This window comes from Rhodococcus zopfii NBRC 100606 = JCM 9919 (assembly GCF_001895025.1).
Classification (GTDB): domain Bacteria; phylum Actinomycetota; class Actinomycetes; order Mycobacteriales; family Mycobacteriaceae; genus Rhodococcus; species Rhodococcus zopfii.
On sequence record NZ_BCXI01000049.1, the window covers coordinates 1 to 53,455 of the forward strand.

53 protein-coding genes and 1 tRNA gene are annotated in these 53,455 nt (G+C 68.6%); 39 read left to right on the top strand and 15 right to left on the bottom strand.

The window, feature by feature from the left end:
• Window positions 1-119 precede the first annotated feature (119 nt).
• Window positions 120-1,514, top strand: coding sequence for an IS1380 family transposase (locus RZ1_RS25095; RefSeq protein WP_072815290.1), 1,395 nt, complete (start codon window positions 120-122; stop codon window positions 1,512-1,514).
• 134 nt (window positions 1,515-1,648) lie between these two features.
• On the opposite strand, the gene RZ1_RS31500 is transcribed toward RZ1_RS25095, so the two are convergent.
• The 3 genes from RZ1_RS31500 to RZ1_RS25105 all read right to left on the bottom strand — a co-directional run bounded on the left by RZ1_RS31500 (window position 1,649) and on the right by RZ1_RS25105 (window position 2,888).
• Window positions 1,649-1,837 carry a hypothetical protein gene (locus RZ1_RS31500; protein ID WP_169918118.1) on the bottom strand — a complete coding sequence of 63 codons (189 nt, stop codon included), beginning with the start codon at window positions 1,835-1,837 and terminating at the stop codon, window positions 1,649-1,651.
• Window positions 1,792-2,058, bottom strand: a complete 267-nt coding sequence (locus tag RZ1_RS30715; protein WP_169918119.1) for an ATP-binding cassette domain-containing protein — start codon at window positions 2,056-2,058, stop codon at window positions 1,792-1,794. Before RZ1_RS30715 ends, RZ1_RS31500 begins: the two co-directional genes overlap by 46 nt.
• Before the next feature lie 176 nt (window positions 2,059-2,234).
• Window positions 2,235-2,888: a dihydrofolate reductase family protein gene (locus tag RZ1_RS25105; protein ID WP_072815292.1), complete on the bottom strand. Its 654-nt coding sequence runs from the start codon at window positions 2,886-2,888 to the stop codon at window positions 2,235-2,237.
• A 188-nt stretch (window positions 2,889-3,076) separates the two neighbouring features.
• Between RZ1_RS25105 and RZ1_RS25110 the strand changes: the two genes are divergently transcribed.
• Window positions 3,077-3,436, top strand: coding sequence for a YciI family protein (locus tag RZ1_RS25110; protein ID WP_238071937.1), 360 nt, complete (start codon window positions 3,077-3,079; stop codon window positions 3,434-3,436).
• Window positions 3,433-4,716 carry an RNA polymerase sigma factor gene (locus tag RZ1_RS25115; protein ID WP_072815294.1) on the top strand — a complete coding sequence of 428 codons (1,284 nt, stop codon included), beginning with the start codon at window positions 3,433-3,435 and terminating at the stop codon, window positions 4,714-4,716. The genes RZ1_RS25110 and RZ1_RS25115 overlap by 4 nt, the downstream gene beginning before the upstream one ends.
• On the opposite strand, the gene RZ1_RS25120 is transcribed toward RZ1_RS25115, so the two are convergent.
• The 3 genes from RZ1_RS25120 to RZ1_RS25130 form a co-directional block, all read right to left on the bottom strand.
• Complete coding sequence (locus RZ1_RS25120; RefSeq protein WP_371304731.1) at window positions 4,671-5,426, bottom strand: HNH endonuclease family protein; 756 nt, start codon at window positions 5,424-5,426, stop codon at window positions 4,671-4,673. The genes RZ1_RS25115 and RZ1_RS25120 overlap by 46 nt on opposite strands.
• Before the next feature lie 33 nt (window positions 5,427-5,459).
• The gene (locus RZ1_RS25125; protein WP_072815296.1) at window positions 5,460-5,786 is read right to left on the bottom strand and encodes a hypothetical protein; all 327 of its coding nucleotides are present in this window, start codon (window positions 5,784-5,786) and stop codon (window positions 5,460-5,462) included.
• Window positions 5,787-5,862: 76 nt separating this feature from the next.
• The gene (locus tag RZ1_RS25130) at window positions 5,863-6,765 is read right to left on the bottom strand and encodes an NADP-dependent oxidoreductase (RefSeq protein ID WP_072815297.1); all 903 of its coding nucleotides are present in this window, start codon (window positions 6,763-6,765) and stop codon (window positions 5,863-5,865) included.
• A gap of 36 nt (window positions 6,766-6,801) precedes the next feature.
• Between RZ1_RS25130 and RZ1_RS25135 the strand changes: the two genes are divergently transcribed.
• The 7 genes from RZ1_RS25135 (at window position 6,802) to RZ1_RS25165 (ending at window position 15,933) form a co-directional block, all read left to right on the top strand.
• Window positions 6,802-9,600: a DEAD/DEAH box helicase gene (locus RZ1_RS25135; RefSeq protein WP_174565244.1), complete on the top strand. Its 2,799-nt coding sequence runs from the start codon at window positions 6,802-6,804 to the stop codon at window positions 9,598-9,600.
• A gap of 2 nt (window positions 9,601-9,602) precedes the next feature.
• A complete protein-coding gene (locus RZ1_RS25140) occupies window positions 9,603-10,358 on the top strand; it encodes an SWIM zinc finger family protein (protein WP_072815301.1) in 756 nt (251 codons plus the stop codon).
• A 138-nt stretch (window positions 10,359-10,496) separates the two neighbouring features.
• Window positions 10,497-12,029, top strand: a complete 1,533-nt coding sequence (locus RZ1_RS25145) for a CoA-acylating methylmalonate-semialdehyde dehydrogenase (RefSeq protein WP_072815364.1) — start codon at window positions 10,497-10,499, stop codon at window positions 12,027-12,029.
• 11 nt (window positions 12,030-12,040) lie between these two features.
• Complete coding sequence (locus tag RZ1_RS25150) at window positions 12,041-13,195, top strand: acyl-CoA dehydrogenase family protein (protein WP_072815303.1); 1,155 nt, start codon at window positions 12,041-12,043, stop codon at window positions 13,193-13,195.
• Window positions 13,192-14,250, top strand: coding sequence for an enoyl-CoA hydratase/isomerase family protein (locus RZ1_RS25155; RefSeq protein ID WP_072815305.1), 1,059 nt, complete (start codon window positions 13,192-13,194; stop codon window positions 14,248-14,250). The genes RZ1_RS25150 and RZ1_RS25155 overlap by 4 nt, the downstream gene beginning before the upstream one ends.
• A gap of 1 nt (window position 14,251) precedes the next feature.
• Window positions 14,252-15,160, top strand: a complete 909-nt coding sequence (gene mmsB / locus RZ1_RS25160; protein ID WP_072815307.1) for a 3-hydroxyisobutyrate dehydrogenase — start codon at window positions 14,252-14,254, stop codon at window positions 15,158-15,160.
• A complete protein-coding gene (locus RZ1_RS25165; protein ID WP_072815308.1) occupies window positions 15,157-15,933 on the top strand; it encodes an enoyl-CoA hydratase in 777 nt (258 codons plus the stop codon). The genes mmsB and RZ1_RS25165 overlap by 4 nt, the downstream gene beginning before the upstream one ends.
• An 84-nt stretch (window positions 15,934-16,017) precedes the next feature.
• Here the strand turns inward: RZ1_RS25165 and RZ1_RS25170 are convergent, their stop codons facing one another.
• The gene (locus RZ1_RS25170) at window positions 16,018-16,545 is read right to left on the bottom strand and encodes a MarR family winged helix-turn-helix transcriptional regulator (protein ID WP_072815310.1); all 528 of its coding nucleotides are present in this window, start codon (window positions 16,543-16,545) and stop codon (window positions 16,018-16,020) included.
• Window positions 16,546-16,747: 202 nt separating this feature from the next.
• Between RZ1_RS25170 and RZ1_RS25175 the strand changes: the two genes are divergently transcribed.
• Window positions 16,748-17,317, top strand: a complete 570-nt coding sequence (locus RZ1_RS25175) for an arsenate reductase/protein-tyrosine-phosphatase family protein (protein ID WP_072815313.1) — start codon at window positions 16,748-16,750, stop codon at window positions 17,315-17,317.
• Here RZ1_RS25175 and RZ1_RS25180 read toward each other — a convergent pair.
• The 3 genes from RZ1_RS25180 to RZ1_RS25190 form a co-directional block, all read right to left on the bottom strand.
• Window positions 17,302-18,450 (bottom strand): sulfotransferase family protein, encoded by a 1,149-nt coding sequence (locus tag RZ1_RS25180; RefSeq protein WP_072815314.1) that lies wholly within the window; start codon window positions 18,448-18,450, stop codon window positions 17,302-17,304. The two genes, RZ1_RS25175 and RZ1_RS25180, sit on opposite strands and share 16 nt — an antisense overlap.
• A 62-nt stretch (window positions 18,451-18,512) precedes the next feature.
• Window positions 18,513-19,304, bottom strand: coding sequence for an SDR family oxidoreductase (locus RZ1_RS25185; RefSeq protein WP_072815316.1), 792 nt, complete (start codon window positions 19,302-19,304; stop codon window positions 18,513-18,515).
• Window positions 19,301-20,467: a hypothetical protein gene (locus RZ1_RS25190; protein ID WP_072815318.1), complete on the bottom strand. Its 1,167-nt coding sequence runs from the start codon at window positions 20,465-20,467 to the stop codon at window positions 19,301-19,303. The genes RZ1_RS25185 and RZ1_RS25190 overlap by 4 nt, the downstream gene beginning before the upstream one ends.
• Before the next feature lie 84 nt (window positions 20,468-20,551).
• Between RZ1_RS25190 and RZ1_RS25195 the strand changes: the two genes are divergently transcribed.
• From RZ1_RS25195 to RZ1_RS25220, 6 genes are all read left to right on the top strand, one after another.
• Window positions 20,552-21,508 (top strand): IclR family transcriptional regulator, encoded by a 957-nt coding sequence (locus RZ1_RS25195; protein WP_083583910.1) that lies wholly within the window; start codon window positions 20,552-20,554, stop codon window positions 21,506-21,508.
• Window positions 21,509-21,633: 125 nt separating this feature from the next.
• Window positions 21,634-22,566, top strand: coding sequence for a sulfate adenylyltransferase subunit CysD (gene cysD, locus RZ1_RS25200; RefSeq protein WP_072815320.1), 933 nt, complete (start codon window positions 21,634-21,636; stop codon window positions 22,564-22,566).
• Window positions 22,566-24,389 (top strand): adenylyl-sulfate kinase, encoded by a 1,824-nt coding sequence (gene cysC / locus RZ1_RS25205; protein ID WP_072815322.1) that lies wholly within the window; start codon window positions 22,566-22,568, stop codon window positions 24,387-24,389. The genes cysD and cysC overlap by 1 nt, the downstream gene beginning before the upstream one ends.
• Window positions 24,386-25,507 (top strand): 3'(2'),5'-bisphosphate nucleotidase CysQ, encoded by a 1,122-nt coding sequence (locus tag RZ1_RS25210; protein ID WP_072815324.1) that lies wholly within the window; start codon window positions 24,386-24,388, stop codon window positions 25,505-25,507. Before cysC ends, RZ1_RS25210 begins: the two co-directional genes overlap by 4 nt.
• A 59-nt stretch (window positions 25,508-25,566) precedes the next feature.
• Window positions 25,567-26,565, top strand: coding sequence for an MBL fold metallo-hydrolase (locus tag RZ1_RS25215; RefSeq protein WP_072815326.1), 999 nt, complete (start codon window positions 25,567-25,569; stop codon window positions 26,563-26,565).
• Window positions 26,566-26,581: 16 nt separating this feature from the next.
• A complete protein-coding gene (locus RZ1_RS25220; protein ID WP_072815328.1) occupies window positions 26,582-26,947 on the top strand; it encodes an SgcJ/EcaC family oxidoreductase in 366 nt (121 codons plus the stop codon).
• Window positions 26,948-27,024: 77 nt separating this feature from the next.
• Here RZ1_RS25220 and RZ1_RS25225 read toward each other — a convergent pair.
• The 3 genes from RZ1_RS25225 to RZ1_RS25235 form a co-directional block, all read right to left on the bottom strand.
• A tRNA-Arg gene (locus tag RZ1_RS25225) sits at window positions 27,025-27,100 on the bottom strand.
• A 103-nt stretch (window positions 27,101-27,203) separates the two neighbouring features.
• Window positions 27,204-27,902: a DUF305 domain-containing protein gene (locus RZ1_RS25230; protein ID WP_072815330.1), complete on the bottom strand. Its 699-nt coding sequence runs from the start codon at window positions 27,900-27,902 to the stop codon at window positions 27,204-27,206.
• The gene (locus tag RZ1_RS25235) at window positions 27,899-28,738 is read right to left on the bottom strand and encodes a thioredoxin-like domain-containing protein (protein ID WP_072815332.1); all 840 of its coding nucleotides are present in this window, start codon (window positions 28,736-28,738) and stop codon (window positions 27,899-27,901) included. Before RZ1_RS25235 ends, RZ1_RS25230 begins: the two co-directional genes overlap by 4 nt.
• A 133-nt stretch (window positions 28,739-28,871) precedes the next feature.
• On the opposite strand from RZ1_RS25235, the gene argS reads away from it, so the two are divergent.
• From argS to prfA, 8 genes are all read left to right on the top strand, one after another.
• Complete coding sequence (argS, locus tag RZ1_RS25240) at window positions 28,872-30,524, top strand: arginine--tRNA ligase (protein ID WP_072815333.1); 1,653 nt, start codon at window positions 28,872-28,874, stop codon at window positions 30,522-30,524.
• A complete protein-coding gene (lysA, locus tag RZ1_RS25245) occupies window positions 30,521-31,942 on the top strand; it encodes a diaminopimelate decarboxylase (RefSeq protein WP_072815334.1) in 1,422 nt (473 codons plus the stop codon). The genes argS and lysA overlap by 4 nt, the downstream gene beginning before the upstream one ends.
• A complete protein-coding gene (locus RZ1_RS25250) occupies window positions 31,939-33,264 on the top strand; it encodes a homoserine dehydrogenase (RefSeq protein WP_072815335.1) in 1,326 nt (441 codons plus the stop codon). Before lysA ends, RZ1_RS25250 begins: the two co-directional genes overlap by 4 nt.
• Entirely contained in the window at window positions 33,261-34,352 is a 1,092-nt protein-coding gene (gene thrC / locus RZ1_RS25255) for a threonine synthase (RefSeq protein ID WP_072815336.1), read from the top strand. Before RZ1_RS25250 ends, thrC begins: the two co-directional genes overlap by 4 nt.
• 66 nt (window positions 34,353-34,418) lie before the next feature.
• On the top strand, window positions 34,419-35,348 hold the full coding sequence (gene thrB / locus RZ1_RS25260; RefSeq protein WP_072815337.1) for a homoserine kinase: 930 nt from the start codon (window positions 34,419-34,421) through the stop codon (window positions 35,346-35,348).
• A 349-nt stretch (window positions 35,349-35,697) separates the two neighbouring features.
• On the top strand, window positions 35,698-37,692 hold the full coding sequence (gene rho, locus RZ1_RS25265) for a transcription termination factor Rho (protein ID WP_072815338.1): 1,995 nt from the start codon (window positions 35,698-35,700) through the stop codon (window positions 37,690-37,692).
• A gap of 121 nt (window positions 37,693-37,813) precedes the next feature.
• Window positions 37,814-38,047: a 50S ribosomal protein L31 gene (gene rpmE / locus RZ1_RS25270; RefSeq protein WP_072815339.1), complete on the top strand. Its 234-nt coding sequence runs from the start codon at window positions 37,814-37,816 to the stop codon at window positions 38,045-38,047.
• A 122-nt stretch (window positions 38,048-38,169) separates the two neighbouring features.
• Entirely contained in the window at window positions 38,170-39,249 is a 1,080-nt protein-coding gene (gene prfA, locus RZ1_RS25275; protein WP_072815340.1) for a peptide chain release factor 1, read from the top strand.
• A gap of 42 nt (window positions 39,250-39,291) precedes the next feature.
• On the opposite strand, the gene RZ1_RS25280 is transcribed toward prfA, so the two are convergent.
• Window positions 39,292-39,744 carry a hypothetical protein gene (locus RZ1_RS25280; RefSeq protein ID WP_072815341.1) on the bottom strand — a complete coding sequence of 151 codons (453 nt, stop codon included), beginning with the start codon at window positions 39,742-39,744 and terminating at the stop codon, window positions 39,292-39,294.
• 115 nt (window positions 39,745-39,859) lie between these two features.
• Here RZ1_RS25280 and prmC point away from each other — a divergent pair, with 115 nt between their 5' ends.
• The 13 genes from prmC (at window position 39,860) to RZ1_RS25345 (ending at window position 51,178) form a co-directional block, all read left to right on the top strand.
• Window positions 39,860-40,789, top strand: a complete 930-nt coding sequence (gene prmC / locus RZ1_RS25285) for a peptide chain release factor N(5)-glutamine methyltransferase (protein WP_072815367.1) — start codon at window positions 39,860-39,862, stop codon at window positions 40,787-40,789.
• A 78-nt stretch (window positions 40,790-40,867) separates the two neighbouring features.
• Entirely contained in the window at window positions 40,868-41,530 is a 663-nt protein-coding gene (locus tag RZ1_RS25290) for an L-threonylcarbamoyladenylate synthase (protein ID WP_072815342.1), read from the top strand.
• Between the two features lie 19 nt (window positions 41,531-41,549).
• Complete coding sequence (locus RZ1_RS25295; protein WP_238072033.1) at window positions 41,550-42,800, top strand: MraY family glycosyltransferase; 1,251 nt, start codon at window positions 41,550-41,552, stop codon at window positions 42,798-42,800.
• A gap of 71 nt (window positions 42,801-42,871) precedes the next feature.
• Window positions 42,872-43,282: a Cg1360 family ATP-synthase-associated protein gene (locus RZ1_RS25300; protein WP_072815343.1), complete on the top strand. Its 411-nt coding sequence runs from the start codon at window positions 42,872-42,874 to the stop codon at window positions 43,280-43,282.
• A 260-nt stretch (window positions 43,283-43,542) separates the two neighbouring features.
• Complete coding sequence (gene atpB / locus RZ1_RS25305) at window positions 43,543-44,391, top strand: F0F1 ATP synthase subunit A (RefSeq protein ID WP_171061587.1); 849 nt, start codon at window positions 43,543-43,545, stop codon at window positions 44,389-44,391.
• Window positions 44,392-44,476: 85 nt separating this feature from the next.
• Window positions 44,477-44,728 (top strand): ATP synthase F0 subunit C, encoded by a 252-nt coding sequence (locus RZ1_RS25310; protein WP_072815345.1) that lies wholly within the window; start codon window positions 44,477-44,479, stop codon window positions 44,726-44,728.
• Window positions 44,729-44,739: 11 nt separating this feature from the next.
• Window positions 44,740-45,300: a F0F1 ATP synthase subunit B gene (locus RZ1_RS25315; protein ID WP_072815347.1), complete on the top strand. Its 561-nt coding sequence runs from the start codon at window positions 44,740-44,742 to the stop codon at window positions 45,298-45,300.
• A gap of 5 nt (window positions 45,301-45,305) precedes the next feature.
• Entirely contained in the window at window positions 45,306-46,142 is an 837-nt protein-coding gene (locus RZ1_RS25320; RefSeq protein WP_072815369.1) for a F0F1 ATP synthase subunit delta, read from the top strand.
• 62 nt (window positions 46,143-46,204) lie between these two features.
• On the top strand, window positions 46,205-47,848 hold the full coding sequence (atpA, locus tag RZ1_RS25325; RefSeq protein WP_072815349.1) for a F0F1 ATP synthase subunit alpha: 1,644 nt from the start codon (window positions 46,205-46,207) through the stop codon (window positions 47,846-47,848).
• Window positions 47,849-47,896: 48 nt separating this feature from the next.
• Complete coding sequence (locus tag RZ1_RS25330; protein WP_072815351.1) at window positions 47,897-48,880, top strand: F0F1 ATP synthase subunit gamma; 984 nt, start codon at window positions 47,897-47,899, stop codon at window positions 48,878-48,880.
• A gap of 6 nt (window positions 48,881-48,886) precedes the next feature.
• Entirely contained in the window at window positions 48,887-50,335 is a 1,449-nt protein-coding gene (gene atpD, locus RZ1_RS25335) for a F0F1 ATP synthase subunit beta (RefSeq protein WP_072815353.1), read from the top strand.
• Window positions 50,336-50,341: 6 nt separating this feature from the next.
• Window positions 50,342-50,707, top strand: coding sequence for a F0F1 ATP synthase subunit epsilon (locus RZ1_RS25340; RefSeq protein ID WP_072815355.1), 366 nt, complete (start codon window positions 50,342-50,344; stop codon window positions 50,705-50,707).
• A gap of 48 nt (window positions 50,708-50,755) precedes the next feature.
• Window positions 50,756-51,178 (top strand): DUF2550 domain-containing protein, encoded by a 423-nt coding sequence (locus RZ1_RS25345; protein WP_072815356.1) that lies wholly within the window; start codon window positions 50,756-50,758, stop codon window positions 51,176-51,178.
• Window positions 51,179-51,232: 54 nt separating this feature from the next.
• Here RZ1_RS25345 and RZ1_RS25350 read toward each other — a convergent pair whose 3' ends face one another.
• On the bottom strand, window positions 51,233-51,805 hold the full coding sequence (locus tag RZ1_RS25350) for a cob(I)yrinic acid a,c-diamide adenosyltransferase (protein ID WP_072815371.1): 573 nt from the start codon (window positions 51,803-51,805) through the stop codon (window positions 51,233-51,235).
• Between the two features lie 57 nt (window positions 51,806-51,862).
• Between RZ1_RS25350 and murA the strand changes: the two genes are divergently transcribed.
• Complete coding sequence (gene murA, locus RZ1_RS25355; RefSeq protein ID WP_072815358.1) at window positions 51,863-53,125, top strand: UDP-N-acetylglucosamine 1-carboxyvinyltransferase; 1,263 nt, start codon at window positions 51,863-51,865, stop codon at window positions 53,123-53,125.
• Window positions 53,126-53,455: the final 330 nt, after the last annotated feature.

Below are 53,455 nucleotides of genomic sequence, written 5' to 3' on the forward strand. Positions count from 1 at the left end.
CTCGGGCTTTCATGCCGATTGAGTGGAAACCCGTGTCAAACACAAAGAATGGTGCCCTGAACTGGGATAATTCGACTTGCGAAGGTTGACTCAGTCCGAGTTCGAGGAGCACCATTCCGGTGAGCAAGTCTACGTCTCCCTACCCATCCGTGTCCGCATCGGCTACCGGAACCGGTGTCGTGTCGCATGCCGGAGCGGTCCTGCTGCTGCGCACCGCGGAAAAGACCGGCCTCGCTTCGGAGTTGACGACCGAGCTCGCACCGTATCGAAAACCGCTGGCCCGCCACGATCCCGGCAAGATCCTCCTGGACCTGGCGATTGCCTTGGCGATCGGTGGGGATTGCCTCGCCGATATTGCACAACTGCGATCCCACCCGGAGGTCTTCGGGCAGGTGGCATCCGACCCGACCGTCTCCCGCCTGATCAGCGCGTTGGCCGCCGATGCCGACACCGCGCTGGCTGCGATCGGACGTGCCCGCGCCACCGCCCGAGCCCATTCCTGGACTGCCGCTGGCGAGTCGGCACCGGACCATGCCATCGACGAGCAGCATCCGCTGGTCATCGACATCGATGCCACCCTGGTCACCGCACACTCCGAGAAGGAATCTGCTGCTCCGACGTTCAAGCGGGGCTTCGGGTTCCATCCATTGTGCGTGTTCGTCGACCACGGCACCGGCGGCACCGGTGAACCCGTCGCAATGCTGCTACGCCCGGGCAACTCGGGATCGAATACCGCCGCCGACCACGTCACGGTCGTGCAGGACGCACTCGCGCAGTTGCCGTTCGACCCGGCATACCGGGTCGGGAAGAAGGTGCTGGTGCGCATCGACGGAGCCGGCGGCACCCACCACCTGATCGAGTATCTGACCAAACGCCGGCTCTCATACTCAGTCGGATTCGGGCTGACCGACACCCACGCCGAAGCGATCGACCTGGTTCCCGAAACCGCGTGGACCCCAGCCTACAACGCCGACGGCCAGGTCCGCGACGACGCCTGGGTCACCGAGATCACCGACATGTTGGATCTGTCGAGCTGGCCGAAAGGGATGCGGGTGATCGTCAGGAAGGAGCGCCCGCACCCAGGTGCGCAGTTGCGGTTCACCGACCGCGACGGCCTACGGCTGACCGCGTTCGTCACCAACACTCGCCGCGGTCAGCTACCGGACCTGGAGCTTCGGCACCGACGTCGGGCCCGGTGCGAGGACCGGATTCGGGCAGCGAAAGCCACCGGATTGCAGAACCTTCCACTGCACGGATTCGAGCAGAACCGCATCTGGTTGGCGCTCGTGCAGCTCGCGTGTGAGCTGGTCGGCTGGATGCAGATGCTCGCGTTGACCGATGGCCCGGCGCGTCGGTGGGAACCGAAACGGCTGCGGCTGCGACTGTTGTCGATCGCCGGGCGGATCGCCCGACATGCCCGCCGTGTCCGTCTGCGTCTGGCCGCCTCGGCTCCCGACGTCGATGTCCTCGTCGCCGGCCTGAACCGACTCGCAGCGCTTCCTGCGCCTGTGTGACCTGCACGTATCTGCCCGATCGAGACGAGAGGAACGATCTTCGGGGCCGTGGACCCCGGCGTCACCCGACCGTGTCGGGCAGTCGACCGTGGACGCACACTGGATCCACGGTCACCACGACCAATCCGAAACCGCTAGGCCGGCACGCGAACCGCACGAAAGATCGAGGTTAGTGCTTGTTTCGCCGCTTCGAACGGGTCGGGCACTCCGTGTCCGGTCGCGACGAGTTGCAGGTGTTCGTGGGCTGTGAGGTGGGCGAAGATGGGCACTTCACCGATCACCGCGGCGACGTTGCGCCGGAAGGTCCGGGAGGTCTCGTCCACGGGCGTGCCGCGATGTCGATGGCACCCTCGTCGAGGCGGTCTGCGCCGACGACGCATCTCAACAGGGTCGACTTGCCGGCTCCGTTCGCGCCGACCACGGCACCGCATCGGCCGGGGGCAACAGCGAAGTCGACTCCGGTCAGAACTGGCGGGTCTCCGAACGAACGGTGGGCATTGCGAATGGACACGGCAGGTACGCCGTGCAGGTCAGGGGTGTGCATGAACAGGGGTCTCCGGTCATCTTCGAGGGACAAACACAAGATGAGGACGGGGGCCGTGCAGTAGCGACATCGCAAACTGTCGTTGCAGTACCAACCGCCGGCCGTCGGAACCGTCCCCTCGCCCCATGCCCCGGGTGAAGGGTCTCATCACCCGGTCGGCCGGAGGAGGGATCCATTCACCGGGGTGAGGTGCGGACGAATCGGGCGTGAGCGACCGACGGGGACGAAACGAACTCGACGCACTCGAAATCGGTTGTGAGCACATCGTCGTCGAACACCCGCTCGCCGCGGCCGAAAAGCGCCGGCACGATGGCCAGGTGCATCTGGTCGACCAGCCCGGCGCGCAGAAACTGGCGGACGGTCGCGGGACCGCCCCCGACCCGTACATCCGCTCCGGCAGCGGCTTCGACGGCCTGCTCGAGCGCGTCCTCGATTCCGCCGGTGACGAAGTGGAAGACGGTGCCACCGCTCAGGGCGATCGGGTCGCGGCGATGGTGGGTGAGCACGAAGACCGGGTGATGGAACGGGGGTTCGTCGCCCCACCAGCCCGACCATTCCTCGCTGTCCTCCCACCGCCCGCGTACCGGTCCGAACATGTTGCGGCCCATGATCGTTGCTCCGATGCCGTCGATCCCGCGAATCATGAAGTCGTCGTCGACCCCTTCCTCGCCGCCGTCGATCCCGAACGAGCGGTGGAACGAGCGGGTCTCGCGCGCCCAGCCGAGGATCCGCTCCCCGCCGACCCCGAGCGGGTTGTGCAGGCTCTGATCAGGTCCGGCGGAACAGCCGTCGGCCGTGATCGCGAAATTGTGTACCCGAAGCTTCGTCATGGTCGAACTCCTTCGAATCGTCCGGTGGAAGTCGTGCCCGTGTCACAGTGAAGTCGGAGACCGCGTCGATGTCCGGACATCGATGAACAGGGGATGTGCGATCCGCGATGTCCGGATCGTTGTCGCTGCTCCGACTTCAGGGTGAGGCCCCATCCGGGGGCGCAGCAGAGGAGGCGATCGTGAAATACATGCTCTTGATCTACAACCGGCCCGGCTTCGTCGACGAACTGGGCGACGACGCCCGGGACGAACTGTTCGGGGAGGTCGACGCGATCATGGCCGAACTCACCGCGTCCGGAGAACTCGTCGGCGGACAGGCGCTGACCGACCCGTCGACGGCACGCACGGTGCGGCAGGGCACGACCGCCGCGCACACCGTCACCGACGGACCGTTCATGGAGAGCAAGGAGCAGTTCTGCGGCTATGTCGAGGTCGACGTCGACAGCCTGGACCGGGCCGTGGAGATCGCCGCGCGGTGGCCCGACGTGCGCTTCGGCGGGGCGATGGAGGTCCGGGCCGTGATGCACGACGGCGGGGCCGAGATGTGAGCGACCCGCAGGACCTGCTGCGCACCCTCGCGCCGCAGGTCCTCGGGTACCTTGCGGCGCGGCACGGACAGTTCGACGCGTGCGAGGATGCGGTGCAGGAGGCGCTGGTCGCTGCGCACCGGCAGTGGCCGGTGGAAGGCGTGCCGTCGAATCCGCGTGGCTGGCTGATCACCGTCGCCCAGCGCCGGCTCACCGACGAGTGGCGCAGCGACAGCGCCCGCCGTGACCGCGAACACGCCTGGGCCGCAGCGGAACCGGACCGTTCCGTCACCGACCTCCCCGAAGCCGGACATGAGAGCGACGACACGCTGACACTGCTGTTCCTGTGCTGCCATCCGGCGCTGTCCCTGTCGTCCCAGATCGCGTTGACCCTGCGCGCGGTCGGGGGTCTCGACACCGCGCGTATCGCGCGGGCGTTCCTCGTGCCGGAGGCGACGATGACCCGGCGCATCACCCGCGGCAAAGAGGCGATCCGCGACGCCGGAGCGAAGTTCACCCTGCCCGCCGCGGTGGACCGTGCCGAACGGTTGCAGGCGGTACGGCACGTGCTCTACCTGATCTTCAACGAGGGCTACACCAGCTCCGGCGGACCGGACCTGATCTCGCGCGAACTCAGCGCCGAAGCGATCCGCCTGGCCCGCGTGCTGCACGCGCTGCTGCCGGAGGACCCCGACACCACCGGCCTGCTCGCGCTCATGCTGCTCACCGATGCGCATCGCGACGCCCGCCTCGATCCGTCCGGCGGTCTCGTGCCACTCACCGAGCAGGACCGAACCCGCTGGGACCGGGCGCAGATCGACGAGGGAACCGCGCTGGTCACCGCGGCGCTGAGCGCCGGTCCGCCCGGCCCCTATCAACTGCAGGCCGCGATCGCCGCCGTGCACGCCGAAGCCGCCCGCGCCGAGGACACCGACTGGGCGCAGATCGTCGCGCTGTACCGGGTGCTGGCGCACGTCGCGCCCAATCCGATGGTGACGGTGAACCGGGCCGCCGCCGTGGCCATGCTCGACGGCCCGCGTGCCGGGCTGGAGTTGCTCGCGACAGTGAAGGACGACCGGCGACTCGCCGGAAACCACCGGGCGGTCGCCGTCAGAGCACACCTGCTGGACATGGCGGGCGAGGCCGACGCGGCGCGCGTCGCGTACCTCGCCGCGGCGAGGCTGACGGCGAGCGTCCCCGAACAGCGCTATCTGCGGGGCCGGGCGGCACGCCTGGCCCCGACCGGGGAGGACGATCATGACGAATCGAACGACCGTGCCGGACGCGCCGCCGGCATCTGAGCCGCGTCGGGACAGGCCGCGGCCGCGTCGGTGAGCGCGCGGTGGTCGGCCGCGGTCACCGGCAGCCCGTATCGCACCGCGACCGTCAGGTACTTCCCGGCGAACCAACACCGGGTGCTCGCCGCGGGTGGGAGCCAGTCGCCGGGGGTGTGGTCGCGTTTGTCCTCGTTGGCGGTTCCGTCCACGGCAATGAGGTTGAAGTCGATGTCGTTGGCGAACTGTCGGCGCAGATGCTGCGGCCAGGTCGCGGCGCCGAGGTCCCACGCCGCAGCCAGGGGAAAGATGTGGTCGACGTGCACTGCTCGGGCATCGCTGCGCCGGAACAGGATTCGTCTTCCCGTATACGGATCGTCGAGGGTGCCGGACAGTACGACGCACTTGCCCGTGCCGGGACGGAACATCGCCTCGTGCAGGTCGCGAGCGAGCACGTTGTTGCGGGTGTCGCAGCCGTCGCGCCCTCCGCGGCCGGGATGATCGTCCGACCAGGCCGGCCCGAACACACACGCCTCACCGGCCTCGCAACCACGCTGATAGCCCGGAACGTGCGGGCGCTGGAAGACCACGGTGACGCTCGCGAGTAGCCGCCCGAGTTCCTCGCGGGACGGACTGCCCGGCGCGGGCGGCCCCGGTGGATCGGTTCGCTCCCACCACAACGACGCGGCAACCGCGACCGCCACCACCAGAACCCAGATGCCTCTGCCCCCGCGCACCCGCCGATCGTCGCAGCAGGCACCGACATCCGATCATCCGTCGATGGTCAGCGGAAACCGGGCGGCGTGGATCGAGGCGACCGTGCGGCCGTCGTGCCCGATGATCCACGAGCCGCCGCTCTGCTTGCACTGGGCGATCCGGTCGAACACGGTGAGCAGGAAGAAGATCGCCTGCTCCGGACTCGCGGTCGCGGCGAGGCGGTGGGACTCGCCGTGCTTGGTGCCGTCGAGCCACACCCCGCACTGGCCGTCCAACCGCAGGGTGGTGACGTGTCCGGAATCGACGAACGCGTACTTGACCTGTTCCCACGGTGTGTTGGAACTGTAGGTCTGCTCGAGGACCTGGATCAGAATCGACATGGCGGACTCCTGGTGAGTGACCTGGTCACCAGTGTCCCAGGGACGTTCGCAGTGCGTGACGGATCCGCGGGTGTGTTCAGCGAACCGCGATGACGATCTTGCCGCGGGCGTGACCACCTTCGACGACGGCGAGCGCCGCACCCGCCTCCGACAGCGGGAACGCCCGCTCGACACGCGGGTCCACGGTGCCGTCCGCGACCAAAGCCGCGACGGTCGCGAACACCTCGGTGGTTCGGCGCCGCTCCACGCCGGAACCGCCCAGTTCCGCGGCGCCGGCCGGATCGGCGACACTGACGATGCGGGCACCCGGAGCCGCCGCGGCGAGCGCCCGGAGGGTCGCGCCGCCGACCAGGTCGACGATCGCGGTCGTGCCGTGAATGTGGGCGGTCGGGTCGTCGCCGGAGTCGATCCAGGTGGCGCCGTTGGCCTCCACGAGGTCCCGTTTGCCGGCCGACGCGACACCGAGCACGGTCGCGCCGCGTGCCCGCGCGAGCTGGGTCGCGGCGGATCCGACGCCTCCACCGGCGCCGATCACGAGTACGGTGTCCGCGTCCGAGACCGCCAGCCTGTCGGCGATGTCGAACGCGGTGCCCACGGCCACCGGGACGGTCGCGGCGGCGGCGAAACTCACCTGCTCCGGTTTGTGTGCGGAGCTGTGCGCGTTGAGCAGCGTGTACTCGGCGTAGCCGCCGAATCCGGTGGCGGTCGCGCCGAACACCGCATCGCCGACCGCGAACCCGTCGACGCGATCGCCGGCCGCCGTGACGACACCGGAGACCTCCCGGCCCAGCACGGCCGGCAGCGTCACCGGCACGGTGTCCTTCCGGGTGCCGGCGCGGACCTTCCAATCGGCCGGATTCACGCCCGCCGCGTGGACCGCCACCAGCAACTGTCCGGGTCCGGGTCGGGGCACGTCCGGGTCGAGGAACTGCTGGGTTTCGGGGCCGCCGTATTCGGCGAAACCGTACGCGAGGGGCATGCGCACAGCGTAGATGCGCCTGGCACCATGGTGGGCATGCTGCATGGGGTCTGGTCGCCGGGATCGGGTCTGTTGTTGTGGCGCGACCCCTCGGCCCCGCACGACGACGACGCGCTGCCGTCGGCCCTGCGGCGCTGGACCGACCGCCCGTTCCGCCACCGCGTCGAGCTGCGGTTGCCCGGGGACGACAGGCCTCGCACGCTGCCTGCGGTCGCCGTGGCACCCCCGGATGCTGCCGAACTGCTGCTGGATCTGCCGCGCCGGCCCGACGGCGTCTCCGGCGACCTGCGGTTCCTCGCCCACGTCGCCCGCGGCATCGAACGCTGGGCGCAGGCCGGTCGTGTCGCACCCGAGATGCATCGCGCCGAGAAGCAGTGGTGGGTGCGGTGGCAGCTGCTCGGCGGTGACCGGACCCGCGCGTGGAAGGCCGAACTGGTCGCCGCCATGCCTCCGGTGCAGCGGCAGCTGGGCAACCCGTCGCCGCTGCTCGAGAACCTGTGCACCGAACTCACCGACCCCATCACCCGGGCGATGCTCGGGTCGGGCACGTCGCTGCACCCGCTGGTCGCCGCGCTGTCCGAGGGCGTGCCGCACCACGGTGGCAGCCAGCGGATGGCCGACGCGCTCGACGAGTGGCGGGCGAGCCTGTCCGGCAACGAACCCGACCTGGTGCTGCGTCTCGTCGAACCCGACGAGGGCGACGACCCCGCCCACGCCCTGTGGCGGCTCGAGGTGTGCCTGCGCTCGGAGGGGCAGGCCCCGGCGCCGGTGCCGGTCGGCGGCACCGACGCGGAACTGCTGCAGATCGGCATCCGGAAGCTCGGCGCCGCGTTGAAGGCCTACCCGCGGCTGCAGGACGTGCCCCGCGACCCCGACAGCCTGGACCTGCTGCTGCCCACACCCGTCGTCGTCGATCTCGTCGAGCACGGTGCGCGCGCCCTCCAGGACACCGGCGTGGGACTGCTGCTGCCGCGCGCGTGGGCGACGGTCGAGCCCTCGCTGCGGCTGCGTGTCGATTCCGCCGCCGCCCCGGTCGCGGCGGAGGAGAGCGCCGTCGGCATGAACGCGATCGTTTCCTACGAATGGCAGCTCGCGGTCGGCGACATGCTGCTCAGCGCCGCCGAGATGGAGCAGCTCGTCGCCGCCAACAGCGACCTGGTCAAGTTGCGCGGCAAGTGGGTCAAGGCGGACGCGGCGGCGCTGGCTCAGGCCGCCCGGTACGTGACCCGCAATACGGGACAGGACACCACCCTCGGCTCGTTGTTCGCGCAGTTCACCGGCGACGACGTGCCACCCGCCGAGGTCACCGACATCAGCGCTTCCGGCTGGGTCGCGACGTTGCTCGACGGGCAGGCCCGGCCGGAGCCGGTCCCGCCGCCGGCCGGCCTGCACGCGACCCTGCGTCCCTACCAGCAGCGCGGCCTGGACTGGCTGGCGTTCATGAGCGGGCTCGGTCTCGGGGCGGTGCTCGCCGACGACATGGGTCTCGGCAAGACCGTGCAGGTGCTGGCGCTGCTGGTCCACGAACGCACCCGCGGCCCGGTCCGGCCGACGCTGCTGGTGTGCCCGATGTCGGTGGTCGGCAACTGGCAGCGTGAGGCCGCGAAGTTCGCGCCCGGCCTGCGCGTCCACGTCCACCACGGGTCGGGCCGGCTGCGGGACGACGACCTGGTGGCCGCCGTCGACGACAGCGACCTGGTCATCACCACCTATGCGATCGTCGCCCGCGACCTCGCGCACGTGCGGGCCCTGCCGTGGCATCGGGTGGTGCTCGACGAGGCGCAGCACGTGAAGAACGCGAACACCGCGCAGTCGCGTGCGGTGCGCGCGGTGGCGGCCTCGCATCGCATCGCGTTGACCGGCACCCCCGTGGAGAATCGGCTCGAGGAACTGCGGTCGATCCTCGATTTCGCGAATCCGCGGCTGCTCGGTTCGGCGACGTCGTTCCGGGCGCGGTTCGCGGTGCCCATCGAACGCGAACGTGACGCGGTGGCGGCGGCCCGGCTGCGGGCGCTGACCGCCCCGTTCGTGCTGCGCCGCGTCAAGACCGACCCGGACGTGATCGCCGACCTGCCGGAGAAGTTCGAGCAGACCGTCCGCGCGAACCTCACCGCCGAGCAGGCCGCGTTGTACCGTGCGGTCGTCGACGACATGATGCGCAAGATCAAGGAGAAGGAAGGGATGGCCCGCAAGGGCGCGGTCCTCGCGGCGCTGACCCGGCTCAAGCAGGTATGCAACCATCCGGCGCACTATCTCGCCGACGGATCGCCCGTGCTGCGCCGCGGCCGGCACCGCTCCGGCAAGCTCGGCCTGGTCGAGGACATCGTCGAATCGGTGCTCGCCGACGGCGAGAAGGTCCTGCTGTTCACCCAGTTCCGCGAGTTCGGGGAGCTCATCGCCCCGTATCTCGCCGAGCGGTTCTCCACCCGGGTGCCCTTCCTGCACGGCGGGGTGTCCAAGAGCCGGCGCGACGCGATGGTCACCGGGTTCCAGGAACCGGGCGGGCCGCCGATCATGCTGCTCTCGCTCAAGGCCGGCGGGACCGGCCTGAACCTGACCGCGGCCAATCACGTGGTGCACCTGGACCGGTGGTGGAACCCGGCGGTCGAGAACCAGGCCACCGACCGGGCGTTCCGGATCGGTCAGCGCCGCGATGTGCAGGTGCGCAAGCTCGTGTGCGTCGGCACCGTCGAGGAACGCATCGACGAGATGCTCACCGGTAAACAGGAACTCGCGGACCTGGCGGTCGGGGTGGGGGAGAACTGGATCACCGAGCTGTCCACCGACCAGCTGCACGCCCTGTTGACCCTGGGCGACGATGCGGTGGGTGAATAGACATGGCACGAAACGATTTCCGCAAGTACGGCACGCCGATCCGCGTCGACGGCGGCATCGAGGCCCGCACCAAACGCGGCGCGATCGGGCGCAGCTGGTGGTCGAAGGAACTCATCGGCGCCATGGAGCAGGTCGCCGACAAAGGCCGGCTGACCCGTGGCCGCACCTACGCGCGCTCGGGGCAGGTGCTCTCGATGCGGCTCGGACCCGGCGCCGTCGTCGGCGATGTGCAGGGCAGCCAGCTGCGCCCGTTCACCGCGACCGTCACCGTCCGCACCCTCGACGACGAGGCGGTCGCCGAGTTGGTCACGCAGGTGCGTTCGGCGCCCGGGATGCTCGCGCGCCTCGCGGCCGGGGCGCTGCCGGAGGAGCTGGGGCCGTTTCTGCTGCCGCGCCGCGCCGGCGAGCTCGACTTCGATTGCACGTGTCCCGACGACGGATGGCCCTGCAAGCACGCCGCCGCGGTGGCCTATCTGCTGGCCGAGCACGTCGACGAGCATCCGCTGGCCGTGCTCGCGCTGCGGGGTGTGGGTCTCGAGACGCTGATCGGCGGTGTCGACGCTGCGCCGTCGCCCACCGACGACTTCTACGGGGACGACACGGAACTGCCGGAGTTGCCGATGGAACGGTTCCGGCCCGCGCTCGACGATCTGGACCCGATGCTGTTGCGGCGCGCGCTGCGGGCGGGCGGCACGGACGAGGCCGTCGTGATCCGTGCGGTGTCCGATCTGGAGGATCTGTACCGCCGCCTGCGGTGACGCGGCGTCGTACGTGACCGGCGGGGTGTGACGGTAGACATACGTGGACTTCCAACTATAGGATGGACACAGATTTCGAGGGGGGTGCCGTCGGGTGCCTCGTGTCCGAAACCGTCGATCAGCAAAGGACTCGCGAAAATGACCATTCGTGAACTCACCCACTTCATCGGTGGCGAGCACGTCGCCGGGACATCCGGGCGATTCGGGGACGTCTTCGACCCCAACACCGGCGAGGTGCAGGCGCGCGTCCCGCTCGCCACGCCGGCCGAGGTCGAAGCCGTCATCGCGAACGCCGAAGAAGCCCAGAAGGAATGGGCCTCGTGGAACCCGCAGAAGCGGGTCCGGGTCCTCATGCGGTTCCTGCAGCTCGCCCAGGACAACGTGGACGAACTCGCCCGGCTGCTGTCGAGCGAGCACGGCAAGACGATCCCCGACGCCAAGGGCGACATCCAGCGCGGTCTCGAGGTCGTCGAGGTCGCCCTCGGCGCCCCGCACCTGCTCAAGGGCGAATACACCGAGTCCGCCGGCACCGGCATCGACGTCTACTCGATGCGCCAGCCCCTCGGTGTCGTCGCCGGCATCACCCCGTTCAACTTCCCCGCGATGATCCCGCTGTGGAAGGCCGCCCCCGCGCTCGCATGCGGCAACGCGTTCGTGCTCAAGCCGTCCGAGCGCGACCCCTCGGTGCCGCTGCGCCTGGCCGAGTTGTTCCTCGAGGCGGGCCTGCCCGCCGGCGTGTTCAACGTCGTCAACGGCGACAAGGAAGCCGTCGACGTCCTGCTCAACGACTCGCGCGTCAAGGCCCTCGGCTTCGTCGGCTCCACCCCGATCGCGCAGTACATCTACGAGACCGCCGCGAAGAACGGCAAGCGCGCTCAGTGCTTCGGCGGCGCGAAGAACCACGCGATCATCATGCCCGACGCCGACCTCGACCAGGTCGCCGACGCGCTCGTCGGTGCCGCCTACGGCTCCGCCGGTGAGCGCTGCATGGCGTTGTCCGTCGCCGTTCCCGTCGGCGAGGAGACCGCAGACCGGCTCGTGGCCAAGCTCCAGGAGCGCATCGCCGACCTGCGCATCGGAACCAGCTTCGACGAGAAGGCCGACTTCGGTCCGCTCGTGACCGCCGCCGCACGCGACCGCGTCCACGACTACATCGCCAAGGGCGTCGAGGAAGGCGCCGAACTCGTCGTCGACGGCCGCGGCTTCGTCCTCGAAGGCCACGAGAACGGCTTCTTCTCCGGCGCCACCCTGTTCGACAAGGTCACCACCGGCATGTCGATCTACCGCGAGGAGATCTTCGGTCCCGTGCTCACGGTGGTGCGCGCCCGCGACTACGAGGATGCGCTGCGCCTGCCGACCGAGCACGAGTACGGCAACGGCGTCGCGATCTTCACCCGCGACGGCGACACCGCCCGCGACTTCGCCAACCGGGTCCAGGTCGGCATGGTCGGCGTCAACGTCCCGATTCCGGTTCCGATCGCGTACTACACGTTCGGCGGCTGGAAGGCGTCCGGCTTCGGCGACCTCAACCAGCACGGACCCGACGCGTTCCGGTTCTACACCAAGACCAAGACCATCACGCAGCGCTGGCCGTCCGGTGTCAAGGAGGGCGACCTCGAGGGTGCCCACGTCGCCGACACCGATCACTTCGTCATCCCGACGATGGACTAGGCGGGACCACCATGTTCACCCTCACCGACGACGACCGGGCGATCCGCGACACCGCCCGAGACTTCGCCACCGAGTATCTGGCCCCGAACGCCGTGGAGTGGGACCAGGCCAAGCATTTCCCGGTCGACGTGATGCGCAAGGCCGCCGCGCTCGGCATGGGCGGCATCTACGTCCGCGAGGACGTGGGCGGCTCCGGGCTGCGCCGGCTCGACTCGGTGCGGATCTTCGAGGAACTCGCCAAGGGCTGCCCGTCGATCGCCGCGTACCTGTCCATCCACAACATGGTCACGTGGATGATCGACAAATTCGGTTCCGACGATCAGCGGCGCCGCTGGGTGCCGGGATTGTGCTCGATGGAGCAGCTCGGCAGCTACTGCCTCACCGAACCGGGCGCAGGCTCGGACGCGGCGGCCTTGAGCACCAAGGCCGTCCGCGACGGTGACGAGTTCGTGCTCACCGGCGTCAAGCAGTTCATCTCCGGCGCCGGCACCTCCGACGTGTACGTGGTGATGGCCCGCACCGGCGAGCCCGGCCCGCGCGGTATCTCGGCGTTCATCGTCCCGAAGGACACGCCGGGCCTGTCGTTCGGCGCGAACGAGAAGAAGATGGGCTGGAACGCCCAGCCCACCCGGCAGGTGATCTTCGAAGGCGCCCGGGTGCCGGCGGAGAACCTGCTCGGGTCCGAGGGCGGCGGCTTCCGCATCGCGATGCAGGGCCTCAACGGCGGGCGTCTCAACATCGCCGCGTGCTCGGTCGGCGGCGGCCAGACCGCCCTCGACCGGACCGTCGCCTACCTCGCCGAACGCAAAGCGTTCGGCGAGCGGCTGCTCGACTCCCAGGCGCTGCAGTTCCGCCTCGCGGACATGCGCATCGAGCTCGAGGCGGCCCGGACCCTGCTGTGGCGGGCAGCGGACGCACTCGACGAGAACACCGACGACGTGGTCGAACTGTGCGCGATGGCAAAGCGTTTCGCCACCGACGCCGGTTTCGCCGCCGCGAACGAGGCGCTGCAGCTGCACGGCGGCTACGGCTACCTCGCCGAGTACGGTATCGAGAAGATCGTGCGGGATCTGCGCGTGCATCAGATCCTGGAAGGAACCAACGAGATCATGCGGGTGGTCGTCGCGCGCAGCGTGGTGGCCTCGGCGCAGACAGGAGCGGCATGACCGGGCAGGAACCGGAAGTTCTCGTCGAGGCGTCGGCCGGCGTCGGCCGGTTGACCCTCAACCGGCCCAAGGCCATCAACGCACTCAATCACGGCATGGTCCGCACCATCGCCGAGAAACTCCGCGAATGGTCCGGCGACGACGCGATCGCCGCGGTCGTCGTCGACGGGGCGGGGGAGCGGGGCCTGTGCGCCGGCGGCGACATCGTCTCGATCTACCACGACGCGAAGGACGGCGGCAGCGGGTCGCAGGAGTTCTGGCGCGACGAGTACATCCTCAACGCCGCGATCGGCCGTTACCCGAAGCCCTACGTGGCGATCATGGACGGCATCGTGATGGGCGGCGGCGTCGGCATCTCCGCCCACGGCAACGTGCGGATCGTCACCGAACGCTCCACCATCGCCATGCCCGAGGTGGGTATCGGCTTCGTCCCCGACGTCGGCGGCACCTACCTGCTCTCGCGTGCCCCCGGTGAGCTCGGCACCCACGTCGCGCTCACCACCGGACGACTGAAGGCGGGCGACGCGATCGCCCTCGGCTTCGCCGACCACTTCGTCCCGTCCGAGTCTCTCGACAAGTTCGTCGCCGCGATCGGAACCGCCGGACTCGACGACGCGCTCGCCGAATACTCGCGTCCCGCACCGGAATCCGAACTGCTCGCGCAGCAGTCCTGGATCGACGCCGCCTACTCCGCGGACAGCGTCGAGGAGATCGTCGAACGCCTGCGGGCCTCCGACGAGCCCGAGGCGCAGGCCACGGCCGAGCAGATCCTCGGCAAGTCGCCCGTCGCGCTGAAGGTCACGCTGCGCTCGCTGCGGCAGGCCCGGCGGTCCGGCAGCCTCGAGGCGGTGCTCGACGAGGAATACCGGGTATCGCTGGCGTCCCTGAAGTCCCACGACCTCGTCGAGGGCATCCGCGCCCAGGTTGTCGACAAGGACCGCAACCCGCAGTGGTCGCCGGCCACCCTCGCCGACGTGACCGCCGCCGACGTCGACGCCTACTTCCAGCCGCTCGGCGAGCTCGAGCTCGGTCTCGCCGCCTCCCAAGGAGAATGACATGAGTGCTCTCCCGACCGTCGCGTTCCTCGGTCTCGGCCACATGGGCGGGCCGATGGCCGCGAACCTCGTCAAGGCCGGATACTCGGTCGCCGGCTTCGACCCGGTCCCCGCCGCGCAGGAACAGGCCACCAAGGACGGGCTGACCGTCGTCGCCTCGGCCGCCGAGGCTGTGCGCGACGCCGACGTCGTCATCACCATGCTGCCCAACGGCAAGCTCGTGCTCGACCTCTACGACGTGATCCTGCCCGCCGCCAAGCCGAACACCCTGTTCGTCGACAGCTCCACCATCGACGTCGCCGACGCCCGCGAAGCAGCCGAGCGCGCCCACAAGGCCGGGCACCGCGCCATCGACGCCCCCGTCTCCGGCGGTGTCGCCGGTGCTGCCGCCGGCACGCTCGCGTTCATGGTCGGCGGCTCCGAGGACGACTTCGCCACCGCGCAGCCCCTGCTCGACGTCATGGGCCGCAAGGTCGTGCACTGCGGCGCCTCCGGTGTCGGACAGGCCGCGAAGATCTGCAACAACATGATCCTCGGTGTGTCGATGATCGCGATCAGCGAAGCGTTCGTGCTCGGCGAGAAGCTGGGCCTGACCAACCAGGCGCTGTTCGACGTCGCATCCAACGCCTCCGGCCAGTGCTGGGCACTGACCAGCAACTGCCCCGTCCCCGGACCCGTCCCGACGACCCCGGCGAACAACGACTACCAGCCGGGCTTCGCGGCCGCCCTCATGGACAAGGATCTGGGTCTGGCCGCGAACGCGCTGCGGGCCAACGGAGTGGAGGCCGAACTCGGGCTGCGCGCGGCCGAGCTCTACCATCGCTTCAACACCGGTGGCGGCGGCGGACTCGACTTCTCCGCCATCATCACCGACATCCGTGCCCGTTCGACTGCAGAGGACAACCAGTGACCGACTTCGAGACCATCCTGCTCGACCGCAAGGGTCGCGTGGGACTCATCACGCTCAACCGGCCCAAGGCGCTCAACGCGCTCAACAGCCAGCTGATGCGCGAAGTGGTCGCGGCCGTCGAGGAACTCGACGCCGACCGCGAGATCGGCGCGATCGTCATCACCGGTTCGGAGAAGGCGTTCGCCGCCGGTGCCGACATCAAGGAGATGGCGCCCAAGACCTACTCCGAGGCGTACGGCGAGGACTTCTTCTCGGACTGGGACAAGATCTCCTCCGCGCGTACCCCGATCATCGCTGCGGTCTCCGGCTACGCGCTGGGTGGCGGCTGCGAGCTGGCGATGCTGTGCGACTTCATCATCGCGTCGGACACCGCGAAGTTCGGGCAGCCCGAGATCAAGCTGGGCGTCATCCCGGGCATCGGCGGTTCCCAGCGTCTGACCCGCGCCGTCGGCAAGGCGAAGGCCATGGACATGTGCCTGACCGGCCGCAACATGGACGTCGAGGAAGCCGAACGCGCCGGCCTGGTTTCGCGGATCGTGCCGGTCGCCGAGTTGCTCGATGTCGCGCTCGAGACCGCAACCACCATCGCGTCGATGTCGCTGCCCGCGACGATCATGGCGAAGGAAGCGGTCAACCGCGCATTCGAGACCACCCTCGCCGAGGGTGTGAAGTTCGAACGGCGCGTGTTCCATTCGACGTTCGCCACCGCCGACCAGAAGGAAGGCATGGCCGCGTTCATCGAGAAGCGCACCCCGGAGTTCAAGCACGCCTGATGTGATACGACTGCAGGGCCGCCCCAGGAAAGGGCGGCCCTGCAGTCGTTTTGGAGGTCGGAGGCGTTCGGGCCGGTGGTGCGGTCACCACTTCGTCGGTTCGCCACCGGTGTCGAAGTCACCGGCGTCGTGCCGCATCCCGGCCAGAATGCGCAGCAGCGGCTCGAGCTGATCGCCGGGAACGCCGGGCCGCGAGAACACCTCCGCGTTGAGCTTCTCGGTCGTCTCGATCGCCAGCGCGCGACCCTCGTCGGTGAGTTCGATCAGCGTCGCGCGACGGTCGCTCGGATGCGGTGTGCGGCGCACCAGCCCCGCCGATTCGAGCCGGTCCACCGCGTTCGTCACGCTCGTCGGATGCACCTGCAGCCGGGCACTGGCCTTGGCCATCGGCAGGGCCCCACTGCGCGTGAAGTGCAGCAACGTGATCAGCTCGTAGCGGGCGAAGGTCAAGCCGAACGGTTTCAGCACCTCCTCGACGCGCGCCATGAGGATCTGCTGGGCCCGCATCAGCGACGTCACCACGGCCATGCCGTCCGCGACCTCACCCCAGCCGTGGTCGATCCACTGGCGGTGGGCTTCGGCGATCGGGTCGAGCGGTAGCGGTGCAGGCATACGTCGATCATCCCACGACGGAATGCCTGGTCGGGCCGCGGACACGGCCCGGACGGGCAGCGTGGATGCTGCCGCTCGCCGGATCCGGCGAGGGCGATCGGCATGAACGGACGATGTCCGGTCCGGGAACGGCCGGTGTATCGGCGGTGACCACCAACTATGGGCTGCCGCCGCATGTTTCGTGCCCGCTAGAGTCCCGGCCGTGCACATCCTGTTCGTCTGCAGCGGCAACGTGTGCCGCTCGGTGATCGCGGAGCGGCTCACCCGCGCATACGCCACCGAGCACGGCCTGAGCGAGCTGACCGCCGAGAGCGCCGGAACCCGCGCACTCGTCGGCTATCCCGTCGAGCCGCGCGCCGCGGCGGTGATCAGCGGCCTCGGCGGCGACCCCGCCGGCTTCCGCGCCCGCCGACTCTGCGAACGGATGGTCGTCGCGGCGGACCTGATCCTGACGATGACCGAGGAGCAGCGCGACCGGGCGTCCGCGCTCGCCGCCGGCGCGGCCCCGAAGACGTTCACCCTGCCCGAGGCTCACCGCATCGCGACGCTCACCGGCGCCGACACCGTCGCACGACTCGACGTGTTCCGGGACCCGAGCGGGACGGCGGGTACCCCGGGGATCGCCGATCCGGTGGGTCTGTCCGACCGGGCGTTCGTGGAGGTCGGCGACCGCATCGCCGAGGCCTTGTTTCCGCTGCTCGCCCGCCTCGCACCCCGGCTCGGCGGACACCCCCGCCCCGCGGCCCCCGGGGGCGGTCAGCGAAAGGCGTAATCGGGGAAGCGTTCGTCGACGTCGGCCACGGTAAGCCCGAACTCTTCGAGGGTGTAGCGGTGGGCGGGTCTGCGGTCGCCCTGACGGCTCTCGGTGTGCAGCGCCGCCATCGCCGCCTCCGCATCGGCGCCGAGGACGATCCCGAAGCGGTCGTAGAGCGCGCCGACGGTGCCGATCGGGTCGGTGACGAAGTCGCGGTAGTCGACGTCGACGAACTGCGCCCGGTCGTGTCGCGCGCGGACCTCGGCGAACTTGTCGAAGCCGCGCGCCCACAGGTCGAGCTGGCTGCGGCCGATCGTGGCGCCGGCGAAGACCTCGGACCAGCCGTCCGAGGCTTGCGCAGCGAGGCTGCACACCGACGGGATGACGGTGCGCGGATCGCGATGGGTGACGACGACGAGCGCGTCCGGGTACACGGTGAGCAACTCGTCGAGCGCGAACAGGTGGCTCGGGTTCTTGAGCACCCAGCGCTTCTCGCTCTCGTGCATGCCGATGAGTTGCAGATTGCGGCGATGCCGCTCGTAGGCGCCCGTCCAGTCCTGGCCCGCGAGCCACTGCGAATAGGTGGGCAGGTGCGCGAGGCATTCGTACGACACGGACCGGAACGACTGGCGCAGCAACTGCCAGCACTCCTCGACCTCGCCGGCCGACATGTAGTGCACGCCCATGAACTCGGGGTGCTCGACATGGTGCTGCGCGAACCCGGCTTCGATCCCGGCGAACACCGGGTTGTCCGCCCACGTGTCGCGTGGCGGTCGAGGCTGCGGCATCTCCGTCAGCCACATCTCGAGGCCCTGGTGGGCGGGGTCGGCGGTGAGCAGCCGGTGCAGCGCGGTGGTGCCGGTGCGGGGCAGCCCGGTGACGAAGATCGGGCGGGTGATCTCGACGCCTGCGTGCTCGGGATGCTGCTTCCAGGCGGCCTCGGACAGCAGACGCGCGACGAGGGCGCCGCGCAGGAACACCCGTGACATCTTGCTGCCGAGCGGGGTCAGCCTCTCGTCGCGGGTGTACGACTCGAGCAGTACATCGAGGGCCTCGCGGTACTCGTCGGTGCCGAAGTCGGTCAGTCCGGTGATCCGGGTTGCGGATTCGTGCAGCGATTCGGCGCTGCCGATGGTGGTGCGTTCGGTCATGGTGTGTCCGTCTCCTCGTGCGCGCTTTCGGTAGCGCCGGCTACCGGAATCGCGCACGGATGTCAGTGGTGGAATTCGCCGCAGTTGACGTCGAGGCACTGCCCGGTGATCGCCGACGCCATCGGCGAGGCCAGGAAGATCACTGCGTCGGCGATCTCCTCGGTGGTGGGCAGACGACGCAGGTCGCTCGCGGCCGCGGTGTGCTCGTAGATCTGCTCGACGGTGGTGCCGTACTTGCCGGCCTGGTGTTCGAAGTAGCCCTGGAGGATCGGACCCCAGATGTGGCCGGGAGCAACGGAATTCACCCGGATTCCCCGGGGGCCGAGTTCGGTGGCCAGCGACTGCGACAGCGACAGCAGCGCCGATTTCGCGATCTTGTAGCTGCCGTACCGCTCCTGTGAGTGTCGCAGCACCATCGAGTTGAGGTTCACCACTGCGCCTTTCGAGTCGGACAGGGCGGGGGTGAACAACTGGGTCAGACGCAGTGCGCCGAGCACGGTCAGCTCGACGCTGTCACGGATGTGCTGGAAGTCTGTGCGCGCCAGTGGCTTCATGGACGGGATCGAGAACGCGTTGTTGACCAGCGCGTGCACAGCGCCGAACTCCTCGACGGCCGCCGCGACGAGGGCCGCTGCGGACTCGTCGTCGGTGATGTCGGTGGGCACGCCCAGGGCGCGCCGGCCCAGTGCGGTGACCTCCGCGGCGACCTCGTCGAGCCGCTCGCGGGTGCGGGCGGCCAGGACGACGTCGGCGCCGTGTTCGGCGCACCGCACCGCGAGGGTGCGCCCGAGCCCGGGGCCGACACCGGAGATCACGACCACTCGGTCGCGCAGCAGACCCGCCGGCGCGCTCATGCCTGCATCCGATCGGCGATCGCGGTCTGGCGCGCGGCGATCCGTTGCGCCCACGCTTCACCGGTGATGCGGTTGGACTCGTGGAACGGCAGCGACGCGGCGACCGCGGCGAACGGGACCACCTGTGCGGTGGGCCCGTCCGCGGCTGTGAGCTCGCGGTCGGTGCGCTGCCACCGGAACTGCAGGATGCCCCGGCTGCGGCCGAGCGTCTCGATCCAGTTGGTGACGCCGGGGTTGCGGTTCGCGATCACGATGCGGACGTTGCCGTCCGGATCGACCTGCGCCTGAGCGTTGTTCAGTGACGTCTGGTGGTGGATGTAGTCGAGAGAGATGTACCAGAGGCTGCCGATCTGGAACCCCAGGTAGGGGGCATCGGATGCGGGGACGGTGAGGATCATCGCCTCGTCGTCGGCGAGCTCGTAGTGTCCGACGGACGAGTATTGGGTGTCCAGGCCGCCCGGCGTGCGGCGTGGTTCGGTGAGCGTGTTGACCGGCAGCTTCAGGTAGAACCATTCGGGGAACTGCAACCACGTCTTCACCCGGGAAACGAGCGCGCGACCGGCGCGTTCGTAGCGCTTGGCGGCGTCCTGCTGCGTCGGTTCGGGTGCGGGGGTGCCGAGGGTGTCGACCCGGTCGATGCGGATGGTGCCGCGTCGTTGCGACCAGTCGCTGTACACCTCGCGCACGACAAGCTGGGACGATCCGCGGGCGAGGGTGAAGTAGTTGCGTGCCGGGTCGGCGGGACCGGGACCGAAGCGCACCTCGAACGTGCCGTCGTCCTCGATGCGGATCGCACGATCGTCGAAGGCGGTGACGTTGCCGGGTACGTTGGTGTCGGTGTAGTTGCCGGCGAGCACCTGGAAGCTCAGATCGCAGGTGGTGCCGCGGCGGCCGGTGACGACGTATTCGGCGTCGTCGCGCAGGGCTGCACCCCAGTACAGCGTGTCGGGGTTGTCCAGGCCCATCTTGGCGTAGGGGCCGGTGCCGGTGATGAGCACAGGATGGCTGCTGCTGTGCGCCCAGGCGGCGTGTGCACACGCGGCGATTCCGCCGGCGAGATACCCGTAGCCCTCGGCGAGGTCCTGGTCCGTGCGGATGTGCGGTGCGGTGGCGACGAGTTTCTCGGCTTCGGCGATCGCCGCGGTGAGCGGATCGGTGAGCACATCGATCTCCCTGTGGTTCAAATATGTACCGCTGCGGTAGGCTGCGGTTCGCCCGACGATAGAACGTGTTGCAGGGAGTGGTCAATGGTTCGTCCCGGTCCTACCGCCGCGCAGATCTCGGACGACGACGAAGCCGCGTCCGGCGCGGGTTCCGCCCGTCGTTCGCCGCCGACCGAGCGGGTCGTACAGGTTCTCGACCACCTCGTCGCTCACCCCGGGGTCCGGTTCGGCCTGTCCGAACTCGCCCGGGAGCTCGGCCTGAGCAAACCCACCTGCCTCGGCATCCTCGGTGCGCTCGTCGACGCGGGCTACCTCATGCGCGATCCGGCCGGCAAGACCTACGGGCTCGGACCTGCGCTGATCGTCGCCGGTCGCGCGGCCCAGCGCGGCTTCGCGGCCGGTCCGGTCGCGCACAAGCACCTCGCCGAGCTCAGTGCCCGGTTCGACGCCGCCTGCACGGCCTCCGCGGTGGTCGGTGACCGCATCGCGGTGCTCGACGTCGTGGGTCCGCGCGGAGCGACGGCGACCGCCCGGGTGGGGGAGGTGTACCCGTTCGCGCCGCCGGTGGGCCTGATGTACGTGCTGTGGGACACCGACCAGCGCCTCGAGCGCTGGCTGCGTCGCGAGCCGACCCTGCCGGTACACCTCGACCGGCCGCGCCTGCAGCGGGTTGTCGACGAGTGCCGGCGCACCGGCTACCTCGTCGAATCGCTCACCCCGGGCGGCCGGCGGCTGTACGCGCTCATGGCCGGGGTGGTCGCGCACAACCTGGCGCCCGAGCTGCGCGAGCTGCTCGGAGAACTGGTGTCGAGTCCGGGCGAGCGGGTCCTGTTCCCGGAGGAGGGCCCGGCCGGCCGGCCGCTCGCGGTGAACCTGATCGCCGCGCCCGCCTTCGACCCGGACGGGCATCAGTCGCTGGTTCTGGTCCTGCACGTCGAGGACGAGATCGACGCCGCGGAGATCGCGCGGCGCGGCGCGGCCCTGGTCGAGGCGGCCGACGCGATCACCGCGGAGCTCGGCGGCCGACGCCCGGAGCACTGAGCGCCGGTCCGGGCCCTGGGAATCGGATGTTGACCCGGAATTGAAACTCGTTCTATCGTTTCGGCAGACAGCTTCGACCGATTCGGTACATATTTGGACCGACGATCCCCGGGCGGGAGTACCCGATGACCACGGCACAGCCGTTTCGACCACCGTCCTACGAGTTGTCGCCCCTGGGCGCGCTCGAAGCCGAATCCGTGCACATTTTCCGGGAGGTCGCCGCGACCTTCGAACGGCCGGTGCTGCTCTTCTCCGGCGGTAAGGATTCGGTCGTGATGCTCCACCTCGCGGCCAAGGCCTTCTGGCCGGCGCCGCTGCCGTTTCCGGTGCTGCACATCGACACCGGCCACAACTTCGACGAGCTCATCGAGTTCCGTGACCGGGCCGTCGGCAGGCTCGGCCTGCGCCTGATCGTCGCCTCCGTGCAGGACGACATCGACGCCGGCCGTGCCGTCGAGGACACCGGTCCGCATGCCAGCCGCAACCGGCTGCAGACCGGCACCCTGCTGCGTGCCCTGCGCGAAGGCGGCTTCGACGCGGTCTTCGGTGGGGCCCGCCGCGACGAGGAGAAGGCCCGCGCCAAGGAGCGCATCTTCAGCTTCCGCGACGAGTTCGGGCAGTGGGACCCGAAGGCGCAGCGGCCCGAACTGTGGCACCTGTACAACGGGCGGCACCGTAAGGGTGAACACATCCGGGTGTTCCCGCTGTCGAACTGGACCGAACTCGACATCTGGTCGTACCTGCGCGACGAGAAGGTGGCCCTGCCGTCGCTGTACTATGCGCACCGCAGGCCCGTCGTCGAACGCGACGGAATGTTGCTCGCGCACACCAGATTCCTGACCTTGCAGGCCGGGGAGCAAACGCGGGAGGCGCTCGTGCGGTTCCGCACCGTCGGCGACGCCACCTGCACCGGTTGCGTCGAATCCACCGCGGTCACCGCCGACGAGGTCGTCACCGAGGTCGCCGCCAGCCGCGTCACCGAACGCGGCGCCACCCGCGCCGACGACCGAATCTCCGAGGCGGGCATGGAAGACCGCAAGAAGGAGGGGTACTTCTGATGTCCCGCATGGTGCGCATCGCGACCGCCGGCAGCGTCGACGACGGAAAATCCACGCTGATCGGTCGGCTGCTGTTCGATTCCAAGGCCGTCTTCGAGGATCAGCTCGACGCCGTCGCCCGCACGAGCCGGGCCCGCGGCGCAGAGCACACCGATCTGGCGCTGCTCACCGACGGTCTCCGGGCCGAACGGGAACAGGGCATCACCATCGACGTCGCGTACCGCTACTTCGCGACGCCGCACCGCAGCTTCGTCATCGCCGATACCCCCGGCCACGAGCAGTACACCCGCAACATGGTCACCGGCGCCTCGACCGCCGACCTCGCGTTGATCCTCGTCGACGCCCGCAAGGGAATCCTCGAGCAGACCCGGCGGCACGCGTTCCTGTCGAGCCTGCTCGGCGTACCGCACCTGGTGCTGTGCGTGAACAAGATGGACCTGGTGGACTGGTCACAGGACCGCTTCGACGAGATCTGCGACGAATTCCGGCGATTCGCAGCGAAATTGGAGATACACGATCTGAGCTTCGTGCCGATCTCGGCGCTGCAGGGCGACAACGTCGTCGGTCGCACCATGAACATGCCCTGGTACGAGGGGACGTCGCTGCTGCATCACCTCGAACAGGTGCACATCGGTTCCGACCACAACCTCATCGACGCGCGCATGCCCGTCCAGTACGTCATCCGTCCCGACGGCGACTTCCGGGGCTACGCGGGCACCGTCGCCAGCGGGGTGTTCAAGCCCGGCGACGAGGTCGTCGCACTGCCGTCCGGATTCGGCACCCGGGTCAAGCGCCTCTGGGGTCCCGGCGGCGAACCGCTCGACCAGGCATTCGCCGACGTCGCCGTGTGTGTCGAACTCGAGGACGAACGCGACATCGGCCGCGGCGACATGCTGTGCCGGCCGAACAACCGGCCGCTCGTCGGCACCGAGATCGACGCGATGGTCTGCTGGCTCACGGAACGCTCGAACCTCGACCCGGACGCCCGCTATACCCTGCTGCACACCACGAAGGCGGTCCACGCGCGCGCCGTGCGGCTCGACTACCGGCTCGACGTCAACTCCCTGCACCGCGACGAGGCCGCGACGACGCTGGGTCTCAACGAGATCGGGCGAGTGCAGCTGCGCACCCAGCAGCCGCTGTTGTTCGACCCGTATCGGCGCAACCGCACCACCGGCAGCTTCATCCTCGTCGACGAGGTCACCGGCAACACCGTCGCCGCCGGCATGATCACCGGGCCCACCCTTGCCGAGACACGCGCCGTGTGGCATCCCGGTGAGGTCGCCCGCGCGGATCGGGTCACCACGGGCAGGACGGTATGGCTCACCGGCCTGTCCGCATCCGGAAAGTCCACGATCGCTGCGGAACTCGAACGTCGCCTGCTCGCGGCGGGTGTTCCCGCCTATCGTCTGGACGGCGACAATCTGCGCCACGGCCTCAACGCCGACCTCGGCTTCGGGCCCGAGGACCGCGCCGAAAACGTGCGCCGCGTCGGTGCGGTCGCCCAGTTGATGGCCGACGCGGGCCTGGTCGCGATCTGCTCGCTGATCAGTCCCTACCGCGCCGACCGCGACCGAATCCGGCAGCAGCACGCGGACGCCGGCATCCCGTTCGTCGAGGTGTTCGTCGACACCCCGCTCGCCGACTGCGAGGCTCGCGATCCCAAGGGCATGTATGCCCGTGCCCGTGCGGGGGAGATCACCGGATTCACCGGCGTCGACGACCCGTACGAGCCGCCGCGGAGCCCGGACCTGGTGCTCCGCCCGTCCGACGGCGACCCGGTCGCGCAGGCCGCCCGGATCATGGAAGTGTTGACCTCATGACGGACGATGCTGCTCTGGCCGCCGAGATCGCCTCGGCCGCAGGCGAACTGTTGCTGACTGTGCGGGCCACCGAGGCCGATGCCCTGAGCGGGCGCGAACTCGGCCGTCGCGGCGACCACGACGCCAATGTTCTCATCCTGGGCCTGCTCGCCGAGCACCGTCCCGGTGATGCCGTGCTCTCCGAGGAGTCCGCGGACGACCCGGCCCGCGTCGACGCCGACCGGGTCTGGATCATCGACCCGCTCGACGGATCCAAGGAATACGGGATGCTCGGCCACACCGACTGGGCGGTGCACGTGGCGCTGTGGGAGGCCGGCCGCGGCCTGACCGCCGGCGCGGTCGCCCAACCCGGCCTGGGCGCCGTCTACAGCACGGACGACACACCGGTCGTCGAGCGGCGCCCGCTCGGTGACGGCCGGCCCCGCATCGTGATCAGCGGCAGTCGGCCGCCCGAGTTCGTCGGCGACGTGGCCCGCGCCGTGGGCGCCGACCTCGTGCCCATGGGCTCGGCCGGCGCGAAGGCCATGGCCGTCCTGCGTGGGGAGGTCGACGCGTACGTTCACGCCGGCGGCCAGTGGGAGTGGGACTCGGCGGCGCCGGTCGCCGTCGCGCGGGCCGCCGGGTTGTTCTGCGCGCGGATCGACGGCACCGCGCTCGAATACAACCGCCCCCACCCGTACCTGCCGGATCTGGTGATCTGCCGGCCGGACTGGGCGCCGACGCTCATGGCGGCGGTCGCCGAGCACGCGACCGCGCCGACGGACAGCCCACGGGTCGCGATGGCCCGCGTCTACATCCGATCGCTGATCAGCCACGACGCGTCGCACGTGCGCCTGGCCGCGGACGCCTGGCGGGTGGAGAACGGGCAGCGCACCGGCGACACCGGCGCCGAGATCCGGGAACGGCTCGAGCACGGCCCGGAGTATCTGCCGATCCGCCGTGTCCGGGACCTGACGTTCCACGAGTGGGGCAACGACGTCGTGGCGCGTTTCCTGCTGGACATCGACGCCGGCCGCGGTGCCGACCTGACGGTGTCGGTCACCGAGCACTTCGACATCCCGGCGGGGGAGATCCGTTCGATTCTCGCGATAATCGAGCCTCATGGGGGGAATAGTTGAACCCTTTGCGCTAGCGTCGAGGAGAAGATGCAGTAGTGCAGATTTCGGAGGCGGCAAATATGGAACAGTTCAACGAAGCCCGGGACATCGGGGACGGCATCCACGCGATCCCCGTTCCCGTCTCGGACCTGCCGGTCGGCGACACCCAGGTCTACGCGATCGAGTCCCCACGCGGCGTGATCCTCGTGGACGTGGGCTGGAACAACGACACCTCCTGGAATGCGCTGCAATCCGGGCTCGCTTCCGCCGGGCTGTCGGTGACCGACGTCGAGGGGGTGGTCGTCACCCACTTCCATCCCGACCACGTCGGTCTCACCGGCCGCATCCGTGAAGCATCCGGATGCTGGGTCGGCATGCACGAAGCAGACTTCGAGCAGCTCGGGCACATGATGGCCGGCCACGACTGGACGAACCGGGAACTCGACCAGTGGATCAAGGCCGGAGCGCCCGCCGAGCAGATCGACGAATTCCTCGCCGCCGGCCGCGACCGCGACGGTGTCCCGGACGAGCAGCCGGACCGGATCCTGAAGACCGACGAGGTGATCCCGCTCGCCGGACGCACCCTGCGCACCGTGTTCACCCCCGGCCACACCCCCGGCCACGCCTGCTTCTACATCGAGGAACACGGCATCCTCTTCAGCGGCGACCACGTGCTCGCCAAGACCACCCCGCACATCGGCGAATTCGACTTCCCCGTCGCCGAACGCGACGCGCTGGGGGAGTTCCTCGACTCGCTGCGCGCCGTCGCGGCCCTGCCCGCCCGGCGCACCCTGCCCGCGCACCGGCAACCCATCGACGACCTCGCCGCCCGGACCGAAGCGCTCGTCGAACATCACGAACGCCGCCTCGACGACCTCTACGATTCATTCGGGGACGAGGAGCTGACGTTGTGGCAGGCCACCGAACGCATGACGTGGTACCGGCCGTGGCACGAAACCCCGCCGCGCGGCAAGCAGATGGCCATGTCCGAAGGCTCGGCGCACATCCGTCACCTCATCGAGCGGGGACGCGCCCGCCGCGTCCCCGGGACCGACCCGGCGCGGTTCGTCCGCGTGTGAATCCGAGAGGACAGCGATGACACCCGAACAGCTCGTCACCGAGTTCTGCGCCGCCTGGGCAGAACCGGACCCGGCCACGCTCGCCGCGTACTTCACCGACGACGCCGTCTACCACAACATTCCGATGGAGGCGGTCCACGGCCGCGCCGCGATCGAGGAGTTCGTCACCGGGTTCGTCGCCGCGTTCGGCGGCATCGACTTCCGCATCCACCGGCAGGTCGCGAACGGCAACGTCGTCCTCAACGAACGCACCGACGTGTTCACGATGAATGGGCGCACGATCGAACTGCCCGTCATGGGGTCGTTCGAGGTGGTCGACGGGAAGATCGCCGCGTGGCGGGACTACTTCGACATGGGACCGCTCACCACCCCCGCCGGGTAGCGGAGGAGTCCGCACCGAGAGCCGGCAGCCGAAAACACCAGGCCCCGCTTCGAATACGAAGCGGGGCCTGGTGTTTGTGGTGCCCTCGGCAGGATTCGAACCTGCGACTTCTTGCTCCGGAGGCAAGCGCTCTATCCCCTGAGCTACGAGGGCAATCCGGGCCCACCGGCTGACCGGCGGTGCGGAGTTAGCCTAGCGCATTGTTGCCCATACGCCACATCGCCTGGTCAGCAGCGGTTTTTCGGCCCGGATCGCGTCAATTCATCGGCAGTGGCTGCGCGCCGCGCTCGGCGAGCATCGAGGCTATCAACTGCGATTCGCCCGTCTGCGTGTCGACCATCGTCTGCGCCAGCGTCCGCACCGCGGGGGTCTCGCCGTGCTCGGCTCCATACCCCATCATCGGCAGCCCGCCTTCGTGGTGCCGCAGCATCAACTGCAGGAACAGCACATCGAGTTCCGGACCCGACGCGGCCCGCAACGCCGCCAGCTCCTGCGAGGTCGCCATGCCCGGCATCGGAGCCGACCCGCCGGCCGAACCGTGGCCCGCGGCATGTTCGCCGTGCATGTGCTCGGCGTCGTCGCTCATCCACATCATGTACTCGCCGGTGGGCAGCGGCGCCCGGTCCCACAGCGACAGCCAGCCCTGCATCTGACCGACCTGGTTCTGCTGCGTGGTGAGAATGTCGTACGCCAGATTCTGCACCCGCTGATCCGTCGACCCGGTCAGGGCGATCGTGGCCATTTCGATCGCCTGGTTGTGGTGCACGCTCATGTCCTGGGAGAAACCCACATCCACGGAATCGGCCGCCGGAACCTCCTGCGCATCCCCGCGGGGAATCAGGAAACCGATCAGGAAACCGACCGCGAGCGCGGCGATCAGTCCGAGCACCACCAGTATCCGCCCCTGACCCGCGCCGCGGGCCGCCTGCTCCTGCACAACGCCGACGTCACTCATCGTCCGCTCCCCGCCGGAGCCTGCATGTCGGTCTGCACCTCGGAGGCGTCGAGGGTTCCGCCGTCCATCGCCACGGCGTTCGCGCCGGGATCCGACGGATCGAACGGCGGCGGATTCGCCGGATCGTACGAGCCTGGGATCGTCGCGCAGCTCGCACCGACCTCCGGGTACACGTACCTGTTCTGGCGCAGCGAGGCGATGAACTGGTCGATCCGCTCGTCGCCGGCGGAATCGACCGCGAGCTGATGACCCCAGGACTGCAGCGAGATCGGCGAGGTCTGGCCCGGGTACGGGGACATCATGGTGTAGGACTTGCCGTCGACCTTCGCGGTGAGCGTGTCGATTCCCGCGGCGTCGACGAGATCCGGATTGTAGGTGATCCACACCGCACCGTGCTCGAGCGAATGCACCGCGTTCTCCGTGCGGATCGCTTCGGGATAGACGGTGCCCGTGCACGTGGCCCAGATCGCGTCGTGCGGGCCACCGAACGGCGGGGTCCGGTCGTAGGCGACGCGTTGCGTCGAATCGATGTGCTGCCCGGCGGGATAGTCGACTGTGACGATGCCCTCGAGCGCGGTCGACGGATCCTGATTCGACTCGGACGGCGTCCACGCCGCCAGCTGCTGCTGACCCTGGTACTTCGGGACGATGCTCACCGCGATCACTGCGATCAGCACGGCGACGACCGCGACGCCGCCGATCACCATCCACGGGATCTGACGCTGCTTGGGAAGGCCGCGGCCCCCGCCGCTCTTCTTCGCGGCGGCCGAGATGGCCTTCGCGGACTTGGCCCCGGGCTTCTTGCCGGAGCCACCGTTAACCGAACCGCTGGGCATCGCTGGTTGCTCTTTCGATCGAATGGACAACGAGGCCGCGGCCCCCACGGCCGCAGGTCCCCACAACTGTACGGGCGTGCTCATGCGGGGCACCGTCGGTGCGCGTCGGGCCCAGCCAATAGGATGAACTCCTGTGACTCCTGCCGACCTTGCCGAATTGCTCCACGGAACCGCTGCGAGGGTGCTCGCCGAGCGTGACCTCGACGTGTCCGTCCTGCCCGAGACCCTCACCGTCGAGCGGCCCCGGAACCCGGAGCACGGCGACTATGCGACCAACGTGGCGATGCAGGTCGCGAAGAAGGCCGGTGTGAACCCGCGCGAGCTCGCAACCTGGCTCGCCGAAGCTCTCACCGCCGCGGACGGTATCGACTCCGCCGACGTCGCGGGACCGGGCTTCCTCAACATCCGACTCGCCGCCGATGCGCAGGGTGCGATCGTCGCGAAGGTGCTCACCGAGCTCACGGCGTACGGCAACGCCGACGCGCTCGCCGGACGCAAGATCAACCTCGAGTTCGTGTCGGCGAACCCGACCGGCCCGATCCACCTCGGCGGCACCCGCTGGGCCGCCGTCGGCGACGCGCTCGGCCGGATCCTGTCGACGCAGGGCGCCGCGGTCACCCGCGAGTACTACTTCAACGACCACGGCGCGCAGATCGACCGTTTCACACGCTCGCTGATCGCCGCCGCCAAGGGCGAACCGGCCCCCGAGGACGGCTACGCCGGCGACTACATCCTCGACATCGCCGCCGAGGTCCAGAAGCAGGCGCCCGGCGCGCTCGAGCTGCCCGAGGCCGACCGGCACGAAACGTTCCGGTCCATCGGCGTCGACCTGATGTTCGCGCACATCAAGCGCACGCTGCACGAATTCGGCGTCGACTTCGACGTGTACTTCCACGAGAACTCGCTGTTCGAGTCCGGTGCGGTCGACAAGGCCGTCGAGACGCTCAAGAGCTCCGGCAACCTGTACAGCGCCGACGGCGCGTGGTGGCTCAAGAGCACCGACTTCGGCGACGACAAGGACCGCGTCGTCATCAAGTCCGACGGCAACGCCGCCTACATCGCCGGCGACATCGCCTACTTCCAGGACAAGCGCTCGCGCGGCTTCGACCTGTGCATCTACATGCTCGGCGCCGACCACCACGGCTACATCGGCCGCCTCAAAGCCGCCGCCGCCGCGTTCGGCGACGACCCCGACACCGTCGAGGTCATGATCGGCCAGATGGTCAACCTCGTCCGCGACGGGCAGGCCGTGAAGATGAGCAAGCGCGCCGGCACCGTCATCACCCTCGACGACCTCGTCGAGGCGATCGGCGTGGACGCGGCCCGCTACGCACTCGTGCGTTCGTCGGTCGACCAGAGCATCGACATCGACCTCGAACTGTGGACGTCGGCCGGCAACGAGAACCCGGTCTACTACGTGCAGTACGCGCACGCCCGTCTGTCGTCGATCGCGCGCAACGCCGCCGACCTGGGCCTCAGCGGCGAGGGTGCGAACCTCGCACTGCTCACCCACGACCGCGAAGGCGACCTGATCCGCACGATCGGCGAGTACCCGCGTGTCGTCGCGAAGGCCGCGGAACTACGCGAACCGCACCGGGTAGCGCGCTACCTCGAGGAACTCGCCGGCACCTACCACCGGTTCTACGACGCGTGCCGCATCCTCCCGCAGGGCGACGAGGAGCCCGGCGATCTGCACACCGCGCGGCTCGCACTGTGCGCGGCGGCACGCCAGGTTCTCGCCAACGGCCTCGGCCTGCTCGGTGTCAGCGCCCCGGAGCGGATGTGAACGCGCATCCTGCCGGTCCCCGGCACGCCGAGATCCCGCACGCACCAGGGCTGCCCGAGCGTCCCGCCACCACCGACGAACTGAACGCGCTGCACCGGCAGGTGTGGCCGCGCGGCACGACGCGGGGCGACGACGGTGTCGTGCGCATCGCGGGGGTCCCGGTCACCGAACTCGCCGAGAAGTACGGCACCCCGCTGTTCGTGATCGACGAAGCGGACTTCCGGTCCCGGTGCCGCGAGATCGCCGCGGCTTTCGGCCCCGAAGCGAAGGTGCACTACGCGTCCAAGGCGTTCCTGTGCACGGAGATCGCCCGCTGGGTGCATCAGGAGGGGCTGTGCCTCGACGTCGCGTCCGGCGGTGAACTCGCGGTCGCGCTGCACGCCGGGTTCCCCGCCGAGAAGATCGCGATGCACGGCAACAACAAGTCCGTCGCGGAACTGCGCACCGCGGTCGCGGCCGGCGTCGGGCACATCGTGCTCGACTCGATGGCCGAGATCGATCGGCTCGACGCGGTCGCCGGGGAAGCCGGTGTCGTCCAGGACGTGCTGATCCGCGTCACCGTCGGTGTCGAGGCGCACACCCACGAGTTCATCTCCACCGCGCACGAGGATCAGAAGTTCGGTCTCTCGCTCGCCGGGGGCGTCGCGATGGCTGCCGTGCGCCGCGTGTTCGAGACCGCCAACCTGCGGCTGGTGGGCCTGCACAGCCACATCGGCTCGCAGATCTTCGACGTCGACGGCTTCGAACTGGCCGCGCACCGGGTGATCGGCCTGCTCCGCGACATCGTCGCCGAGTTCGGCGTGGACAAGACCTCCCAGCTGAACATCGTCGACCTCGGCGGTGGTCTCGGGATCTCGTACGTGCCCAGCGACGACCCGCCGCCGGTCGACGAACTCGCCGCGAAGCTCCGCGACATCGTGCGGACCGAATCCGCACGGGTGGGGCTGCCCACCCCGACCCTGGCGGTCGAGCCGGGCCGGGCCATCGCCGGACCGGGCACGATCACCCTCTACGAGGTCGGCACGATCAAGGACGTCGCGGTCGCCGCGGGTCACAGCCGCCGCTACATCAGCGTCGACGGCGGCATGAGCGACAACATCCGTACCTCCCTGTACCAGGCCGAATACGAATCCCGGCTGGTCTCCCGCGTCAGCGACGCGGAACCGGTCGTCGCACGGGTCGTCGGCAAGCACTGTGAGAGCGGTGACATCGTGATCCGCGACACCTGGATGCCCGGTGACGTGGCGGCCGGTGATTTGCTGGCCGTCGCCGCGACCGGTGCATACTGCTATTCGATGTCCAGCAGGTACAACCTGCTGCCCCGTCCCGCCGTCGTGGCGGTCGAGGCCGGCGTTTCCCGCGTCGTCCTGCGTCGGGAAACCGTGGAAGATCTGCTGAGCTTGGAGGTTACGGAGTGACGACCGAATCGGGGACCAGTCAGGCGCCGCGGCCAGTCGGCGTGGCGGTGCTCGGCCACGGCACCGTCGGCGCCGAGGTCGTCCGCATCATCCGGGACGACGCGACCGATCTCGAGGCCCGCATCGGTGCGCCGCTCGAGCTGCGCGGCGTGGCGGTGCGCACCGTCTCGGAGGACCGCGGTATCCCGGTCGAGCTCCTCACCACCGACGCGGAATCCCTGATCGCCCGCGACGACGTCGACATCGTCGTCGAGGTCATCGGCGGCATCGACCTGCCCCGCAAGCTGGTGCGCGCCGCGCTCGACGCCGGCAAGTCCGTGGTCACCGCCAACAAGGCGCTGCTGGCCGAGTACACCGGTGAACTGGCGGAGGCCGCCGAGGCCAAGCACGTCGACCTGTACTTCGAGGCCGCCGTCGCCGGTGCGATCCCGGTGATCCGCCCGTTGACGCAGTCCCTGGCAGGCGACCGCGTCAACCGCGTGATCGGCATCGTCAACGGCACCACCAACTACATCCTGTCGGCGATGGACGAGACCGGAGCCGACTACGCCGAGGCGCTCGCCGAGGCAGGCCGGCTCGGGTACGCCGAGGCCGACCCGACCGCGGACGTCGAGGGCTTCGACGCCGCTTCCAAGGCCGCCATCCTCGCATCCATCGCGTTTCACACCCGCGTCACCGCCGGCGACGTGTACCGCGAGGGCATCTCGAAGATCAGTGCCGCCGATCTCACGTCCGCTCGCGCGCTGAACTGCAACGTCAAGCTCCTCGCGATCTGTGAGCGCATCACCACCGACGACGGCAAGGACAAGGTCTCGGCGCGGGTCTACCCGGCACTGGTGCCGCGGGAGCATCCGCTCGCGAGTGTGTCCGGCGCGTTCAACGCCGTGGTCGTCGAAGCCGAGGCCTCGGGTCGGCTGATGTTCTACGGCCAGGGTGCCGGGGGCGCCCCCACCGCGTCCGCGGTGATGGGCGACCTCGTGATGGCCGCGCGCAACCGCGTGCAGGGCGGTCGCGGTCCGCGCGAATCGAAGTACGCGGATCTCGAGATCGCGCCGATGAGCGAGATCGTGACGCGCTATTACGTGAACCTGCAGGTCGCAGACCGGGCAGGTGTGCTCTCCGCCGTGGCCGCCGAGTTCGCCAAACGTGGGGTCAGCATCTCCGCCGTGCGCCAGGAAGGCGCCGGGAACGGTGCACGCCTGGTGGTGCTCACGCACCGCGCCACCGACGAAGCGTTGTCGAGTACGGTCGCAGCACTCGACGAGCTCGAATCCGTAACTGCTGTGACCAGTGTCCTGAGACTGGAGGGATCCGCCGAATGAGCGCGGCCGAGAAGAACACCACCCCCGTGCACACGCCGTGGCCGGGCCTGATCGAGGCGTACCGCTCTCGACTGCCGATCGGTGAAGGCTGGAAGACGGTGACGCTGCGCGAGGGTGCTACGCCGCTGCTGCCGGCTCCCCGCCTCTCCGAGATCACCGGCTGCGACGTCCACGTCAAGGTCGAGGGCCTCAACCCCACCGGCTCCTTCAAGGACCGGGGTATGACGATGGCCGTCACCGAGGCGTTGGCGACCGGCAAGCAGGCGGTGCTGTGTGCATCCACCGGCAACACCTCCGCGTCGGCCGCCGCGTACGCGTCCCGCGCCGGCATCGGCTGCGCGGTGCTCGTGCCGCAGGGCAAGATCGCCATGGGCAAGCTCGCCCAGGCCGTCATGCACGGTGCGACGATCGTGCAGGTCGAAGGAAACTTCGACGACTGCCTCGAGTTGGCTCGCAAGACAACCGCCGAGTTCCCGACGATCGGACTGGTCAACTCCGTCAACCCGGTCCGCATCGAGGGCCAGAAGACCGCTGCGTTCGAGATCGTCGACGCCCTCGGTGACGCTCCCGACGTGCACGTGCTCCCGGTGGGCAACGCGGGCAACATCACGGCGTACTGGAAGGGCTACTCCGAGTACTTCGCCGACGGCGTGAGCACCCGCCGTCCGCGCATGCTCGGTGTGCAGGCCGCCGGTGCGGCCCCGCTCGTGCTGGGGCACCCGGTCAAGGATCCGGAAACGATCGCCACGGCCATCCGGATCGGTGCCCCCGCTTCGTGGCACGGTGCGGTCACGGCGAAGGAGGAGTCGGGCGGCGCGTTCCGCGCAGCCACCGACGACGAGATCCTCGAGGCGTACCACCTGCTCGCGAAGTCCGAGTCGATCTTCGTCGAGCCGGCCTCCGCCGCGTCGATCGCGGGTCTGCTCGCCGCAAGCAAGGAGGGCTGGCTGCCGCGCGGCCTGCGGGTCGTGTGCACCGTCACCGGCAACGGGCTCAAGGACCCGGACACCGCGTTGCGCGACGTTCCCGTGGTGCAGCCGATCCCGGTCGACCCGGTTGCTGTGGCCTCGGCACTCGAGTTGGTCTAGGGCTCGAGCAGCACAGTGACCGCTTCGCCCTCCTCTGTTGGGAATCACGCTGTTGGGAATCACGACATGACGCAGACTCTGCCGGTAGGGATCTCGGTGACGGCCCGGGTTCCCGCGTCGAGCGCGAACCTGGGACCCGGTTTCGACTCGCTCGGTCTCGCTCTCGGGTTGTACGACGAGATCACCGTCACGACAACCGGATCCGGTCTCGACGTCCGCGTCGAAGGGGAGGGAGCCGAGGAGGTGCCGTGGGGTCCCACGCACCTGGTGGTGCGTGCCGTCGAGCGTGGTCTCGAAGCCGCGGGTGTGTGGGCGGATGGTCTGGACATCGTGTGCCGCAACGTCATTCCGCATTCGCGGGGACTCGGGTCGTCCGCATCCGCCGTCGTCGGCGGACTCGCTGCAGCCAACGGACTGGTGCGCAAGGTGGCGCCGGAGCGGGCACTCGACGACACGCAGCTCGTGCAGCTGTCGTCCGAGTTCGAAGGGCACCCGGACAACGCGTCGGCGAGCGTGCTCGGCGGTGTCGTCGTGTCGTGGAGTGAAGCGGGGGTCGACGCCGAGCAGCGTGCCTACCGGGCCGTGACGCTGCCGGTCGACCCGGCGATCAAGGTCGTGGTGCTCGTCCCGGCGGTCCGCTCGTCGACCGCGCACACACGCGGGTTGCTGCCGGATCTCGTGCCGCATCGTGACGCGTCGTTCAACGTCAGCCGTGCCGCGCTGGCGGTGGTCGCGCTGACCCAGCGTCCCGACCTGCTGATGCCCGCGACCGAGGACATGCTGCACCAGGGGCAGAGGGCCCCGGCCCTGCCGCTCACGACCAAGTGGGTCGCGGTGCTGCGCGAGGCCGGAATCGCCGCGACGGTGTCCGGAGCCGGACCCACGGTGCTGGCACTGACGACCGAGCCGTTCCCCGCCGAGCTGCGTGCCGCGGCGGAGGCGGACGACCTGGCGGTCCTCGAACTCGAGGTCGCCGGCGGCGTCGAGGTGAGCTGAAACCGGGCTTGGCGACGAGCCGGAACACACCTTGTAGGAGGGTGTTCTTGCTCAACGTACAGTTCGTCGCTATCCTGTGGTTTGTCCGCACGTCGTGCGTTTCAGCCGTCGGCTTCTTCAGGGTATTGTCTCCAGCTCCATCGGAGCGCCAGATCCTGGACCGATCCTCACATGTCCTCGTCTCGAGGGGTCAAGGGACTGCAACTGCCGGGGGATGGCGTGATAGCGGACGTGCCGACCGTTCGATTCCGTGAACATGTACGGCAAATCCCGGATCGGTGCACGAACTGATCTGTGGGAACGAACCCTCGACTCTGCGTGGCGCGAGTGAGGGAAGGAAAGGATCTCCGTGACCGATACGGATCTGATCGCTACGCCTGTTCTCGACGCCCCGGGGTCATCCGCGGGGGAGCAGGCGGACGATTCTTCGCAGACCTCTTCGCCGCGCGCCGCCGGGCGTCGCGGCGCCGGCCTCTCGGGCATGGTGCTCGCCGAGCTGCGGACCCTTGCGTCCGAACTCGGCATCAAGGGCACCTCCGGGATGCGCAAGGGCGACCTGATCGCTGCGATCAAGGATCGCCAGGGCGGGGGCGCGTCGAGCGCTCCGGCCGCAGCGAGCAAGAAGGCGGCTTCCGACGAGGAACCCGCCGCCGAGACCACGCGACCCGCGCGGACCCGCCGGACGCGCACGGCCGCACCGGCAGACGCCGACGAGCAGTCGAAGGTCGAGTCTGCCGAGCAGCCGAAGACCGAAGCTGCCCAGTCGAAGACCGAGGCTCCCGAGCGGTCGAAGGCCGAGGCCGGCGAGCGTCCTCAAGACGACGGCGACGGCGAATCTCCTCGTCGCGGCCGTCAGCGTCGCGGCCGCCGTGGTGTCGACCAGGCCGCCGAGCAGGGTGGCGACCACGGTCAGAAGACCGAGTCCCCGGTCGCCGAGCAGGGTGGACGCGGCGATGGGCGTGGCGACGACAAGGGTGAGGGCGACGGCCGCCAGCGCGCTCAGCGCGAGCAGGGTGATCGCACCCAGCGTGAGGATCGTGGCCAGGGCCCGCGCCAGGACAACCGCGACAACCGCGGTGGCGACGACGAGGAAGGCGGCCGCGGTCGCCGGGGTCGTCGTTTCCGTGAGCGCCGTCGTGGACGCGATCGCGGCGAGGCCGGCGGCACCGATGCCCGCGAGCCCGAGATCCGCGAGGACGACGTCCTGCAGCCGGTCGCCGGCATTCTCGACGTCCTCGACAACTACGCGTTCGTGCGGACCTCCGGCTACCTCGCCGGCCCCAACGACGTGTACGTGTCGATGAACATGGTGCGCAAGAACGGTCTGCGCCGCGGTGATGCCATCACCGGTGCCGTCCGGGTTCCGCGCGAGGGCGAGCAGAGCAATCAGCGGCAGAAGTTCAACCCGCTGGTGCGTCTGGACACGGTCAACGGCGGTGACGTCGAGGCGGCGAAGCGTCGCCCCGAGTTCAACAAGCTCACCCCGCTGTACCCGAACCAGCGGCTGCGCCTCGAGACCACGCCGAATATCCTCACCACTCGTGTGATCGACCTGATCATGCCGATCGGCAAGGGCCAGCGCGCGCTCATCGTCTCGCCGCCGAAGGCCGGTAAGACCACGGTGCTGCAGGACATCGCGAACGCGATTTCGACGAACAACCCCGAGTGCTACCTCATGGTTGTGCTGGTCGACGAGCGCCCCGAAGAAGTCACCGACATGCAGCGTTCGGTGAAGGGCGAGGTCATCGCCTCGACGTTCGACCGCCCGCCGTCAGATCACACGTCGGTCGCCGAGCTCGCCATCGAGCGGGCCAAGCGTCTCGTCGAGGCCGGCCGCGACGTCGTGGTGCTGCTCGACTCGATCACCCGTCTGGGGCGCGCGTACAACAACAGCTCGCCGGCGTCGGGACGCATCCTGTCCGGTGGTGTCGACTCGACCGCGCTGTACCCGCCGAAGCGGTTCCTGGGTGCTGCCCGCAACATCGAGAACGGTGGCTCGCTCACGATCATCGCGACCGCGATGGTGGAGACCGGTTCGACCGGCGACACCGTGATCTTCGAAGAGTTCAAGGGCACCGGCAACGCCGAGCTCAAGCTCGACCGCAAGATCGCCGAGCGTCGCGTGTTCCCGGCGGTGGACGTCAATCCGTCGGGTACCCGCAAGGACGAGCTGCTCATGAGCCCCGACGAGTTCGCGGTCGTGCACAAGCTGCGCCGCGTGCTCTCCGGACTCGATTCGCACCAGGCGATCGATCTGCTCATCGACCGGCTCAAGAAGTCCAAGAGCAACGTCGAGTTCCTCCTCCAGGTCACGAAGACCGCCCCCGGGGCACTCGAGGACTAGAAGCGCGGCCCGGGGAATTTTTTCCCCGGGCCGGCGTTTGGCATAATCGAACGGCTGAGTCCGGTCCCGGTTCACGTCTTCGATCCGCGAAGGCGACCCGGCGGCCATCGAAAGGGACACCATGAAGGCAGGAATCCACCCGAACTACCAGGCGACCACCGTCGTCTGCGGTTGCGGAAACACGTTCGAGACGCGCAGCACCAGCGAGTCCGGCCGCATCACGGTCGAAGTTTGCTCGCAGTGCCACCCGTTCTACACGGGCAAGCAGAAGATCCTCGACACCGGCGGACGCGTTGCCCGCTTCGAGGCCCGCTACGGCAAGCGCGCTCCGAAGAAGGCCGCTGCCGACAGCTAGCTGCCCTGCCGACGCCCGGTTCTGTCTTCGCCACAGACCGGGCGTCGGTGTTTTCACAGGCTTTTCCGTTCGCGCGCGACCGACTCGCGAACTGCACGACAGAGACAGAGTGGAGCAAACCCATGGCGGGGCAGACCAAGCCGTCGGCCGTCGACGACATCCTGGCCGAACACGCGGGTCTGGAACAGCAGTTGTCGGATCCGGCGTTACACAACGACCCGGCGGCGGCGCGGCGTGTCGGCAAGCGGTTCGCCGAGCTTGCTCCTGTCATGGCGACCTACACGAAACTGAAGGCGGCCCGCGAAGATCTCGAGGCCGCCCGCGAGCTGGCGTCCGACGATGCCGCGTTCGCCGCGGAGATCCCCGGGCTCGAGGAGACCGTCGCCGAGCTCGAGAAGGTGCTCACCGACCTGCTCGCGCCGCGCGACCCCCACGACGGCGACGACGTCGTCCTCGAAGTGAAGTCGGGGGAGGGCGGCGAGGAATCCGCCCTGTTCGCGTCGGATCTGGCGCGCATGTACACCCGCTTCGCCGAACGTGCCGGCTGGCGTGTCGAGGTCCTCGGCGCCACCTATTCCGATCTCGGCGGATTCAAGGACGTCACGCTGTCGATCAAGTCGAAGACCGACGTGCGCGACGGGGTGTGGTCGCGGTTGAAGTTCGAGGGCGGCGTGCACCGCGTGCAGCGGGTGCCGGTCACCGAGTCGCAGGGCCGGGTCCACACGTCCGCAGCCGGTGTGTTCATCTACCCGGAGCCGGACGAGGTCGAGGAAGTGCAGATCGACGAGGGTGATCTGCGGATCGACGTGTACCGCTCGTCGGGCAAGGGCGGTCAGGGTGTCAACACCACCGACTCTGCCGTGCGCATCACCCACTTGCCCACCGGGATCGTCGTGACCTGCCAGAACGAGCGGTCGCAGCTGCAGAACAAGGCGCGCGCTATGCAGGTCCTCGCCGCGCGGCTGCAGGCCGCCGCGGAAGAGGCCGCCGATGCCGAGGCATCCGCAGGCCGCGCCAGCCAGGTGCGCACCGTCGACCGGTCCGAGCGGATCCGCACCTACAACTTCCCCGAGAACCGCATCACCGATCACCGCATCGGTTTCAAATCCCACAATCTCGATGCGGTGCTGGACGGCGACCTCGACGCTCTGCTCGACGCACTCGGCGCGGCCGACAGAGAGGCCCGGCTCGCAGCGGAGTGATCCGCGGCGGCCGAGCTGCTCCGCCCGCTCACCGGGTTCGCGTCAGTCAGGATCGCCCGGCTCGCCCGGAACCTCGGCGAGGTCCAGGCCGGGCAGCAGGAAGCAGTTCTCGTCCGCAGCGTTCTTGTACGGACCCCACACCACCGACACGACGGTTCCGGCTTCGGGCTCGACGAGCGCGACCGGGATGTTGTGCCAGCCTTCCGCAGGGCTGAACGAGGCGTTCCCCGAGCTCCCGTTGGTGAGGTTGAACCAGTTGATCGTTCCGCCCGCGCCGCCCTGCTGGTTCACGACGTAGAGAAGTTCCTCGGCCTCCACTGCCTCCTGCTCGGTGTGGGTCACCGACTGAAGCGGGGCGATCCCAGCTGCGCAGAGCAGCGGAGTGGGCTGAAGGTCGATGGGTGATGCGGTCGCGACGCCTGATGCTGCGACCGTCGCGGCACCGGCGAACGCCACTGCGATCGTGGCACGCAGGGCCGTGGTGGACTTCGTCATGGCACTCCCTTTCGTAGTTCCCCGGACGGCCCGACGCTATCGACGAGCGGTCACCCGCGTGCCGACCGTGACCTATCCGTTCTCCGTTCGTGACCGGCATGGCAGTCTGTACGCCGTGACTCGTCAACCCCTGCGCCTGGCCATCATCGAGGCGGTGTCGGTGCTCGAGGAAGCGGGTGTGCCGAGCCCGCGCGCGGACGCCGAACTGCTCGCCGCTCACCTGCTGGGAATCGAACGAACCAGGCTGGGGCTGGTGCCGCTGGTCGACCCCGCGATGATCGACGCGTACCGGGCGATGATTGCCCAGCGCGCCAAGCGAATCCCGTTGCAGTACATCACCGGGACCTCGGCGATGGGGGAGATCGACCTCGCCGTCGGCCCCGGGGTGTTCGTGCCGCGCCCCGAGACGGAACTGCTGCTCGGTTGGGCGCTCGCGTTCCTCGAGGGCTACCCGCGGCGATCCCCGGTCGTGCTCGACCTGTGCACCGGTTCCGGGGCGCTGGCCCTGGCCATCGCGCACGCCCGGCCGGACGCGGTCGTCCACGCGGTCGAACTCGAACCCAAGGCCCTCGCGTGGGCCCGGCGAAACGCCGAGCATCGGGCGTCGCAGGGCGACACTCCCATCGTGCTGCACCAGGGTGACGTCACCGACCGCGATCTGCTCTCCGAACTCGAAGGCGGCGTCGACGTGATCGTCGCGAACCCGCCCTACATTCCCGAGGGCGCCGAACTCGACCCCGAGGTCATCGACCACGACCCGCACTCCGCGCTGTTCGGGGGTCCCGACGGGTTGTCCGTGATCAAGCCGATGGTCTCCAACATCGCGCGCTGGCTGCGCATCGGTGGTGCCGTCGCCGTCGAACACGACGACACCAACGGCGCTCAGACCGCGGGACTGTTCTCCCAGCGCCGCGTGTTCGGTGAGGTCGCCGAACACCCCGATCTGGCGGGACGCCCACGATTCGTCGTCGCTCTGCGTGTGCCCACGGATGTCGAAGCGCAACGGGCACGTGCTCCCCGGGAGACCGGGGCGGACGCGCAGTGACACCGCTCGGGGCGTGCGTCCGATGACACAGGACGGGCGTGACGTCGGGCACGCCATACCGGATGGAAGGATGGTTGCGTGAGCACCGTCTACGACTGCAGTCAGCCAGATTCCCGAACAGCAGGTCTCAACGCGGCACGAGGTGCCCTGAAGGCCGGCAGGCTCGTCGTGGTGCCGACCGACACCGTCTACGGCGTGGCGGCCGATGCCTTCGACAGCGAAGCGGTGGCGAGTCTGCTGCGCGCGAAGGGTCGCGGAAGGGACATGCCGGTCCCCGTGCTGGTCGGTTCGTGGAACACGATCGACGGACTGGTCAACACCGTCCGTCCCGAGGCTCGCGAGCTCATCCGGGCATTCTGGCCGGGCGGACTCAGCCTGGTCGTGCACCAGGCTCCGTCGCTGGCGTGGGACCTGGGTGACACCCGCGGCACCGTGATGCTGCGGATGCCGCTGCACCCGGTGATCCTCGAACTGCTACGCGAGGTCGGACCGCTCGCCGTTTCGAGCGCGAACGTCTCCGGTCAGCCACCCGCCGCCGTCGTCGACGACGCCCGCCGACAGTTGGGTGCGTCGGTGAGCGTCTACCTGGACGGCGGCCCGTCGGAGCACGCGCTCGCCTCGACCATCGTCGACATGACATCCGACCGCCCGCGCATCCTCCGCGAGGGGGCCGTGTCGGTCGAGGCCATCGCGGAGGTGCTGGGCGAGGACCCGGACCGTCTGCGCCCCGGCGGGGAGTGACGGGCAGGGACCTGCGCAGGTGACATCCGTCGACACCGCCCTGGTGCTGGCCCAGTCGGGCCGAGGCGCCGGCGTGCCCCTCCGAGAGCTGTTGCTGGTGCTGCTCACCGCCGCGGTCGTGACGTTCCTGGCGACCGGGCTCATCCGGATCGCCGCGATTCGTTTCGGCGCGGTCGCGGCACCCCGCGAACGCGACGTCCATGTGGTTCCGACGCCACGGCTCGGCGGTGTCGGCATGTATCTCGGGCTCGTCGCCGGCCTGGTCTTCGCGCACCAGTTGCCCGCGTTGACGCGGGGTTTCGAATACACACCCGACATGGGCGCGGCGCTCGTGGCCGGGTCGATCATCGTTGTCGTCGGCATCATCGACGACCGTTGGGGCCTGGATGCGCTGACGAAGTTCGTCGGCCAGGTCACCGCGGCGGGGGTGCTCGCGGTGATGGGGGTGAGCTGGATCGTCATCTTCGATCCGTTCAGCGGCAACACCCTCGTCCTGGACCAGTTACAGGGCGGTTTGATCACCGTCGCGGTCGCGGCAGTGATGATCAACGCGATGAACTTCGTCGACGGCCTCGACGGTCTCGCCGCGGGCATCGGGCTCATCGCGGCCGTCGCGATCTGCCTGTTCTCCGTCGGGCTGCTGCACGATCAGGGCGGCGACGTCAGCGCCTACCCGCCGGCGCTGATCGCTGCGGCCCTCGCCGGAGCCTGCCTGGGCTTCCTGCCGCACAACTTCCAGCCGGCGCGGATCTTCATGGGCGACTCCGGATCGATGCTCATCGGACTCATGCTCGCTGCGGTGTCGACGAGCGCTTCGGGTCGGATCCCCTTGGCGGCGTACGGTACCCGCGACCTGCTCGGTCTGCTGTCACCGTTGCTCCTGGTCGGCGCCGTCATGTTCATCCCGATCCTGGACCTGCTGCTCGCGATCGTGCGGCGAACCCGGGCCGGCGTCAGCCCGTTCAGCCCGGACAAGATGCACCTGCACCACCGGCTGCTGCAGATCGGTCACTCGCACCGGCGCGTCGTGCTGCTGATCTACCTGTGGGTCGGCGTTCTGGCGTTCGGTGCGGTCGGGTCGGCACTCATCGACCGTCGCGCGGTGGTGCTGCTCACCGCCGCAGGACTGGTGTTTGCGCTGGTCGTCACCGCGGTGCCATCGCTGCGTCGTGCGGACGACGCGCCACGCGCGGACGGTGATACCGAGGCCCACGGCGGCGATGACACCGAGGCTCGCGGGGCCGGCGGGGACGACGGCAAGGTCGGTTAGGCTTGGTACCCGTGACGTCTTCCGACCAGCCTGCACAGCCCCTTCCCGCCCTGCCCGACCCCTCGGCGCCGATGCGTGCCGCCGTCCGGTACGGCGTGCTCGGGCTGCTCGCCCTGACGGTCGTGTCCGCGGTGATCTCCGTGCTGGTCGCGGGGATGCCGGGTCTGTGGGGCGCCTTGATCGGTGCGGCCGTCGGTGGCGGCTTCATCCTGTTCACGGCGCTCGGGGTGCTGCTCACCTCGCGACTGCCCGCGATGACCGCGGGGGCCGTGCTACTGGGCACGTGGCTGCTCAAGCTGATCCTGGCGATCGTGGTGATGGCCCTGCTCAAGCCGCTGGACTTCTACAGCAAGGGCGCGCTGGTCCTGACGATCGTGTTCGCCCTGGTGATCGTTCTGGGCGCGGAAACATACGGGGTGGTATCGCAGCGGGCGCTGTACGTGGTGCCCGATTCGGACGATGCGGAGAGGAACGAGCGGTAGTGGTTGCGCTTGTCAATTACCTGCCGCGCCTGCACCCCCCTACGCGTTGTCGTAGATGTATTGATAGGGTAACGCCCAAGCGAGTTGCGACCGGCCGGTAGCCCGATGGGGTCCGCGCGGTTGTATCTTTGCAGGCGGTCGTGTTCAAATGGCCGCCGAGTCGACGAGAGTCGCCGACACCGACAGACGCGGGGCCGCTTCGACCGCCCACAGCAGCTGGCGAATACGCGAGCCGACCTTGTCGACTTGTTGGATCGTCAATGTCCGATCGAACCGCAGACGGCAATGCCTGCGGCCGACTACGGGAGAGAGCGCTGAGCGTCACCACCTTGGCAGCCGGAGAATTCCACGCGCCGTCACTAGCCGATTTCTTTCCACCAGCAGTTCTGTTCGAGGGCACCCCCTTCGAAATGGACCGGCTGATGCTCATCCGCGTCGTCGTCGCTGTCCTCGTCGCGGCGTTCTTCGCAATCGCCCTGCGCAGCCCGAAGATCGTCCCGCGCGGCGTGCAGAACGTCGCGGAGATCATGATCGACTTCGTGCGGATCAACATCGCCGAGGACATCCTCGGCAAGGAACAGGGCCGCCGATTCCTGCCGGTTCTCGTCACGATCTTCTTCTTGGTCGTCGGCCTGAACCTGACCTCGATCATCCCGTTCCTGAACATCTCGTCGAATGCCCGCATCGGCATGCCGATCGTGCTGGCTGCTCTCGCATACGTGGTCTTCAACTACGTCGGCATCAAGAAGTACGGCTTCTTCCGCTACGTCAAGAGCAGCATCGTCATCCCGAACCTGCCGCCGGCGCTCCACCTGCTCGTGATCCCGATCGAGTTCGTGTCGACGTTCATCCTGCGGCCGTTCACGCTCACCATCCGTCTCATGGCCAACATGCTCGCCGGCCACATCATGCTGGTGCTGTTCTTCAGTGCCACCCAGTTCTTCTTCTTCTCGTCCGAGGGCGCGATGAAGCTCTTCGGTATCGGCTCGCTGATCGGTGGCGTCGCCTTCACCTTCTTCGAACTGCTGGTGATCGTGCTGCAGGCGTACATCTTCTCGCTGCTGACCGCGGTGTACATCGACCTCGCGCTGCACGCCGAAGAGCACTAGCCGAACTGCACCACCACACAACATCACAGACTGACTCGGTTGCCGATCCCCGGGGCCGAGCCACTAGAAAGGGAATGGAACACCAATGAGCGTTGCGCTTCAGGCAGTCGAGATCCTCGCGCAGGAAGAGACCACCTTCAAGGGTCTCGGTGCCGTCGGCTACGGCCTCGCCGCCATCGGCCCGGGCATCGGCATCGGCATCGTCGTCGGTAAGGCGATCGAGGGCATGGCTCGCCAGCCCGAGATGGCCGGACAGCTGCGCACCACCATGTTCCTCGGTATCGCATTCACCGAGGCCCTCGCGCTGATCGGCATCGTTGCCGGCTTCATCTTCTGATCGTCGCGAACATGGCTGACAGCATCCTGTTGCTCGCGGCGGAGGCGGAAGATCAGAATCCGCTCCTGCCCGCGACATATGACATCGTTTGGTCGCTCGTCGCCCTGATCATCGTCGGTCTCGTCTTCTGGAAGTACGTGCTTCCGCTGTTCCAGAAGGTCCTCGACGAGCGGTCGGAGCAGATCGAAGGCGGCATCAAGAAGGCGGAAGAGGCACAGGCGGAAGCCGCTGCCGCGCTCGAGCAGTACCGCGCGCAGCTCGCCGAAGCCCGCACCGAGGCGGCACAGATCCGCGAAGAGGCCCGTGCCCAGGGCCAGCAGATCATCGCCGACATGAAGGCGCAGGCCCAGGAGGAGAGCGACCGCATCGTTGCCGCCGGTCACGCGCAGCTGCAGGCTCAGCGCCAGCAGATCGTGACCGAGCTCCGTGGCGATCTCGGCCGTACCGCCGTCGACCTGTCCGAGAAGATCATCGGTGAGGCACTCTCCGATGACGTCAAGCGTGCCGGTTCCATCGACCGCTTCCTCAGCGAGCTCGAATCCCTCAGCGCTGACTCTGCATCCGGAAAGTGAGCACCATGTACGCAGCAAGCCGTGAGGCACTCGCTCATACGCGATCCGCGCTGCAGGACGCCTTGGCGTCGAGCACCGCATCCGCTGGTGCGGGTGCCGCGACTGCCGCTGCGGCACAGGCCGGCTCCGATCTGTTTTCGGTGGTCGAGGTGCTCGACGGCCAGCGCACCCTCCGCGGTGCGCTGGCGGACGCCTCGACCCCGGCAGCAGTTCGCCAGGCGCTGGCCGAGCAGGTCTTCGGGGGCAAGGTTTCGGCCGAGGCCCTGGCGACCGTCAAGGCCGCGGTGGGCCAGGACTGGTCGGCGCAGTCCGACCTGACCAACTCGCTCGTTCAGCTCGGCCGCGAGGCCCTGCTGAAGGCGGCGGAGGATCAGAACCAGCTGGACACGGTCGAGGACGAGCTGTTCCGGCTCGGACGGATCGTGGCCGGCGACGGGGAACTCGAGCAGGCGCTGTCCGACCGCAGCACCCCGGCGCAGGCCAAGCGTGAGCTTCTCTCGCGCCTCCTGTACGGCAAGTGCACCGCGGTCACCGAGGCTCTGGCAGTGCAGGCCATCGGGCGCCTGAAGAAGGCCCCGGCCGACACGTTCGACGAACTGTCGGCTCTCGCTGCCACGCAGCGGGACCGTGCAGTTGCCCACGTGCGCAGCGCCGCCGCCCTCAGTGAGCTTCAGACCGAGCGCCTCAGCGCGATTCTGACCCGCACCTACGGGAAGCCTGTGACGGTCCACGTCGAGGTCGATCCCGAGCTCCTCAGTGGATTGGTCGTCCGGGTGGGCGACGAGGTCATCGACGGCACTGCTGCGGGACGACTCGCGGCCGTGCGGAAGAACCTCACGTAGTCCACTACCGAACACACACCTAGAGATCTTTTCGAAGACCAGATACCGAGAGCAGGAAGAACATGGCGGAGCTGACGATCTCCTCCGACGAGATCCGTAGCGCGATTGACAATTACACCGCGAGCTACTCCCCGGAGGCCTCCCGCGAGGAGGTCGGCGTGGTCGTCGACACCAGTGACGGCATCGCGCACATCAGCGGTCTGCCGTCGGCGATGGCCAACGAGCTGCTGGAATTCCCCGGTGGCGTGCTGGGCGTGGCCCTCAACCTCGAGGCCACCGAGATCGGCGCCGTCGTCCTCGGCGATTTCCAGGACATCGCCGAGGGCCAGGAAGTCAAGCGGACCGGCGACGTTCTGTCGGTGCCGGTCGGCGACGGCTACCTCGGCCGCGTCGTGAACCCGCTGGGCCAGCCGATCGACGGACTCGGCGAGATCGAGTCCACCGAGACCCGCGCCCTCGAGCTGCAGGCCGCGACCGTGCTGGAGCGCCAGCCGGTCGAGGAGCCGCTGCAGACCGGCATCAAGGCCATCGACGCGATGACCCCGATCGGCCGCGGCCAGCGTCAGCTCGTCATCGGCGACCGCAAGACCGGTAAGACCGCGGTCTGCATCGACGCGATCCTCAACCAGAAGGCCAACTGGGCGACCGGCGACCCGAAGCAGCAGGTCCGCTGCATCTACGTCGCGATCGGCCAGAAGGGTTCGACCATCGCGGGCGTCAAGCAGGCCCTCGAGGAGAACGGCGCGATGGAGTACACCACCATCGTCGCGGCTCCGGCCTCCGACTCCGCCGGCTTCAAGTGGCTGGCCCCCTACACCGGTTCGGCCATCGGCCAGCACTGGATGTACCAGGGCAAGCACGTCCTGGTCGTGTTCGACGACCTGACCAAGCAGGCCGAGGCGTACCGCGCCATCTCGCTGCTGCTGCGTCGCCCGCCGGGACGTGAGGCCTACCCCGGTGACGTGTTCTACCTGCACTCCCGCCTGCTGGAGCGTTCGGCCAAGCTGTCCGACGAGCTCGGCGGCGGTTCGCTGACCGCGCTGCCGATCATCGAGACGAAGGCCAACGACGTGTCGGCCTACATTCCGACGAACGTCATCTCGATCACCGACGGCCAGGTCTTCCTCGAGTCCGACCTGTTCAACAAGGGCATCCGCCCGGCCATCAACGTCGGTATCTCGGTTTCCCGAGTCGGTGGCGCCGCCCAGACCAAGGGCATGAAGAAGGTGTCCGGCTCGCTGCGTCTGGAGCTCGCCCAGTTCCGTGAGCTCGAGGGCTTCGCCGCGTTCGCGTCGGACCTCGACGCCGCGTCGAAGGCTCAGCTCGAGCGCGGCCAGCGTCTGGTCGAGCTGCTCAAGCAGGACCAGTACTCGCCGATCGCCGTCGAGGACCAGATCATCTCGATCTACCTCGCGGGTGAGGGCATCTTCGACTCCGTTCCCGTCGACGACGTCCGCCGCTTCGAGGCCGAGCTCATCGAGGATCTGCACCGCAGCGCTTCCGGCGTCTACGACCAGATCGCCGGCGGCAAGGCTCTGACCGACGAGTCCACCGAGGCTCTGCTCGCCGCGACCGCCAAGTTCAAGGAGGGCTTCATCGCCTCCGACGGCAGCCGTGTGGTCAACGAGGCCGAGGCCGCCCCGCTGGGCGCCGACGAGGTCGAGCAGGAGCAGGTCTCCGTCAAGCGCACCACCGTTCGCAAGTGAGCGGGGAGACCATGACCCAGCGTCCAGTGAAGGGAGTGTGATCGACGAATGGCAAGCTTGCGTGAGCTGCGCTCGCGGATCAAGTCGGTCAACTCGACCAAGAAGATCACCAAGGCGCAGGAACTGATCGCGACTTCGCGCATCACCAAGGCCCAGGCTCGGGTTGCCGCGTCGAAGCCGTACTCCGAGGAGATCACCAAGGTTCTCTCGGAGCTGGCGAGTGCGTCCGCGTCGTTGGATCACCCCCTGCTCAACGAGCGCGAGAACCCCAAGCGTGCCGCCGTGCTGGTCGTGACCAGCGACCGCGGTATGTGCGGTGGCTACAACTCCAACGTTCTCAAGGAAGCCGAAGAGCTGCGTCAGCTGCTCATCAGCGAGGGCAAGGAGCCGGTGCTGTACGTGCTCGGCGGTAAGGGCCTGGCCTTCTACACCTTCCGCGAGCGCCCGGTCGCGGGTGCGTGGACCGGCTTCTCACAGGCGCCGCGCTACTCGGATGCCGCGAAGGCCAGCCGCCACCTGGTGGAGCTGTTCATGGCCGGGTCCGGTTCCGAGGTGTCCGCACCGAACGGCGTGGGCACCATCGAGGGCGTCGACGAACTGCACATCGTCTACACGCGTTTCGTGTCGATGCTGACGCAGACCCCCGAGGTCCGCCGCATGGCGCCGCTCGAGGTGAGCATCACCGAGGACGAGATCGATCTCGGTGAGGACATGCTCTCCGACGGGCACCGCGCGTCGGGCAGCGAAGGGCCGCGTGCCGGCTACAACTTCGAGCCGGAGGCCGGGACGTTGCTCGCGGCGCTGCTGCCGAAGTACATCAGCACGCGCATCTTCGCGTCGCTGCTGGACGCCGCAGCCTCCGAGTCGGCTGCTCGTCGTACCGCCATGAAGGCCGCGACGGACAACGCCACGGAACTGGTGAACACCCTCAGCCGTCAGGCGAACCAGGCCCGCCAGGCCCAGATCACCCAGGAAATCAGCGAGATCGTCGGCGGTGCCGGTGCGCTCGCCTCGAGTGCAGGAAGTGACTGAACCACAATGACCGCAGCAGTAACCGACAACAACGCCGGTGCGGCGTCGGCCCTTGCCGGGCGCGTCGTCCGCGTCATCGGCGCCGTCGTCGACGTGGAGTTCCCGCGTGGCGCCGTGCCCGAGCTGTTCAACGCCCTGCACGCAGAGGTCACTCTGCCGTCCGTGGCGAAGACCCTGACCCTCGAGGTCGCGCAGCACCTGGGTGACAACCTGGTCCGCACGATCTCGATGCAGCCGACCGACGGTCTGGTGCGCGGCACCGCCGTCGTCGACTCCGGTCGTCCGATCTCCGTTCCCGTCGGTGACGTCGTCAAGGGCCACGTGTTCAATGCCCTCGGTGACTGCCTCGACGCGCCGGGCACCGGCCGCGACGGCGAGCAGTGGGGCATCCACCGCAAGCCCCCGGCCTTCGACCAGCTCGAGGGCAAGACCGAGATCCTCGAGACCGGCATCAAGGTCATCGACCTGCTGACCCCGTACGTCAAGGGCGGCAAGATCGGTCTGTTCGGTGGTGCCGGTGTCGGCAAGACCGTTCTGATCCAGGAGATGATCACCCGTATCGCGCGTGAGTTCTCCGGCACCTCGGTGTTCGCCGGCGTCGGCGAGCGCACCCGTGAGGGCACCGACCTCCACCTCGAGATGGAGGAGATGGGCGTTCTCCAGGACACGGCCCTCGTGTTCGGCCAGATGGACGAGCCGCCGGGAACGCGTATGCGCGTCGCCCTGTCGGCGCTGACCATGGCGGAGTACTTCCGCGATGTCCAGGGCCAGGACGTGCTGCTGTTCATCGACAACATCTTCCGGTTCACCCAGGCCGGTTCCGAGGTTTCGACCCTGCTCGGTCGTATGCCTTCGGCCGTGGGTTACCAGCCGACGCTGGCCGACGAGATGGGTGAACTGCAGGAGCGCATCACCTCGACCCGTGGTCGCTCGATCACCTCGCTGCAGGCGATCTACGTCCCCGCCGACGACTACACCGACCCGGCGCCGGCCACGACCTTCGCGCACCTCGATGCGACCACCGAGCTCTCGCGTCCGATCTCGCAGATGGGTATCTACCCCGCTGTGGATCCGCTGACGTCGACCTCGCGCATCCTGGAGCCCGGCATCGTCGGTGTCGAGCACTTCCGCGTCGCGAACGAGGTCAAGCGGATCCTGCAGAAGTACAAGGAACTGCAGGACATCATCGCCATCCTCGGTATGGACGAGCTCTCCGAAGAGGACAAGGTCCTCGTCGGCCGCGCCCGTCGCCTGCAGAAGTTCCTCGGCCAGAACTTCATCGTCGCCGAGAAGTTCACCGGTGAGCCCGGTTCGGTCGTGCCGCTGCGCGACACCATCGAGGCGTTCGACCGCGTCTGCAAGGGCGAGTTCGACCACCTTCCGGAGCAGGCCTTCAACAGCTGCGGTGGACTCGACGACGTCGAGGCCGCAGCCAAGAAGATCGCCGGAAAGTAGTCCACCATGGCTGAAATGACCGTGGACATCGTTGCCGTCGAGCAGCGTGTGTGGTCGGGTTCGGCGAAGCTGGTCACCGCGCAGACCACCGAGGGTGAGATCGGCGTCATGCCCGGACACGAGCCGGTTCTCGGCCAGCTCGTCGAGGGCGGCGTCGTGTCCGTCACGACCGTCGACGGTGAGCGCATCGTCGCGGCCGTGCACGGCGGCTTCCTGTCGGTGACCGCGACGACCGTGACCGTGCTCGCCGAAGACGCGGATCTCGTTCAGGACATCGACGTCGAGGCCGCCAAGGCTGTCCTCGCCGAGAGCCAGGACGAAGCGGAGATCGCAGCGGCCAAGGGCCGCCTGCGGGCCATCGAGCGGGCCTGATCGAAGTCACGAGAAGCCGCGACGGAGCCACGAGCAGTGACAGTAGGAATGATCGTTCTTCTCATTCTTGTTGTGCTGCTCGCCGGCGCCGTCGCGGCTTTTCTGTACCGTCTCCGTAAACTCCGCGGCGGTGGCACCGCCGCGATCCTCCGGGTTCTGCCCAACGCTGCCGGCGTCGGCTGGCGGCACGGCATCATCCGGTACGGCGAGAACAATCTCGTCTTCTACAAGCTCTCCAGTCTCCGCCTCGGGCCGGATTCCCGAATCACCCGTCAAGGCGTCGAGGTGCGCGATCGGCGCAAGCCGGAGGGCAACGAGTACGACATCATGACCGAGGACATCGTGATCCTCGAGTTGACCGACGACGACGACATCTTCGAAGTCGCGTTCGACAGCGGCGCGCTGACGGCCTTCCTGTCCTGGGTCGAATCGCGCCCGTCGGATCGGTCGCAGCGCCGCCGCCCGCTCTGACCCCATCGGTGCGCGGTTCCGGTAGCAGACACCACCGAAACCACGCACGACCGGTCAGGCGCCGGCGCCCGGCTTCCATAGGACGTCGCCGTCCGGGTTCGCGATCCGGCTCAGAATGAACAGTAGGTCGGACAGCCGGTTGAGGTATTTCGCCGGCAGTACGTTCGTGTCGTCCGGATGCGCTTCCACAGCCGCCCACGCCGAGCGTTCCGCCCGCCGCGTGACGGTGCGAGCGGTGTGCAGCAACGCCGCCAGGGGAGTGCCCCCGGGAAGAATGAACGAATTCAGCGGCTCGAGTTCCTCATTGAACTCGTCGCACCATCCCTCCAGCCGATCGATGTACGCCTGGGTGATCCGCAGCGGCGGATACTTCGGATTCTCGACAACCGGAGTCGACAGATCGGCGCCCGCGTCGAACAGATCGTTCTGGATCTGCTGAAGGACGGGTACGAAGCGTTCCGGCGCATTGCCGAGGGCAAGCGCGACGCCGAGGGCCGCGTTCGTCTCGTCGCAGTCGGCGTACGCATTCAGCCGCGGGTCGTTCTTCGACACCCGGGAGAAGTCGCTCAGCCCGGTCGTTCCGTCGTCGCCGGTACGGGTGTAGATCCTGGTGAGGTGGACAGCCATGGCCGTCACGGTACCGGCTCGGGTGGGAACGCGGAGTCCTCGTTACGCTGTGGCGTTGTGAGTGAACGCTTTCTCGTCACCGGTGGTAACCGGCTCGTGGGTGAGGTCGTCGTCGGTGGTGCCAAGAACAGTGTTCTGAAACTGATGGCGGCTGCGTTGCTCGCCGAGGGCACCACTGTCATCACCAATTGCCCCGACATACTCGATGTTCCCCTGATGGCCGAGGTACTCCGCGGTCTCGGCTGCGTCGTCGAACTCGACCGCGACGAAGTTCGCATCACAACGCCCGCGCAGCCGCAGTACCGCGCAGATTTCGCGGCGGTCCGGCAGTTCCGCGCATCGGTCTGTGTTCTGGGACCGCTCGTCGCACGGTGCCGACGCGCCGTGGTCGCGTTGCCGGGCGGCGACGCGATCGGTTCCCGACCGCTGGACATGCACCAGACCGGTCTGCGTCTTCTGGGAGCGCACAGCACGATCGAGCACGGTTGCGTCGTCGCCGAGGCCGACGATCTGCACGGCGCGACCATTCGCCTGGCCTTTCCATCGGTCGGAGCCACCGAGAACATCCTCATGGCGGCTGTGCTAGCCAAAGGCGACACGACCATCGACAACGCCGCGCGCGAGCCGGAGATCGTCGACCTGTGCAACATGCTCGTGCAGATGGGTGCGCGGATCAGCGGAGCTGGATCGACCACGCTCCGGATCACGGGTGTCACCGCGCTGGAGCCGACGACACATCGCTGCATCGGCGACCGGATCGTCGCGGCGACGTGGGGGATCGCCGCTGCCATGACGCAGGGCGATGTCCGGGTTCGCGGCATCAATCCCAAGCACCTCACGCTCGTGCTCGACAAGCTGCGGGCAGCCGGTGCCGAGGTCACTCCCGAGGTCGACGGTTTCCGGGTCGTCCAGAACGGGCGGCCCCGGGCAGTCAACTTCGCGACGCTTCCCTATCCCGGATTCCCCACCGACCTGCAGCCCATGGCGATCGGGCTCGCCGCGGTCGCCGACGGAACCTCGATGATCACGGAGAACGTGTTCGAAGCACGCTTCCGGTTCGTCGAGGAGATGGTCCGGCTCGGTGCCGACGCGCGAACCGATGGTCATCACGCGGTGGTGCGTGGGGTCGAGGAATTGTCGAGCGCGCCGGTGTGGTCGTCCGATATCCGGGCAGGCGCCGGTCTTGTTCTTGCCGGTCTGTGTGCCGACGGGGTGACCGAGGTGCACGACGTCTACCACATCGACCGTGGCTATCCGCGGTTCGTGGAGATCATCAAGGAACTCGGCGGGGGAATCGAACGGGTCGGTGTCGACGCCTGACAGTGTGCTGCGGGTCACGAACACGGCTCCGGCGCGGTGCGCGTCCGGCGACCGCTCGTGACCAGGGCAAACTCGCTTCCGCAACGTCGTGACCAGGCGATTTGGAAATTGAATTGATCCTCCCGTAACTTATTCCAGGTCAGAGCGACACGGACACCGACCCAGACCTGATGGACCGGGACAACGAGGTTGGTCGAAGGCGCCTGAACGATTTACTCCGACACAAGCCTTCTGGTAAGGTTGGTGTCCGCGCCGGAAGCCGAACAGCTTGCCGACGACGAACAAGTCACCCCTTAGCAAGCGAATTCCAATTCGTGCGTGATGGTGTGC

Bases quoted from the DNA above. Each gene is read 5' to 3' on its own strand.
- mmsB (WP_072815307.1), top strand. From the start codon at position 14,252: ATGAGTGCTCTCCCGACCGTCGCGTTCCTCGGTCTCGGCCACATGGGC.
- rpmE (WP_072815339.1), top strand. From the start codon at position 37,814: ATGAAGGCAGGAATCCACCCGAACTACCAGGCGACCACCGTCGTCTGC.
- RZ1_RS25185 (WP_072815316.1), bottom strand. From the start codon at position 19,304: ATGAGCGCGCCGGCGGGTCTGCTGCGCGACCGAGTGGTCGTGATCTCC.
- RZ1_RS25155 (WP_072815305.1), top strand. From the start codon at position 13,192: ATGACCGGGCAGGAACCGGAAGTTCTCGTCGAGGCGTCGGCCGGCGTC.
- RZ1_RS25235 (WP_072815332.1), bottom strand. From the start codon at position 28,738: ATGCCCAGCGGTTCGGTTAACGGTGGCTCCGGCAAGAAGCCCGGGGCC.
- RZ1_RS25210 (WP_072815324.1), top strand. From the start codon at position 24,386: ATGACGGACGATGCTGCTCTGGCCGCCGAGATCGCCTCGGCCGCAGGC.
- RZ1_RS25345 (WP_072815356.1), top strand. From the start codon at position 50,756: ATGATCGTTCTTCTCATTCTTGTTGTGCTGCTCGCCGGCGCCGTCGCG.
- thrC (WP_072815336.1), top strand. From the start codon at position 33,261: ATGAGCGCGGCCGAGAAGAACACCACCCCCGTGCACACGCCGTGGCCG.
- RZ1_RS25125 (WP_072815296.1), bottom strand. From the start codon at position 5,786: ATGTCGATTCTGATCCAGGTCCTCGAGCAGACCTACAGTTCCAACACA.
- RZ1_RS25180 (WP_072815314.1), bottom strand. From the start codon at position 18,450: ATGACCGAACGCACCACCATCGGCAGCGCCGAATCGCTGCACGAATCC.
- RZ1_RS25145 (WP_072815364.1), top strand. From the start codon at position 10,497: ATGACCATTCGTGAACTCACCCACTTCATCGGTGGCGAGCACGTCGCC.
- RZ1_RS25230 (WP_072815330.1), bottom strand. From the start codon at position 27,902: ATGAGTGACGTCGGCGTTGTGCAGGAGCAGGCGGCCCGCGGCGCGGGT.
- RZ1_RS25140 (WP_072815301.1), top strand. From the start codon at position 9,603: ATGGCACGAAACGATTTCCGCAAGTACGGCACGCCGATCCGCGTCGAC.
- prfA (WP_072815340.1), top strand. From the start codon at position 38,170: ATGGCGGGGCAGACCAAGCCGTCGGCCGTCGACGACATCCTGGCCGAA.
- RZ1_RS25280 (WP_072815341.1), bottom strand. From the start codon at position 39,744: ATGACGAAGTCCACCACGGCCCTGCGTGCCACGATCGCAGTGGCGTTC.
- RZ1_RS25300 (WP_072815343.1), top strand. From the start codon at position 42,872: ATGCGTGCCGCCGTCCGGTACGGCGTGCTCGGGCTGCTCGCCCTGACG.
- RZ1_RS25130 (WP_072815297.1), bottom strand. From the start codon at position 6,765: ATGCCCCTCGCGTACGGTTTCGCCGAATACGGCGGCCCCGAAACCCAG.
- RZ1_RS25135 (WP_174565244.1), top strand. From the start codon at position 6,802: ATGCTGCATGGGGTCTGGTCGCCGGGATCGGGTCTGTTGTTGTGGCGC.
- cysD (WP_072815320.1), top strand. From the start codon at position 21,634: ATGACCACGGCACAGCCGTTTCGACCACCGTCCTACGAGTTGTCGCCC.
- cysC (WP_072815322.1), top strand. From the start codon at position 22,566: ATGTCCCGCATGGTGCGCATCGCGACCGCCGGCAGCGTCGACGACGGA.
- thrB (WP_072815337.1), top strand. From the start codon at position 34,419: ATGACGCAGACTCTGCCGGTAGGGATCTCGGTGACGGCCCGGGTTCCC.
- RZ1_RS30715 (WP_169918119.1), bottom strand. From the start codon at position 2,058: ATGCACACCCCTGACCTGCACGGCGTACCTGCCGTGTCCATTCGCAAT.
- RZ1_RS25215 (WP_072815326.1), top strand. From the start codon at position 25,567: ATGGAACAGTTCAACGAAGCCCGGGACATCGGGGACGGCATCCACGCG.
- RZ1_RS25220 (WP_072815328.1), top strand. From the start codon at position 26,582: ATGACACCCGAACAGCTCGTCACCGAGTTCTGCGCCGCCTGGGCAGAA.
- RZ1_RS25330 (WP_072815351.1), top strand. From the start codon at position 47,897: ATGGCAAGCTTGCGTGAGCTGCGCTCGCGGATCAAGTCGGTCAACTCG.
- atpA (WP_072815349.1), top strand. From the start codon at position 46,205: ATGGCGGAGCTGACGATCTCCTCCGACGAGATCCGTAGCGCGATTGAC.
- RZ1_RS25150 (WP_072815303.1), top strand. From the start codon at position 12,041: ATGTTCACCCTCACCGACGACGACCGGGCGATCCGCGACACCGCCCGA.
- RZ1_RS25310 (WP_072815345.1), top strand. From the start codon at position 44,477: ATGAGCGTTGCGCTTCAGGCAGTCGAGATCCTCGCGCAGGAAGAGACC.
- RZ1_RS25340 (WP_072815355.1), top strand. From the start codon at position 50,342: ATGGCTGAAATGACCGTGGACATCGTTGCCGTCGAGCAGCGTGTGTGG.
- RZ1_RS25195 (WP_083583910.1), top strand. From the start codon at position 20,552: ATGGTTCGTCCCGGTCCTACCGCCGCGCAGATCTCGGACGACGACGAA.
- RZ1_RS25105 (WP_072815292.1), bottom strand. From the start codon at position 2,888: ATGACGAAGCTTCGGGTACACAATTTCGCGATCACGGCCGACGGCTGT.
- atpB (WP_171061587.1), top strand. From the start codon at position 43,543: ATGTCCGATCGAACCGCAGACGGCAATGCCTGCGGCCGACTACGGGAG.
- RZ1_RS25110 (WP_238071937.1), top strand. From the start codon at position 3,077: ATGCTCTTGATCTACAACCGGCCCGGCTTCGTCGACGAACTGGGCGAC.
- RZ1_RS25315 (WP_072815347.1), top strand. From the start codon at position 44,740: ATGGCTGACAGCATCCTGTTGCTCGCGGCGGAGGCGGAAGATCAGAAT.
- atpD (WP_072815353.1), top strand. From the start codon at position 48,887: ATGACCGCAGCAGTAACCGACAACAACGCCGGTGCGGCGTCGGCCCTT.
- RZ1_RS25170 (WP_072815310.1), bottom strand. From the start codon at position 16,545: ATGCCTGCACCGCTACCGCTCGACCCGATCGCCGAAGCCCACCGCCAG.
- RZ1_RS25320 (WP_072815369.1), top strand. From the start codon at position 45,306: ATGTACGCAGCAAGCCGTGAGGCACTCGCTCATACGCGATCCGCGCTG.
- RZ1_RS25350 (WP_072815371.1), bottom strand. From the start codon at position 51,805: ATGGCTGTCCACCTCACCAGGATCTACACCCGTACCGGCGACGACGGA.